Origin of the sequence: Pandoraea terrigena, assembly GCF_902459705.1 — a bacterium.
Lineage (GTDB): Bacteria > Pseudomonadota > Gammaproteobacteria > Burkholderiales > Burkholderiaceae > Pandoraea > Pandoraea terrigena.
On the sequence record NZ_CABPRU010000002.1, the window covers coordinates 689,041 to 731,863 of the forward strand.

Genomic DNA, 42,823 nt, shown 5'->3' on the forward strand with positions numbered 1-42,823 from the left:
CTGCAAGTCATCCAATACAAGACGGCCACGCTGTTCGAGGCGGCAACGCAACTCGCTGCCGTGCTGGCCAATGCCGATGCACACACCGAAGCGGCCGTGCGCGAATACGGCGGCCGTCTCGGCACCGCATTCCAGTTGATGGACGATTGGCTCGACTACGCCGGCGACACCGACGCGATGGGCAAGAACGCAGGTGACGATCTGCGCGAGGGCAAGCCGACGCTACCGCTCATTCATGTGCTGCAACATGGCACCGATGAAGAACGCGCACTCGTGCGTGAAGCCATCGAGAATGGCGGCACCGACAAGTTCGAACCGATCCTCGCGGCGATTACACGCACGGGCGCACTCGATTACACGCTGGCACGCGCCAAAGAAGAAGCCGACGCTGCCGCACAAACAATTTCTGCGCTGCCCTCTTCCCATTACAAAAATAGCCTGCTAGAATTGTGTTCTTACTCGATAGCGCGACGCACTTAACGGCGAAGTAGCAGTATCGAAGCGGGGTGTAGCTTAGCCTGGTAGAGCGCTACGTTCGGGACGTAGAGGCCGGAGGTTCGAATCCTCTCACCCCGACCAGAATGACCTTTGCTCGCGAGCAAAGAAAAAAAACCGCCGGACGCGTCCGGCGGTTTTTTTATGCCGGCTGCAAACGCGGTGAGCGCGCGTCACGATGCGCCAAAGCGTCTAAGGCGATGCGCGAATGGCTTGGCATCCAACGCATTCGGGCCGGGTCAGCTCACCCGGCAGCCGACGCCCGCATCCCCTCTGCTATAGTGGCGAATCATTGCCACCTGCCCGCGCCCTTCGCGCACCCAAACGCTTGGAAGCCTTGCCCTTGTGGGCGCAAATTTGCGCCGTCGCCCTCCTGATCGTCTGCTCGGGATTTTTCTCCATTTCCGAAACGAGCATGATGGCGCTCAACCGCCATCGCCTGAAACACCTGGTCCGGATGAACGTGCACGGTGCCAAGGCGACGCAAGGTCTGCTCTCGCGCACCGAAGACCTGCTCTCGACCATCCTCGTCGGCAACAACGTCATCAATACCGTCGTGCCCGTGCTCACCACGTCGATCGCGGTGCGCTATTTCGGTAATGATGCAATCACGCTGTCGATCGCGACGGCACTCATTGCGCTGCTCATCATCATTTTCGCCGAGATCGGCCCCAAGATCGTCGGCGCGACACACCCCGAGCGCATTGCGCTGCCGGCGAGCACGATGCTCAAGCCGATCGTGACGGTGGCTGCACCGCTCGTCTGGGTGCTCAACGGCGTCGTGCGCCGCATGCTGCGCGCGTTGCACATTGACACGCAGCGCACGGCAGGCGAAGCGCGTCTCACGACGGAAGAACTGCGCACCATCGTGCTCGAGGCCGGCAACTACATGCCGACCAAGCCGCGCAGCGTGCTGCTCAATCTGCTGGATCTCGAAAACATCGCGGTCGACGACGTGATGGTGCCGCGCGCGCGCATCGAGGCGCTCGACATCTCGGCGCCACTCGAAACGATCCTCTCGCAGCTCGCGACCTGCTATCACAACAAGCTGCCGGTCTACGACGGCGACATCGATCGTGTCATCGGTATCCTGCCGGTACGCCGTACGCTGGCCGCCCTGCAACACCCGGACGATCTCTCGGCCGATACCTTGCGCGCGTTGCTCGTCGAGCCGTACTTCATCCCGAGCGACACGCCTGCGTTACGCCAGTTGCAATATTTCCAGGAGAACCACCGGCGCGTGGGTCTGGTCGTCAACGAATACGGCGAAGTCGAAGGACTACTCACCACCGAGGACATCATCGAAGAACTCATCGGCGAGTTCACGACGAGCATGCCGGGCACGGGAGGAAGCCGATCAGGCTGGACGTCGGATGACGATTGCCTGGCCAGTGGGGGCGTGGGGCTGCGCGACCTGAACCGCCGGCTGAACCTGCACCTGCCGACGGACGGCCCGAAAACGCTCAACGGGCTGATCCTCGAAGTGCTGCGCGAGATTCCCGAGGCTGCCGTCAGCCTCGAGATCAGCGGCGTTCGCATGGAAATCGTACAAATCGACAATCAGGCGATCAAGATGGTCCGTCTGTTCAAGCCGGGCACACGAACGCCGTCGCAGGATTGAGCCACGTTCGTTCACTGCACGTGACACCCGCCCATTTTTCGGGCAATTCCGATTGAGCCGCCCCGGGGTTTTGACGAGACTGACGTTTTACGCAGCACTCGCCAGACCCTGTCATGTCATTTGATTTTTCCGAATCCGGCGCCACGGCGACCACAGCCGCACCGCGCGACGCCACCACGCCGTTGCAGTTGCTCGAACAGATGCTGGGCGAGGCGGTTCGGGCCGGCGCGTCAGATGTGCACTTCGAACCGATGGCCCAACGCTTTCGCATCCGTTTGCGCGTCGACGGCCAGTTGTACGAGTACAGCGATGTGCCCTTGTCGTGGCGCGACATGCTCGTCTCCCGACTCAAGGTGCTCGCCAATCTGGATATCGCCCAGAGGCGTCTGCCGCAGGACGGGCGCATGGTGTGGCGCGAAGCCGGCGAACCCGTGGAGTGCCGCGTCAGCGCATTACCCACGCTGCACGGCGAGAAGCTTGTCGTGCGCTTGCTCGACGGCGCAAAGGTTCCGCTTTCGCTGGAAGGCCTCGGCTACACGCCGAAGCAGTATCTCGCGCTCACGCGCGCGATTGCCCGGCCACACGGCATGATCCTGCTGACCGGTCCGACAGGCAGCGGCAAGACCGTCTCCCTCTATAGTTGCCTTCGAAGGCTCAACGACACGTCGCGCAATATCGTCACCATCGAAGACCCGGTGGAGATCCGCTTGCCGGGCATCACGCAGGTCAACCTCAACGAGCGCGCCGGGCTCGACTTCGCAACTGCCTTGCGTGCGTTTCTCCGGCAGGATCCGGACGTGCTCGTCGTCGGTGAGATTCGCGATGCCCAAACCGCCGAGATCGCCGTGCAGGCGGCACAGACCGGACACCTCGTGTTCGCGACCGTCCATGCGAACGACGCAACGAGCACCCTCGCACGCTTGTTCGATCTCGGTGTCGCACCGTTCAATCTTTCGTCAACGCTGCTGCTCATCAGCGCACAGCGCTTGCTCAGACGTCGATGTCCGGCGGGCTGCGAACCGGGGCGGGCGCCGGGGGCCATCGCCCAGGCCGGGCATCCCTGCATGCGTTGTCACGGCACCGGTTTCGCGGGGCGCATTGGCGCGTTCCAGGTGATGCCAATCAGCGCGACACAGGCGACCAACATTGCGCAGTCCCGCAGTCCGCACGAACTCGCGACACAAGCACAGCGTGAAGGCGTAATGACCTTGCGGGAAGCCGGACTCTGGCATTGCGCGGCAGGCACCGTCTGCGAGGAGGATGTCGATGCGACAACGCCAGCCTGACGTCCCCGGGCCGCACGCCTGGCACGACGCGTCGCTTGCATTGGCGCATGCAGCGCGCAAAGCCGCGGCGCGTTCACGCCGACCGTTGCGGTCCGTGACATCACGACGAGGTAGACCATGCCACGGATGACGCAACCCCGCCGCTGGCACTGGCAAGGTCGCGATGCCGATGGGCAGCACCGGCGCGGCGAGGTGATCGCCCACGGTGAAGCCGCCGCGCGTCTGCTGCTGCGCGGCCAGCGACTGACGATCCTGCGCTTGCGCCCGGGGCGCCGATACATCCCAGTGGGACGTGTCGGATCTGCCGATGCCACCGACCTGGTCCGGCGCCTGGCCACGTTGCTGGGTGCCGGTGTCCCGCTCACGCCGGCCCTCGACATCCTTGCCCGTGGCGCGCATACGCGAGGGCTTAAGCGGCTCGCATCCGACATCGGCCAGGACGTCAGGCGAGGGCATCCGTTGGCCCAGGCCATGGCGCGGGCCAGCCACCACTTCAGCGGCATCGACTGTCAGTTGATCGCCGCGGCTGAACTGAGCGGCCAGCTCGGCCCAACGCTGATGCGGCTAAGCGCACGCTACGATCACACCCGCAGCATGCGAGAAAAGCTCCAGCGCGCGCTCGCCTATCCATTGACGGTGTTGGGCGTCGCGTTGGCCGTTGTGATGGCGCTGCTGCAGTGGGTGATACCAGAGTTCGAGCGCCTGTTCGCCAGCGCCGCCGGGGGCGGCATGTCGCTGCCACCACTCACGCGCTGGCTCATCGACATTTCACGCGCCTCGCTGACGAGCGGGCCTTGGCTACTGGCTGGCCTGGGTGCCGCGGGGCTGGTTGTCGTGGCGGCGTTGCGCCGCAGCATGCGAATGCGGCGACTTCGGGATCGCCTGCGCTTACGACTGCCGGGCGCGGGCCGTATCCTGCGCATGTTGAGCGCCGCCCGGTGGGCCAGAACCCTTGGCACGTTGCTCGACGCGGGCGTCGCACTTCCCGACGCCATGGACGCGGCCGCGAGCGCATGCGGCAACCTCGTCATGCAGCGCGCGGCGCACGACGTTCACCGCGCGGTCGCGCGGGGAGGGCGTCTCGCGACCGCGCTCGAGGCCGATGCACACTGGCCCCTGGTCATCGCGCAACTGTGTGTGATCGGGGAGGAATCGGGTACACTCGGGCGCATGCTCAACCAGGCCGCTGGCCTGCTCGACGAAGACGCCTCGCACGCGCTGGTCAGTGCCTGTGCGACGCTGGAACCCATGATGATTACGTTTCTTGGCCTGCTGATCGGCGCCATGGTCCTCGCCATGTACCTGCCGATGTTCCAACTCGGATACGGTGTCGCATGAACGCCATGAACGCCATGAACGGTTACGCACAGCTGCTTCCGGTCGATTGGCTGGCACATTGGGAACCGCATTGGCGCTTCGCGCTGTTCGCCGTGATGGGCATTGTTGCCGGACTTGGCCTGGATGTCGTCGTCCGACGCGTGCCCGCCGCGATCGAACGGGCGTGGCTCGAAGAGATGCGGGCCGTCAATGCCCCGAACCCGTCGCCGCTGCGCGCGCCCTTGCATCAAGCCGCCCTGCCCAACGCGGCGTTGGCGCTGGCTGCGCCAAACGCTGCTTCACCGGCGGCTTCACCCGCCCCTTCACTTCCACCTTCGTCGCCCCCATTACCTGACACCGTACGGCCACGCCGCTGGCAGCTATCGCTGCTTAGCGGCGTACTGAGCGTCGCCGTTGCATGGCGCTTCGGTCCGACCTGGCAGAGCCTCGGCGCGCTCGGACTCGTCTGGACGCTCATTGCGCTCGCCTACATCGACTCCGACACGCAACTCCTGCCCGACGTCCTGACGCTGCCGCTGCTGTGGGCCGGCTTGCTGTGCAACCTCGGACACTGGTTCGCCGCGCTCCCGGCCGCGGTCATCGGGGCGGCGACGGGCTACCTGAGTCTATGGGCGCTGTATTGGGTGTACTGGTGGCTACGCCGGCGCGAAGGCATGGGCTTCGGCGACTTCAAGCTCTACGCGGCGCTGGGCGCCTGGTTCGGCTGGACCTCATTGCTCCAGATCCTGCTGCTGGCGTGTCTGCTCGCCATTGTCATCGCCGGCAGCGCATGGCTCATTGGACGACTGCGCAGCGACCAAATGTTTCCTTTCGGCGCGTTTCTCGCCGCGGCAGGCATCGCCACGCTGTTCGGCGGCAACGGCCTGATGATCTGGATTGGAGGAACGCCATGACTTACGCCATCGGCTTGACCGGCGGCATCGGCAGCGGCAAGACGACCGTCGCCAATCTGTTCGCCACACACGGCATCGCCATCATCGACACTGACGCCATTGCGCACGGCATCACCGCCCCCGGCGGCGCGGCCATGCCCGCGATCCGGCGCGAGTTCGGTGACGCGTTCGTCGCCCCGGACGGCTCGCTCGACCGCGCACGCATGCGCCATGCGGTCTTCACTGACGACGCCGCCAAGGCGCGTTTGGAGGCCATTACCCACCCGCTGATTCGCACGGAGTGCGAGCGTGCCGCCAGCGAAGCCAGAGGGCCGTATCTGATTTTCGTCGTGCCCCTGCTGGTGGAATCCGGTCAGTGGCGTGAACGCGTACAACGCGTGCTCGTCGTCGACTGCACCGAGCAGACACAAATCGCGCGCGTGATGTCACGTAACGGCTTCACGCGCGACCAGGTGCTGGCGATCATGGCGCGACAGGCGAGCCGGGCACAGCGGCTCGCCGCGGCCGACGACGTCATCGACAACGATGCCCAGCATGCGCCGCTCGCCCCGCAGGTCGACCGTTTGCACGCGGCGTATCTGAAGCTAGCGGCGCAGGCGGAAGGCCGTTGATCGACGTAGGCGGCTGCGTGAATGACGTTGCGCGTGACGTCGCGCGCACGCGCCACTGTCGATTGAGCGAGCACTCGCGTTGCGCCTCGACAGATTCCGGCATTAGAATGTCGCCATTACGCTGAAAAGCGCCAACTTCTGGGCCAACGCGCTTGATCCTGTACGAATATCCGCTCAACGAACGCATTCGCACGCTGCTTCGGCTGGAAGAGCTGTTCGGGCGCTTTGCCTTTTTCGTCGGGCAGGATCAGCCGCTCGATCATCACGCGGCGCTGATCACGATGTTCGAGATTGCCGACATCGCTGGACGTACCGACCTGAAGAACGAACTGGTCAAGGAACTCGACCGTCAGCGTCAGACGCTGACGACCTATCGCGGCAATCCCGACATTGCCTCGGACGCGCTCGAACAATTCATCGGCGAAGTCGAGCTGGCCATCGCGAACCTCAACCAGATTCCCGGCAAACCCGGCCAGCATCTGAACGACAACGAATGGCTCGCGAGCATCCGTAGTCGTTCGGTGATCCCGGGGGGCACATGCCGTTTTGACCTGCCGTCGTATTATGCCTGGCGTCACAACGATGCCGAGCAGCGCCGCCAGGACATCGACAAGTGGATCGGCCCGCTGTTTCCCATACGCGATGCCCTCAGCATCGTGCTGGGACTCGCCCGCGAGTCCGGTCACGCCAGCAAGGCGATGGCGCAGCAAGGCAGCTACCAGCAGATGCTGACCGGCCGTGTCTATCAGCTCATGCAGGTGCGTGTGGCGCCCGAACTCCGCGTCATCCCCGAAGCAAGCGCCAACAAGTACATGCTGTGGGTGCGCTTCACGACGCAGGACGGCGATCTCAAGCCGCGTCCGGTCGACAGCGACGTACCGTTCCTGCTCACACTCTGCAATCTCTAAAACCATGACGACCGTCGTCAACTGCCCGACCTGTGGCAAAAAGGTCGTTTGGGGACCACAGGCAAAGTTCCGCCCGTTCTGCTCGGAACGTTGCAAGCAGATCGACATAGGCGCCTGGGCGGCCGAGAAGTACACCATCCCTGCCGACGCGCCCGACGATCCCTCACAAGACGCCCCGCTCGATCCGACACAACGCTGACGCGCTGATACCGCACGGCGCGCGGGGGCGATAACCGTTCGCCCAATGCAAAAGGCACCCTCGTGGGTGCCTTTTGCCGTTCTGGGCGCACATCCAGGATGCGTGACGCCGCCGATCGATCGGCACGATCGACAGACAGCGTCGCGTACCGCCGCTACGACTTCGCGGCGATCTCCTCAGCGAGCCAGCTCAGGGGCGGCAGGGCCGCGGGCAACAGCGGCTCGACGCTCACCGGCGGACGCTGCCATGCCAGTGCCTGCCCTTCCTTGCCATGCGGCTCGCCCTGCCATGCGGTCACCTTGCAGAAATGCAGACGCACATAGGCATGGGGATAATCGTGTTCGAGGACGCGCCACGGCGCGCAGCGCTCCACCGTCACACCAAGTTCCTCGTGCAGCTCGCGCGCGAGCGCCGCAGCGACCGACTCGCCGGCTTCCAGCTTGCCGCCCGGAAACTCCCAATAGCCAGCGTACGGCTTACCCGCCGGACGCTGGCCGAGGAGCACCGAGCCATCCGCGCGCACCATCACGCCGACGGCCACTTCCGTGACAGGACGCCCATCGGGTGCATATCGTTTTGAATCTGTCATAGTCCTTCGCCATTCCTGCATCATCTGCGTCATCTGCGTCATCCGCGCTACCTGCTGAGTTTCCGGCCGGTCGGGACGTGGCCAATGGGCCAGGGTACCCCGCTCGCCGGCACGTTACGACGCGTGTGACGCGCTACGCTGCTTGCCCGCCCAATCGCGAGCAAACTGGAAGGCCACACGTCCCGAACGCGAACCGCGCTCCAGCGCCCAGATCAGCGCGTCATGACGCGCCGATTCCGTCTGATTGGCCGGCACGCCGAAATGTTGCAGCCAGTGACTGACGATCGTCAGGTAGTCGTCCTGTTTGAACGGATAGAAACTCACCCACAGCCCGAATCGCTCGGACAACGAGATCTTTTCCTCGATCACTTCGCCCGGATGAATCTCACCGTCTTCGGTGTGGCGATAGCTTTCGTTGTCCTTCATATACTCGGGCAACAGGTGACGGCGATTCGACGTCGCATAGATCAGCACATTGTCCGACTGCGCGGCCACCGAGCCGTCGAGCGCGACTTTCAGCGCCTTGTAGCCCGACTCGCCGTCCTCAAACGAGAGGTCGTCGCAGAACACCACGAAGCGCTCGGGACGCTGCGAAATCAGATCGACGATATCGCCCAGATCGACCAGATCATCCTTGTCCACTTCGATCAGGCGAAGACCCTCGGAGGCGTATTGATTCAGGCAGGCCTTGATCAACGACGACTTCCCCGTGCCACGCGCACCGGTCAGCAACACGTTGTTGGCCGGTTCGCCGCGTACGAACTGGCGCGTATTCTGTTCGATCAACCCTTTCTGGCGCTCGATATTCTGCAGATCGCCCAGCGTAATCGTCGACACATGCGCCACGGGTTGCAGGAACCCGCGCCCCTGCTTCTTACGCCAGCGAAACGCCATTGCGGCGCGCCAGTCGATCTCGGGAGCGGCCGGCGGCAACATCACCTCCAACCGGGCCAGCACGCCTTCCGCGCGCGTGAGGAACTGCTCCAGCTTGTCCATGCTTCGAAATCCCCGCGCCGCTCACGGGCGCTCGTGTCGATGCTTCGTCGTGTTGTGGTTTCCCGTCGCTGCGTGCCGTGGTGCTTTTGCCACCTGCCGGCGATAGGCCGATACTGCCGGCCGGCGCCACCGGCGCATGGTCGACGCCGGTCGGGCATCGACGCACTGCGCCGACGGCCTGCGCCCCCGGTGGGAGGCGGACGGCCGTCGCGTCAGGGCTCAGGAACGGTAATCTGCGTTGATGCTCACGTAGTCGTGCGAGAGGTCGCACGTCCATAGCGTTGTGGCGGCGTCGCCGCGGCCGAGCACCACACGTACCGTAATCTCGCTTTGCTTCATCACGCGCTGGCCGTCTTCCTCGCGGTAGTCGGCATTGCGGCCGCCCGCGCGGGCGACCAGCACGTCGTCAAGATAGAGGTCGATCTTGCTGACGTCGAGGTCGTCCACGCCCGCATAGCCGATCGCGGCCAGAATGCGGCCCAGATTCGGATCGGATGCGTAGAACGCCGTCTTCACCAGCGGCGAATGCCCGATGGCATAGGCAATCTGGCGACACTCGGCCACGTCACGGCCACCCTCGACCGTCACGGTGATGAATTTGGTCGCCCCTTCGCCGTCGCGCACGATGAGCTGCGCCAATTCCTGCGAGATCGACAGCAAAGCATCGCGGAAGGCGGCAAAGGCCGGCGTGTCCGTGCTGGCGATTTCCGGCAGATCGGTCTGGCCCGTGGCCGCCACGATGAACGAGTCATTGGTGGACGTATCGCCGTCGATGGTGATGGCGTTGAACGAGCGATCCGCCACGTACTTCACGAGCGCGTCGAGCACCGGCTGCGCCACGCGCGCGTTGGTCCCCACGAAGCCGAGCATGGTCGCCATGTTCGGCTTGATCATGCCCGCCCCCTTGCTGATCCCCGTGAGGACGAGGGTCTTGCCGTCGATCACGATCTCGCGCGACGCGGCTTTCGGCAGCGTGTCGGTCGTCATGATCGATTGCGCGGCCTCGTACCAGTGCGCGGGCGCCAGGTTCGCGATGGCTTGCGGCAGACCGGCAACCAGACGCTCGACCGGCAGCGGCTCCAGGATCACGCCCGTCGAGAACGGCAGGATCTGGTTCGGGTTGACCGACAGCAGCTTGGCGAGGGCGTCACACGTCGCACGCGTGGCGACCATGCCGGGTTCGCCGGTGCCCGCGTTGGCGTTCCCCGTATTGACAACCAGCGCGCGAATGCCCGCTCGGGCGGCCAGATGCGTCTTGCAGACCGTCACCGGCGCGGCGCAAAAGCGGTTCGTCGTAAAAACACCTGACACCGTGCTACCGGCGGCCAGTCGCATGACCAGCACGTCCTTACGGTTCGGCTTGCGGATATTGGCTTCGGCCCAGCCCAGCTCGACGCCGGGAACGGCGCGCAGTTGGGAGGCTTCGATCGAGGGGAAATTGACGGCCATGTGGGTTCGCCCGCGAGGAATAAGCGTGACAGCTCCCGCCCTGGCGATGTCGGCACGACACGCCGCCGGGGCGGCGGTTGATCGGTGCGGCCGGTCGAAAAACCGGCGCTACAAACGACGCGGCGCCGATCCTGAGTCGGCGCCGCGTCGATCGCTTCACATCTTAAGACAGTTTGCCGTGGCAGTGCTTGAATTTCTTGCCGCTGCCGCACGGGCACGGATCGTTGCGGCCCACCTTCGGCAGCAACTCGCCGCCGGCCACCGCCGCACTGGCCGCCCTGGCCAGTGCCGAGACCACCGGACGCCCTGCGTCTTCGTCGATCGCGCCGTCGCCGCCTACCGTCTCGAGTTCGTCGTGTTTGAACTCGACGTTGACCAGACCGCCCGCGCTGTCGTCGAGCGCTTCGGTCGCCTGCTCGAGTTCTTCCTGCGACTGGATACGCACGTTCATGATGACGCGCGTGACTTCGAGCTTGATGGTCTCGAGCAACTGCGCGAACAGTTCGAAGGCTTCGCGCTTGTATTCCTGCTTCGGATTCTTCTGTGCGTAACCGCGCAGATGGATGCCCTGACGCAGGTGGTCCAGCGCCGCCAGGTGCTCGCGCCAGTTGGAATCCACGCTTTGGAGCATGACCGAGCGCTCGAATCCGGAGAACGACTCACGCCCCACCAGCTCGACCTTACCTTGATAGGACGCTTCGGCCGCGTCCATCACTTCCTTGAGGATGTCCTCGTCGTCGATTTCTTCGGTGCCTTCGATACGCGACTGCAGCGGCAAATCGAGCTGCCACTCTTCGCGCAGCACTGTCTCCAGCCCCTTCAGGTCCCACTGCTCTTCGACGGTACCGGCCGGCACGTAGGTGCGCACCAGATCTTCGAACACGCTCTGGCGCATGCCCACGATGGTTTCCGAGACATCTTGCGCTTCGAGCAGTTCATTACGCTGCTGGTAGATCACCTTGCGCTGATCGTTGGACACGTCGTCATACTCGAGCAGTTGCTTACGCACGTCGAAGTTGCGCGCTTCGACCTTGCGCTGCGCTGACTCGATCGAGCGCGTGACGATGCCGGCTTCAATGGCTTCGCCTTCCGGCATCTTCAGGCGATCCATGATCGCGCGCACACGGTCGCCCGCGAAAATGCGCAACAGCGGATCTTCCAGCGACAGGTAGAAACGCGACGAGCCCGGATCCCCCTGACGCCCCGAACGGCCGCGCAACTGGTTGTCGATACGACGTGATTCGTGACGCTCGGTGCCGATGATGTGCAAACCGCCGGCTGTCTTCACCTGCTCGTGCAGGCCCTGCCATTCGTCCTGCAATTGCTGGATGCGGGCTTCCTTGTCCGCTTCGGACAGGCTCGCATCCATTTCGATGAAGCTCGACTGCTTCTCGACGTTACCGCCCAGCACGATGTCCGTACCGCGACCGGCCATGTTGGTGGCGATGGTAATGACGCCCGGGCGGCCCGCCTGCGCGACGATCTCGGCTTCGCGGGCGTGTTGCTTGGCGTTGAGTACCTGATGCGGCAGCTTCTGGCTCGTCAGCAGTTGCGAGAGATACTCCGACGTCTCGATCGATGTCGTGCCCACCAGCACCGGCTGGCCACGTTGCACGCAATCGCGGATGTCCTTGATGACCGCGTCGTACTTTTCCTTGGCCGTCTTGTAGATCTGATCCTGACGGTCGATCCGCTTGGGCGTACGGTTGGTCGGGACCACCACCGTCTCCAGACGGTAGATTTCGTTGAATTCGAATGCTTCGGTATCCGCCGTTCCCGTCATGCCCGAGAGCTTGGCGTACATGCGGAAGTAGTTCTGGAACGTGATCGACGCCAGCGTCTGGTTCTCATGCTGGATCGAGACCCGCTCCTTCGCTTCCACCGCCTGGTGCAGACCTTCGGACCAGCGACGGCCAGCCATCAGGCGGCCGGTGAACTCGTCGACGATGACGATCTCGTCGTTCTGCACCACATAGTGCTGATCCTTGTGGAACAGCGTGTGCGCGCGCAGGGCGGCATACACGTGGTGCATCAGCGTGATGTTCTGCGGCGCGTAGAGGCTGTCGCCTCCGACGATCATGCCCCACTCCGCGAGCAATTGCTCAGCCTTCTCGTGGCCGCTCTCGGTCAGGAAGACCTGACGCGCCTTTTCGTCGAGCGTGTAGTCGCCTGGCACCTCGACCCCCGTGCCGTCCGACTTCTCTTCACCGATCTGGCGCTCGAGCATCGCCGGCAAGCGATCCATCTTCACGTACAGCTCGGTGTGATCTTCGGCCTGGCCGGAGATGATGAGCGGCGTGCGCGCCTCGTCGATCAGGATCGAGTCCACTTCGTCGACGATGGCGTAGTTCAGTGTGCGCTGCACCCGCTGCTCGGTCTCATAGACCATGTTGTCGCGCAGGTAGTCGAAGCCGAACTCGTTGTTCGTGCCGTACGTGATGTCGGCCGCGTACGCCGTCTGCTTCTCATCGTGCGGCATCTGCGACAGGTTGATCCCCACCGACAGGCCCAGGAAGTTGTACAGACGCGCCATCCACTCGGCGTCGCGCTGTGCCAGGTAGTCGTTGACGGTCACGACGTGCACGCCCTTGCCCGAGAGCGCGTTCAGATAGGCGGGCAAGGTCGCGACGAGCGTCTTGCCTTCGCCCGTGCGCATTTCGGCAATCTTGCCGAAATGCAGCACCATGCCACCGATCAGTTGAACATCGAAGTGGCGCATCTTGAGGACGCGCTTGCCGGCTTCGCGGCACACGGCAAAGGCTTCGACGAGCAACGAATCCACGCTCGCCCCCTGGGCGATGCGTTGCTTGAATTCCTCGGTCTTGCCGCGCAGTTGCTCATCGCTCAGTTGGGCGATCTGCGGCTCGAGGGCGTTGATCGCCGTGACGGTTTTCTGGTACTGCTTGATAAGCCGCTGGTTACGGCTGCCAAATACTTTTTTAAGAAGACCGGGAATCATCGGATCACTGGTTAGGGCGGCAAATGTCGTTCGCAATCATGCAGTCGGTTGGCGAGCAGAACGGGGAGCGCTTCCGGGGTCGTGCCCCAAGCGTGCCGAACCGCCCGACGCGCCTGCGCGCTGCGGGTCACCGGTGTTTGGCACTTGGGCCTCGCTCCGGTTCGATACCTATACTAAAAAATGGATTCTAGCATGCTGTCGCGGCGCGTCCCGCCGGCCTCCAACGCCGGCCACCCGGTGTTTTCAGCGCCCGGGCCGAGGTGACGCCCGATGGCGGGGTAAAATACGCGGCAACCTCTGTCTCATCATATGAAACGACCCAAAGCCCCCCGCGTTGCCCGCCCGCTCACCGACTTGCTTGGCGCATCCGACGGCGCCGGCTCTTTGCTGGTCGCTGCCGAACAGCTCGGCCGACTTGAGCGGGACGTTCACGCGTTGCTGCCTGCGGCGCTCGCTGGCAGTGTCCGGCTGGCGCCACCGCGCGAGGGGGCGTTGGTCTTCCTCGTCGCCAACAATGCGCTAGCCGCGCGACTGCGCCAGCAAACGCCATCGCTGATCGAGGGTCTCGCAACGCGCGGCTGGCTGATCCGCACGATCCGGATCCGTGTGAGCATCACCGCGCCTGAGCCTCAGAAGCCCCCCAAGGAAGCCCGCCTGTCTCGGCAGGGTCTGGTCAGCCTGCGCGATCTGCGCGATGCGCTGGAGCCGTCTCCGCTTCGCGACGCGCTCGCCCGCCTGGTTGCCCGGCATTCCTACGGCGGCCCGCGCAAGCCCTGAATCCGGCCGGCGCCGCGCCACGATTCATTCAAACGCAACGCCAATTCGGCGCGCGCGTCAAATAAAAAAGCGCCGAATCGACGGCGCTTTCGTTTTGTTACTTTCACGCCCCAACCCGCGGCGCTTCATCGCTGCTGCGTGATCTACGCGAACTGCGTCTGAGGTTCGAACTGGAAGCCGCGTGGCGCGTCTTCTGCATGCTCGAACGTGACAACTTCGTAGGCTTCCTGTGCGAGAAGCTCGCGCAAGAGCTGGTTGTTCAGACCATGCCCCGACTTGTACGCCGTGTAGGACGCCAGCAGCGGATGACCAATCACATACAGGTCGCCGATAGCGTCGAGCATCTTGTGCTTCACGAACTCGTCGTCGTAGCGCAGACCGTCGTTGTTCAGGATGCGGTACTCATCAAGCACGATGGCGTTGTCCATGCTGCCGCCGCGCGCCAGGCCCAGTTCGCGCAGCATCTCGACTTCATGCGCAAAACCGAACGTGCGGGCACGCGCGATTTCCTTCGCGTAAGACGTATCGGCAAAGTCGATCTCGAGCGCCTGGCCGGTGCGATCGACCGCCGGGTGACGGAAGTCGATGGTGAACTTGAGCTTGAAGCCCTCGTACGGTTCGAGACGGGCAAACTTGTCACCTTCGCGAATCTCGATCGGTTTCGTCACGCGAATGAATTTCTTGGCGGCCGCCTGCTCTTCGATGCCGGCCGACTGAATCAGGAAGACGAACGTTGCGGCGCTGCCATCCATGATCGGAATTTCTTCGGCCGTCACGTCGACATACAGGTTGTCGATGCCCAGCCCCGCGCATGCCGACATCAGGTGCTCCACGGTGGACACCCGCGCTCCCTCCTTCTGCAACACCGACGCAAGACGCGTGTCGCCAATCGCCATCGCCGACGCCGGAATCTCCACAGGAGGATTCAGATCGGTACGGCAGAAGACGATGCCCGTGTTGGGCGGCGCCGGACGCAGCGACAACTCGACCTTGCGACCGGAGTGCAAGCCGATGCCGACTGTCTTGGCGATGGATTTGAGAGTGCGCTGCTTGAGCATGCTATTTATTAAAACTATCGAACACTTGTGACCATAGATGTAATTATACCAGATTGACGCCTTCCTCGCTGTGCCACAAACGCAACGCTTCGTTACTAAACATTTTGATTTCTGCCCCATCGATCGGTCGACACCCATATCACGAGACGAAATAGGCCGTTTCAAAGATCAACGTCAGGCCAGAGGCCGGGCATCGCCCATTTTCGGGGCACCCCGGCCGCCGCGACGGAGGCATGCCGCAGCGGTCGGGGGTCAGATCCGCGAGACCGGGTCAGGGATCCCGAACGCTTACCCGTAACGTTCGTGACCTGTGATGCGTGGATACCGCTTGCGACCCTGGTTGTCGCAGCCACACGGTATCTCGCGCCTTCACAACCTCGCCGTATCGTCATTCGGACTCGTACCGCGACGCGCCATCCCCACGCCACATGGCATGGTCACTGGAGCGACGACGAACCCTCACGACGACCTGCGTAGGCCTCGCGATTCCCAAGGTGCGGCGGCACCAGGCACTGGCACCTGGCCCGCGCGCGACCCTGTCAGTCGGCTTGCTTGCGCAGGAAAGCCGGAATGTCGTACGTGTCGACACCCTTCTCCTGCAACGCGGCAACGTGCGACGCCGCGGTCTCGCGCGTGCTGCGCCACACGGCCGGCGTATCGAGCGCGCCGTAGTCGGTACCGCCCGCCTGGCCGACATTCGGCACGTGGCCGCTGGCGATCGGCATGTTGTCGGTACCGGTCTTGAGCAGCGTCATCGGGGCAGCAGCCTTCTTCGCGACAGCACGGCCCAGGCCGGTTGCCACGACGGTCACACGCAGTGCATCGCCCATCTTGTCGTCATAGACGGTACCGAAAATCACGGTCGCGTCTTCGGCGGCGTAGCTCTTGATGGTGTTCATCACTTCACGCGTTTCCGACAGACGCAGCGAACGCGATGCCGTGATGTTGACCAGCACGCCGCGCGCGCCCGACAGGTCCACGCCTTCGAGCAACGGGCTCGCCACCGCTTGCTCCGCGGCCAGCCGCGCACGATCGACACCGGCCACGGTTGCCGTGCCCATCATGGCCTTGCCTTGCTCGCCCATCACCGTCTTCACGTCTTCAAAGTCGACGTTCACCAGACCGTCAACATTGATGATTTCGGCGATGCCGGCCACGGCGTTATGCAGCACATCGTCGGCGCACTGGAAGCACTTGTCCATCTCGGCGTCGTCGCCCATGACTTCGAACAGCTTGTCATTGAGCACAACGATCAACGAGTCGACGTTGTCTTCCAGTTCCTGCGCGCCGTTCTCGGCCACGCGCATGCGCTTGCCGCCTTCGAACTCGAACGGTTTCGAGACCACGCCCACGGTCAGAATGCCCATTTCCTTGGCAATCTGCGCCACGACCGGTGCCGCGCCCGTGCCGGTACCGCCACCCATGCCGGCGGTGATGAACACCATGTGTGCGCCACGCAGGGCATCGGCCACGCGCTCGCGGGCTTCCTCCGCCGCGGCATGGCCCATCTCCGGCTTGGCGCCTGCGCCCAGACCCGTCTTGCCGAGCTGGATGTTCACGCTGGCCTGCGAACGACCGAGCGCTTGGGCGTCCGTGTTCATGGCGATGAAGTCCACGCCTTGCACACCCCGGTTGATCATGTGCTGGACGGCATTGCCGCCAGCGCCACCAACACCCACCACCTTGATGATGGTGCCGTTGGTTTCCGTTTCCAACATTTCAAAGTTCATAGCGCCTCCAGTGATTAAAAAGCAGATCCGGTACTGCTGGCCACGTGCGGCTCGGGTAAGCCACGCGTGTTTTCAATTCCGAATCCACACCCCTCAAAAAACACCATTAAAAATTGCTGAAAAACCAGTCGCGCATGCGCGTCCAGACCTGGTTCGCCTGTCCCGACTGCACCGCGACCTTGCGCCCGCGCATGCGTTGGGAACGTCCTTCGAGCAGCAGGCCCATCGCGGTCGCGTAGCGCGGGCTGCGCACCACGTCCGCCAGACCGCCGGCATACTCCGGCACGCCAATGCGCACCGGCTTGAGGAAGATGTCCTCGCCCAGCTCGACCATGCCAGGCATCATTGCCGCACCGCCCGTGAGCACGATGCCCGAGGACAGCAGTTCTTCGTAACCCGATTCGCGCACCACCTGCTGCACCAGCGAGAACAGCTCTTCGACGCGTGGTTCGATCACCGCGGCCAGCGCCTGACGCGAGAGCGTGCGCGGACCACGCTCGCCCAGCCCCGGCACTTCGATCATCTCGTCCGGATCGGCCAGCGATTGCTTCGCGATGCCGTGCTGAATCTTGATATCTTCAGCATCCGGTGTCGGCGTGCGCACCGCCATCGCAATGTCGCTCGTGATCTGATCGCCCGCGATCGGAATCACGGCCGTATGACGTATCGCGCCTTCGCTGAAGATCGCGATATCGGTCGTGCCGCCACCGATGTCGATCAGCACCACGCCCAGTTCCTTCTCGTCTTCGGTGAGCACCGAAATGCTCGATGCGAGCGGTTGCAGAATCAGATCGTTGACCTCCAGGCCGCAACGGCGCACGCACTTCACGATGTTCTGCGCCGCCGAGACCGCGCCGGTCACGATATGCACCTTCACTTCGAGACGGATGCCGCTCATGCCGATCGGCTCGCGCACGTCTTCCTGACCGTCGATGATGAATTCCTGCGTGAGGATGTGCAGCACCTGCTGGTCGGTCGGGATGTTGATCGCCTTGGCCGTCTCGATGACGCGCGCCACGTCGGTTTGCGTCACCTCCTTGTCCTTGATCGCCACCATGCCGCTCGAGTTGAAACTGCGAATGTGGCTGCCGGCGATGCCCGTGAACACATTGGTGATCTTGCAGTCGGCCATCAGCTCGGCTTCTTCAAGCGCACGCTGGATGGACTGCACCGTGGCCTCGATGTTCACCACGACGCCCTTTTTCAGCCCCCGCGATTCGCTTTGGCCAAGGCCGATCACTTCGTAGCGGCCTTCAGGGCGCAGTTCGGCCACCACCGCCACGACTTTCGACGTGCCGATATCGAGGGCGACCAACAGATCCTTGTAATCTTTGCTCATAGCGTGTGTAAGTCCTGAAGTCTCACTGGCTTCGCTTCTGCCGCGCGGCAGGTTGCGCAACGGCCGGCTTTTGCGAATCCCGCTTTTGCACCGGTGTCGCGGCAAGCTTCTTGGCCTGTTCTTCGCTCAAGAAACGCATGCCCGCTGCACGCACTGCAAAACCGTTCGGGTAACGCAGATCGGCATACTCGATCTGATTTCCCCAGCGCGCCGCTACCTGCGGATACGCTTGTACGAAACGCCTGCTGCGTGTGGCGAGGGATTCGGGCGAACGCTCCCTTCCCAGTGCCAGTTGCACGCCCCCCGTGAGCCGCACGCCCCATGCGTAACGATTCGACAGCGTGACCGCTTCGGGTTTCATTTTCAGCGGCGCGAACCACCTCACGAAGTCGTAGTACCGCGCCGTCACATCCTTCTCGCTGCCCGCCGGGCCGGCGAACTCGGGCAGCTTGCCGTCGTCCTCGGCTTCGGCCAGGTTCGCCGCGAACAGTTCGCCGTCCACGCTCACCAGACGGCCATCGTTCCATGTGGCCAGCGGCTTGTACTCCTCGATCGTCACCGCGAGCTGGTTCGGCCAGACGCGCCGCACACTCGCATGACGCACCCAAGGCACGGCTTCGAAGGCCGCTCGCGTGGCGTCCAGGTCGATCGTGAAAAAATTGCCCTTGAGGCGCGACACGGCGTTCGCACGCAAGGTCGGACCATTGATGTGCGACACGTCCCCGTCGATGCGCACCGCCTTGAGCGTAAAGATCGGCCGCTGAATCAACCAATAGCCCCCCGCAGCGAGCGCCGCCAGCACGACGAGTGCGACGAGCGCACTCGCGATGGCGTTGAGCAGGCGTACGTTTTGCCACATGGCGATTTGCTTTCCGTATCGAGGCGTTCTTCAACGCGTTCAAGGTTTTACTCGGGTTTCCACTGCGCATTCGGATGCAGATCGAGCGTCGCAGTGGCCAGAATTTCGACGACCAGGTCTTCATACGACAGACCCGCCGCCCTTGCCGACATCGGCACCAGCGAGTGGCCTGTCATGCCCGGCGAGGTATTGATCTCCAGCAGGAACGGCTTGTTGTCACGCTTGCGCAGCATCACGTCGGCACGCGCCCAGCCGCGACAGCCCAGCACGAGATAGGCGCGCAGCACGAGGCGCTGCACCTCCTCCTGCAACGACACCGACAGCGGCGGCGGGCACTCGTAGCGCGTCTCGTCCGTGAAATACTTGTTCTGGTAGTCGTAGTTCGCGTCCGGCGCGACGATTCGGATCACCGGCAGCGCGCGCGCGGCGGCCGCGCCCTTCGTGCCCACGCCAAGCACAGGCACAGTCAGTTCGTCGCCGTCGACGAATTCTTCGGCGAGAACGTCCGGATCAAGCGCAGCGGCCTTCTCGTAGGCGGCCTTCAGTTGCGACGCCTCGGTGACCTTCGTCAGACCGATGGTCGAGCCTTCGCGCGACGGCTTGACGATGAGCGGCAGGCCCAGGTCGCGGGCGACGGCATCGAAGTCGCTGTCGGCGGTGAGCATCGCGAAGCGCGGCGTCGGCAGTCCTTCGTTGATCCACACGCGCTTGGTCATTTCCTTATCCATCGCCAGCGCGGAGGCCAACACGCCGCTGCCGGTGTACGGAACGCCCAGGTGTTCGAGGGCACCCTGCAGCGTGCCGTCTTCGCCGTAGCGGCCGTGCAGTGCGATGAACACACGGTCGAACTTCTGCGCGGCAAGCGCGGCAAGGTCGTGCATGCCGGTATCGAAAGCATGCGCATCCACGCCGCGCGAGCGCAGCGCTTCGAGCACACGCTGGCCCGAAATCAGCGAGATCTGACGCTCCGCCGAGCGCCCGCCCATCAGGACGCCAACCTTGCCGAAACGTTTCGGATCGAAAGCACTCACGTCAAACTCCTTGCTGAACTTGCAACTTGCCGGGCACCGCGCCGATGGAACCGGCACCCATGGTGATAACGACGTCACCCGCTCGGGCGACCTGCAGAATGGCGTCGGGCAGCTGCGCGACGTCTTCCACGAAAACCGGTTCTACCTTGCCCGCCACGCGCAGGGCGCGCGACAGTGCGCGCCCATCGGCGGCCACGATGGGCGCCTCGCCAGCCGAATAGACTTCGCCGAGCACCACCGCGTCGGCCTCGGACAGCACCTTCACGAAGTCTTCGAAGCAATCGCGCGTGCGCGTGTAGCGGTGCGGCTGGAAGGCCAGCACGATGCGGCGTCCCGGGAAGGCACCGCGTGCGGCAGCAAGCGTCGCAGCCATCTCGACCGGGTGATGCCCGTAGTCGTCGATCAACGTGAACGTGCCGCCGCCGCTCGACTTGGGCAGCGCGATGTCGCCGTAGCGCTGGAAGCGTCGGCCCACGCCGTGGAATTCGGCCAGCGCCTGCTGGATCGCGGCATCGGGCACTTCCAGTTCGGTCGCGATCGCAATCGCTGCCAGCGCGTTGCGCACGTTGTGCTCGCCCGGCAGGTTCAGCGTGATATCGAGCGGCGCGGCGCCGCCGCCGAACCGGCGCAGCACCGTGAATCGCATTTGCCCGGCGTCCGCACGCACGTCGATGGCGCGCACCTGCGCGTCCTCCGACAGTCCGTATCGCACGATCGGCTTGGAGACGAATGGCAGGATCTCTCGCACGTTCGGATCATCGGTGCACAGCACGGCAATGCCATAGAACGGCAGACGCTGCGTGAACGCCACGAACGATTGCTTGAGGCGGGCGAAGTCGTGTCCGTACGTGTCCATGTGATCGGCATCGATGTTGGTGATGACTTCGATGACCGGATTCAGATTCAGGAACGAGGCGTCCGATTCGTCGGCCTCGACCACGATGAAGTCGCCCGTGCCGAGCTTGGCGTTCGCCCCGGCGCTGTTCAGACGGCCGCCGATCACGAAGGTCGGATCGAGTCCGCCCTGCGCGAGCACGCTCGCCACGAGGCTCGTCGTGGTCGTCTTGCCGTGCGTGCCGGCAATTGCGATGCCCTGCTTCAGGCGCATGAGTTCCGCGAGCATCAGCGCGCGCGGCACGATGGGGATCTGGCGGGCACGGCCCGCGAGGACTTCCGGGTTGTCTGCCGTGATGGCAGTGGACACGACGATGGCGTCCGCGCCTTCGATATGTTCGGACGCATGGCCGCGTGCGACGCGCGCGCCAAGACTGACGAGGCGCCGCGTCACCGCGTTGTCGCCGAGATCGGAGCCGCTGACCTGGTATCCCAGGTTGAGCAGCACTTCGGCGATGCCGCTCATGCCCGAGCCGCCGATGCCGACGAAGTGAATGTGTTTGACGATATGTTTCATTTCAATCCTTGGCCAGGGCCGCGCACACGCGCGCCACTTGTTCGGTGGCGTCCGGCTTGGCGAGCGCCCTGGCTTTCTCTCCCATCGCGAGCAGCGATTCGCGCGTCTGACGGCGCAGCCACTCGGCCAGGGTCTCGACCGACAGCTCACGCTGGTCGATCAGCGTTGCCGCGCCCTTGTCGGCGAGGAAACGCGCATTCGTTGTCTGATGGTCGTCGACGGCATGCGGGAATGGCACGAACAGTGCCGCCACGCCCGCCGCCGCCACTTCGGCCACTGTCATCGCGCCCGCCCGGCAGATCACCAGATCCGCCGCTGCGTACGCCGCGACCATGTCGTCGATGAACGGCACCGCATCGACCGTCACGCCCGCCGCCGCGTAATTCGCCTGCAGCGTCTGAATATGTTTGACGCCCGCCTGATGCGTGACCTGCGGGCGCGCGTCTCGCGCCAGCGTTGCCAGCGCCTTGGGAACAATCTCGTTGAGCACCGTCGCGCCCAGGCTGCCGCCCACCACCAGGATGCGCAGCGGGCCGGTGCGCGCACGGTAGCGCTCGGCCGGCGGCGCCATCTCGTCGAAGTCGGCACGGATCGGATTGCCGACCCATTCGCCTCCGGGGATGGTGTCCGGGAACGCGAGCAACACCTTGTCGGCGACGCGCGCGAGCACCTTGTTCGCCATGCCCGCCACCGAATTCTGCTCGTGCAGTACGAGCGGACGCCCCAGCAGCGACGCCATCATGCCCGCCGGGAACGTGATGTACCCCCCCATGCCGAGCACCACGTTCGGCTTGACGCGACGGATCGCTCCGACGCTCTGCCAGAAGGCGCGCAGCAGATTGAGCGGCAGCAGCAGCTTGGTCATCAAACCCTTGCCGCGCAAGCCGCCGAACTTCACGAACGCCATCGGAATGTCGTACTTCGGCACGAGCGTCGCTTCCATGCCGGCCGCATTCCCGAGCCACACCACGCGCCACCCCTGCACACGCAGGAAGTTGGCGACCGCGAGCCCCGGGAAGACGTGACCGCCCGTACCGCCGGCCATGACCAGCAGCGTGCGCGTCTTCGTTTCCGGGGCCGGCATCGCGGTGGCGCGCTCGGTCATACTTTCCCTCCCCGCATCAGAACGCGGTTCTCGTAATCGACCCGCAGCAGAATGGCCACGGCCACACAGTTGAGCAAAATGCCCGAGCCGCCGTAGCTGACCAGCGGCAACGTGAGGCCCTTGGTCGGCAGCAGGCCCAGGTTCACGCCCATGTTGATGAAGGTCTGCGCGGCCAGCCACACGCCCACGCCCTTCGCGAGCAATCCGGCGAACGTGCGTTCGAGCGCCAGTGCCTGACGCCCGATCTCGAACGCGCGGCGCACCATCCAGTAAAAGAGCAGAATGACGACCAGCACGCCCACGAAGCCGAACTCTTCGCCGATCACCGCGAGGATGAAGTCGGTATGCGCTTCCGGCAGGTAGTGCAGTTTTTCGATGCTGCCCCCCAGCCCCACACCGGTCCATTCACCGCGTCCGAACGCGATGAGCGAGTGCGTGAGCTGGTAGGCCTTGCCGAGCGCGTAGTCCTCGCGCCACGGATCGAGGTACGCGAAAATCCGCTCGCGACGCCACGGCGACAACCAGATCAGCATGGCAAAAGTGGCCACGGCCGTGAGCGCCAGCCCGCCGAACAGGCGACCGTTCACGCCGCCGAGGAACAGCACCCCCATCGCAATGGCCGCGACCACCATGAAGGCGCCCATGTCCGGCTCGAGCAGCAGCAACATGCCGACGAACACGACGGCAATGCCCATCGGCAAGAAGCCCTTGCCGAAGCTCTGCATGAATTCCTGCTTGCGTACGGTGTAGTTCGCGGCGTATAGCGTGACCGCGAGCTTCATGATTTCCGACGGCTGAAGATTGAGCATCCCGAACGGAATCCAGCGCTTCGAGCCGTTCACGCCTTTGCCCACGTGCGGGATCAGCACGATCACGAGCAGCACCAGCGCCAGGAGGAACACCTTGGGCGCGAGCTTGTCGAGCGTCTTGACCGGAATGCGCAGCGTGATGAGGGCCGCGACCAGTCCGATCGTCAGCGAGATGATGTGGCGCACGAGGAAGTGATACGTCGAGTAACCGCTGTACTTCGGCGAGTCCGGCAGCGCGACGGATGCCGAATACACCATCACCAGCCCCAGCGACAGCAGCGAAATCACAACCCAGACGAGCGCGTGGTCGTATTCGAGCATGCGCGAGCGGGTCGGCTTGATGCTGCCGAGCGTACGACTCGCGGCATGGGTCGTGGCCCCTGGCGCGGCTGCCGTACCCGCCCCGGCGAAACCGGCCTGACGCTTCTTGCTGAAGAACGACTTGATACGGTTCATAGCATCACCCCCGCGTCGGCGGCCAGATCCACCACGGTGTCGCGAAACACTTGCGCGCGATGCTCGTAGTTGCGGAACATGTCGAAGCTCGCGCAGGCCGGCGAGAGCAGTACCGCGTCGCCCGGCTGGGCCAGCTTCGCCGCCTCGCGCGTGGCGGCTTCGAGCGTCGAGGCATCGATCAGGTCGACGCCCGTGTCGGTCAGCGCCTCGCGCAGCCGCGGCGCATCACGGCCGATCAGCAGCACGGCACGTGCGTGATGGGCCACGGGATTGGCCAACGGCGAGAAGTCCTGCCCCTTGCCGTCGCCCCCGACAATCAGGAGCAGCGTCTTTTGCAGGCCATTGATGGCCGCGACCGTCGCGCCAACGTTGGTGCCCTTGCTGTCGTCGTAATACTCGACGTCGTTGATGGCACCCACGAGCTGCACGCGATGCGGCTCGCCCGGATACTCGCGCAGGCCATGCAGGAGCTTGGCCATCGGCAGATCGATCGCGCGCGTGAGCGCGAGCGCCGCCAGCGCGTTGGCGGCATTGTGCTGACCGCGGATACGCAACGCGTCGGCCGGCATGAGGCGTTTGCCGACGACCTCGATGGCCGCCTCCACGGCGCCAGCCTTGCGACGCTTCGGCGCTGGCGGGGCGTCGTCGCGCGAGAACCCCTCGACCAGCCAGGACATGCCGCCTTCCATCTCCAGACCGAAGTCGCCCACGGCATCGGGCTTGCCCGTGCCGAAGGTGACGACGTGGCTCCCGGGCGTGGCGAACGCCATCACGCGCGCATCGTCGCGATTGAGCACGCGAACCGTCTGCGGGCCGAAAATGCGCGCCTTCGCGTTGGCGTAGGCGTCCATGTCGCCGTGCCAGTCCAGATGGTCTTGCGTGATATTAAGAATCGTGGCGGCGTCGGGCGCGAGGGAATGCGTCGTCTCGAGCTGGAAGCTGGAGAGTTCAAGCACCCAGACGTCGGGCAACGTAGCGTCGGCAATGCATTCGCCCAGACGGTCAAGCGCCGTCGGGCTGATATTGCCCGCCACCGCCGTGCGCTTGCCGGCGCGACGGCACAGCAGCCCGGTCAGGCTCGTGGTCGTCGTCTTGCCGTTCGTGCCGGTGATCGCCAGCACCTTCGGCGCGTAGCCGCTCGTCGCCTGCATGTGACGCAGCGCCTGTGCGAAAAATTCGATCTCGCCCCACACGGGAATGCCGCGCTCGGCCGCCTCGTGCAGCAGCGCTGCCACATCGGCGGCAAGCGGCGAGAGGCCCGGGCTGATGCCGATCAGTTCGATGTCGGCGAGCAGCGCGTCGATCTGTGCGGCGAAGGCGCCGCCGATGAACTCGGCCTGCGGGGCGTCGGCACGCAGGGCAAGCAGGTTCGGCGGTGTCTCCGACGACGCAAAGCGCGTATCGGCCGCACGCACACGGCAGCCGTAACGCGCGCACCAACGCGCCATCGCCAGGCCGGACTCTCCCAGACCCAGGATCAGGACACGCGGCTGCCAGGATTCACCAAACTTCTCGCCAAACACGTCGCTCTTTCCTTTTCATCGATTCAAACACGCTACGAATGCATCGCATCATCGACACCGATATTCCGCTATCGGCGCGAGCGGCCCTACCTTTAGTCCGGCCTTGCGAAAAGGCAACGTCGCCATTCCGCTGGCCTCGGCCTCGTCAGCGCAGCTTCAGCGTCGACAGACCGATCAGCACCAGCATCAGCGTGATGATCCAGAAGCGAACCACCACCTGCGTTTCCTTCCAGCCCGACAATTCGAAGTGATGGTGCAGCGGCGCCATCTTGAAGATGCGCCGCCCTTCCCCGAAGCGTCGCTTGGTGTACTTGAACCACGTCACCTGCAACATCACCGACAGCGTCTCCGCCACGAACACGCCGCCCATCACAAAGAGCACGACTTCCTGGCGCACGATCACGGCCACCGTGCCGAGCGCGCCGCCGAGCGCCAACGCACCGACGTCGCCCATGAATACCTGGGCCGGGTGCGTGTTGAACCATAAGAACGCGAGCCCCGCCCCCGACATCGCCGAACAGAACACGAGCAGTTCGCCCGCGCCCGGAATGTGCGGGAACAGCAGGTACTTCGAATACACGACGTTGCCCATCACATAAGCGAACACGCCGAGGGCCGCACCGACCAGCACGACCGGCATGATGACGAGACCATCGAGACCGTCGGTGAGGTTCACCGCGTTGGACGAGCCGACAATGACGAAGTACGTGAGCGCGATGAAACCGAACACGCCCAGCGGGTAGCTCATCGTCTTGAAGAACGGCACGATGAAGTCGGCCTTCGGCGGCAGATTGAGCGGGAAACCGTTACGCACCCAACTGATGAACAGCTCGAAGACCTTCAGATTGCTCGTCTCCGACACCGAGAAAGCCAGATAGGTCGCGGCGAACAGGCCGATGATCGATTGCCAGAAGTACTTCTCGCGCGACGACATGCCGCGCGGGTCTTTGTAGACGACCTTCCGGTAATCGTCGATCCAGCCGATGATGCCGAAACCCAGCGTGACGGTCAGCACGATCCAGATGAAGCGGTTACTCAGGTCCGCCCACAGCAACGTGGCGACCGTGATGCCGATGAGAATCAGCACGCCGCCCATCGTGGGCGTGCCTGACTTCACGAGGTGAGTCTGCGGGCCATCGGTACGCACCGCCTGGCCCACCTTCATTTCGGCGAGCTTGCGGATGACCATCGGCCCGAACGCGAGCCCGATCACCAGCGCCGTGAGGCTTGCCATCACGGCCCGAAACGTCAGGTAGTTGAACACGCGCAAATAGCTCGCATCCGCTTGCAGCCATTGCGCCAACGTCAGCAACATTCCATCAATCCTTTATCACTTGACAGGGGCGTCGCCGCCCCCGCTTTCACTCGTCGCGCGCAACTGCTCGAGCACGCGCTCCATCCGCATGAAGCGGCTTCCCTTGACCAATATCGTGGCCGGTGCGCTCAGCGTGGCGTTGAGCTCGGCCACGAGCGGCGCAACGTCCGTCATGTCCGAAAAATGCTCGCCGCCGCTGCCGAAGGCCGCGACGCTGGCTTGCGTCTGATCTCCCATCGCGAGCAAACGATCGACACCGCGCTGCGCGGCGTACTCGCCCACCTCGCGGTGGAACGCCGGCCCGTTGTCGCCGACTTCGCCCATGTCGCCAAGCACCAGCACCCGCGGAGCCGGCGTCTGCGCCAGCACGTCGATCGCGGCGCGAACCGAATCGGGGTTCGCGTTATAGGTATCGTCGATCAACGTGACGCCTGCGAGCGGCCCCCTGGAGATCGTTGACACCTGGAGACGGCCTTTGACGGCGGAAAACGCTTCGAGTGCCCTCACGATCGAGCCAATATCGACATGCGCGCCCAGCGCACAGGCAATCGCCGCCAACGCATTACGGGCGTTGTGCTCGCCGAGCAGCGGCAACCTGAGCGAAAACTCGCCGGCCGGCGACGCCACACGCATGACGCGCGTCGCGCCGTCGTAGCGTCCCGAGACGGCGGCGCGACCATCGAGCGCGAAGTCGAGCACCCGGCGCTTGCCGGCGACCTCGCGCCACATCGGCGCGAATTCGCTCTCCGCCGGGAACACGGCCACGCCGTCGACAGACAACGCCGCCAGCACGGCCGAGTGCTCTTCGGCGACCGCGGCCACGCTCACCATGAACTCTTGATGTTCGCGCTGCGCATTGTTGATAACGGCGACCGTCGGTTGTGCAATCGCGGCGAGATACGCCGTTTCGCCGGGGTGATTCATGCCCAGCTCGAGCACCGCCAGCTTGTCGCTGTCTTTCAGACGGAACAGCGTGAGCGGCAGGCCGATGTCGTTGTTCAGATTGCCCGTCGTCGCCAGACGCTTCTCGGCCCCCACCGCCTCGGCAAAGATCGCCGAGATCATTTCCTTGACGGTCGTCTTGCCGTTACTGCCGGTGACGGCGACCACGGGAATCGCAAAGCGTCGGCGCCACGCGGCTGCCAGCTCGCCCAGCGCAATGCGCGTGTCGGGCACGATCAGCGCCGGCGTCTCGAACCCTTCCGGCACACGCGACGCGACCACGGCGGCCGCGCCTGCACGCGCCACGTCGGCCAGGAAGTCGTGCGCGTCGAAGCGCTCGCCCCGGATCGCCACGAAGAGATCGCCCGGCTGCACCGAGCGGCTGTCGGTCACGATGCGCGCAAAGGCGGTCGAGGGTGCGCCCGTCACGTGCGAATCACTGACGGCGGCTTGGGTATCGGCCAGTTGCCACATCATCGTCATTCGCCCCCTCCACGCACGGTGGTCGCACGCGCGGCGAGTGCCAGACGCGCATGCTCCTGATCGGAGAACGGTCGTTTCTTACCCATAATTTCCTGCGTACTTTCGTGTCCCTTGCCCGCGACGAGCACGACATCGGCTGCCTGCGCGCCGCGCACGGCCTGCAGAATCGCACTCGCCCGGTCTTCGATGCAGCGTGCTGCGCCCGGTTGTGCCAGACCGGCGGCGATCTGCGCCATGATGTCGGCCGGCACTTCGGTGCGCGGGTTGTCGCTCGTCAGCACGACGGCGTCGGCCAGGCGCTCGGCCACCGCCCCCATTTGCGGACGCTTGCCCTTATCGCGGTCGCCACCGCAGCCGAACACGCAGACGAGCTTGCCGCCACGCGCCGAGGCCACCGGCCGCAACGCGTCCAGCGTCTTTTCGAGTGCGTCGGGCGTGTGTGCATAGTCGATGACCACCAGCGGCTGCCCCGGCTGTCCGATCTGCTCCATGCGTCCCGACACCGGGGTGAGCGCGGCGAGCCCGGCAATGGCGACGTCTTGCGGCACCCCGGCGGCCAGCGCCGCGCCGAGCACGGCAAGCGCATTGCTCACGTTGAATTCGCCAATGAGCGGCACCGTGATCTGCTGGCTGTGATCGTTCAGATGCAGTGTGAAGCGCGTGCCCACCGTCGTTGCGCGGATATCCTCGGCGCGCAGCACGACGTTGCCGTGCGCCGACACCGCGTCGCCGTGAAGGCCGTATTCATAGACCGGCGTCTTCCCGGCTAGGCGCGCGAGCAGGCGTTGTCCCATCGCGTCGTCGCGATTGATGACCGCAGCCTTCAGGCCCGGCCAGTCGAACAGACGTGACTTCGCCGCCTCGTACTCGGCCATCGTGCCGTGATAATCGAGATGGTCCTGCGTCAGATTGGTAAAGACGGCGATGTCGAAAGCCACGCCGTTTACGCGCCCCTGATAGAGGCCGTGCGACGACACTTCCATCGCCACCGCCACCGCGCCCTGCGCCCGCAGGTCGCCAAGGCTGCGTTGCAACTGGACCGCATCGGGCGTGGTGAATCCTGTGACCGTCAGATGTCCGGGGAAGCCGCTGCCCAGCGTGCCGATCACCGCGCTGCGCGTGCCGGCCTTCGACAACAGTTGCGCAAGCCACTGACTGCACGATGTCTTGCCGTTCGTGCCGGTCACGCCCAGCATCGTCATGCCGACGCTCGGCTCGCCGCACCAGAGCGCCGCCAGCGGACCCGCCAACCCGTCGAGTTGCGGCACACCGAATTCGGGCACGTTCGCAACGCTGGCCAGCGACGCTGGCCAGGTAAAGCCGTCACTCTGCCAAAGCACGGCAGCGGCGCCGCGCTCCACGGCATCGGCGATGAAACCGCGACTGTCGGCACCTTTGACGGCATACGCGACGAAGACGTCGCCTGGCATCACGCGGCGGCTGTCGGCTTGCAGTGTCGCACCGGCCGGCGCCGTGCGGCGCAGCCAGTCCCACGCCTGCGCCAGCGTGGCGCGCTCGGCGGCGTCCGCGATCATGGCGAGCGTGGCGGGGGTTTGCGGCGTCGGGGTCACGGTGCCCATGGCTCGCTCTCCTCCACCTTGTCGCTCACGACGAGCTTCGTTACCGGCGAATCCGGCACCACATTCAACGCGCGCAGCGTGCCGCCTACGATCGCGGCGAACGCCGGGCCCGCCGCCACACCGCCATAGTGCGAGCCACGCCCCGGTTCGTCGAGCGTGACGGCCACGATGATGCGCGGCTCGGACATCGGCGCCATGCCGACGAACGACGCACGATATTTGCTCTTGTCGTATCCCTTGCCCGACTGCTTGTACGCCGTGCCGGTCTTGCCACCGACGCGATAGCCGACGACCTGCGCTCGCGTGGCGGTACCACCGGGCGATGTCACCATTTCCAGCATCTTGCGCACTTCACGCGCCGTCGTGGGCGATATCACCGGCGCGCCCTTCACGACGCTGCCATCCGTCTTGTAGATGGAGATCGGCAGCAGCTCGCCGTCGTGCGCGAACACGGTATAGGCACGGGCCAGCTGAATCAACGAGGCCGACAGGCCATAGCCGTAGCCCATCGTCGCCTGCTCGATCGGACGCCAGCTCTTGGCCGGACGCAAGCGCCCCGCCACCGCGCCGGGGAAACCGATCTTCGGCGCCTGGCCGAGGCCGACGCTCGTGAACATGTCCCACATTTCCTGCGGCTTCATCTGCAGCGCGATCTTGGCCGTGCCGATGTTGCTGGACTTCTGGATGACGCCCGCCACGGTGAGCAGGCCGTAGTCGTGCGTGTCCGTGATGTTCGCGCCAAAGAAGTTGGCGCGGCCAGTCGTCATTACGGTCGACGCCGGCGTTACATGGCCATTTTCGAGGGCGGCGGCAATGGTGATCGGCTTCATGATCGAGCCGGGCTCGAACGTGTCGGTAATCACCCGGTTGCGCAACTGCGCGCCGGTCAGGTTCCTGCGGTTGTTGGGGTTGTACGTCGGGAGATTCGCGAGCGCCAGCACCTCGCCCGTGCGCACGTCGAGCACCACGGCACTGCCGGCCTTCGCGCCAGTGCGCTCGATGGCGTCTTTCAGTTCGCTGTATGCGAGGAACTGGATCTTGCTGTCGATCGATAGCGTGATGTCGTGGCCGTCGCGCGGCTGCGCCAGGATGTCGACACCCTCGACCACACGACCGAGACGGTCCTTGATGACGCGACGGCTTCCGGGCGTGGCGGCCAGATCTTTCTGCATCGACAGCTCGACGCCTTCCTGCCCGACATCTTCCACGTTCGTAAAGCCGACAACGTGCGCCGCGATCTCGCCTTCCGGATAGAAGCGCTTGTACTCCTTGCGCTGGTACACGCCGGGGATGTCCAGATCCGCGACCTGCTTGGCCACGTCCGGCAGCACCTGACGCTTCACGTAGACGAAGCTCTTCTCCTGATTCAGCTTGCGGCGCAGATCCGGCTCGCCCATCTCGAGCAGACGCGCGAGCTGACGCACCTGCTGCGTCGAGATGTCGTCGGGCACGTCTTCGGGAATGGCCCAGATGGCCTTGACGGGCAGACTGGTGGCCAGCACCTGCCCGTTACGGTCGAACACTTTGCCGCGCGTGGCGGACATCTCCAGTGTACGTTCGTAACGGCTCTCGCCCTGACGTTGATAGAAGGCATTGCCCGGGCCCTGAATCCAGAAGGCGCGCGCGACCAGTGATCCGAACGCGCCGAAGATCACGAACACGAGCATCTTCGAGCGCCACATCGGCAGACGCACGGACAGGACCGGGCTGGCAGTGAACTGCACATCCTTGGTCTTGGCCTTGGCGTCCTTGCGGCGAATCATCGCTTGCCTCCGCTCGCGGGGGCGGACACGGGGCTTGCGCTTGGCACCGGCACATCCACCATCGCGCCGGTGCTACCGGCGGGTGCGGACAGATACTGTGTGCGACCCGGCGAGACGGCCTGCATCTTCAGGTCGTTGCGCGCGACGCTTTCGATGCGGGCGCTCTTGCTTTGCGCGCTCTGCTCGTACTGGAGGCGATCCCAGTCCTGCAACAGTTGATGCTCGAGCGCCTGCTCGCGGTTGAGTTCGACGAACGTACCACGCGCCCGATACTGGGCATTGATCAGCGACAGCGCGCAGGCGATGAGCATGACGAGCAGAAGCGCATTGAGCCGGCTCATGTCGACACCCGTTCCATGACCCGCATGATTGCGGAACGCGCACGCGGGTTCGCCTCCACCTCGGCGGCGGACGGCTTGATCTTGCGGCTGGACTTGAAGGGCGGCTCGGGGATTTCGTGGGCGCGCAAAGGCACGCGGCGATCCACCACCGGCGCGCTCGAGCGCGCCTGCATGAAGCGCTTCACGATGCGGTCTTCCAGCGAATGAAAGCTGATCACCACGAGTCTGCCTCCCGTTTCGAGGACATCGGCGGCCACATCGAGGGCTATCTGCAGGTCCGCAAGCTCTTGATTGACGTGAATCCGTAGAGCCTGAAAGGTGCGTGTTGCCGGGTCCTTGCCCTTCTCACGGGTCTTGACGGCGCCCGCCACGATCTCGGCAAGCTCGCGTGTGCTGACGAGTGGACCGAGGCGATCGGCGTTTGCCCGGCGAGCAACAAGCGCCTTTGCAATCTGAAAAGCAAACCGTTCTTCCCCATAGTCCTTGATGACCTCCGTGATGTCTTCCAGCGTTGCCCGGGCCAGCCAATCGGCGGCCGACTCACCGCGCGTGGGATCCATGCGCATGTCGAGCGGGCCGTCGAAACGAAAACTGAATCCGCGCGCGGGGTCGTCGACCTGCGGCGACGACACCCCCAGGTCCAGCAACACCCCCGACACCTTGTCGATACCGCGCCGGGCCAGCGCATCGCGCAACGTCGCGAAGCTGTCGTGCTCAATCGAAAATCGCGGATCGGCAATTTTTGCCGCCTCCGCGATCGCTTGGGGATCCTTGTCGAACGCGATCAGCCTCCCCTTGGCGCCCAGCCGCTCGAGAAGCCTGCGACTGTGCCCGCCGCGGCCGAAAGTGCCGTCGACGTAGACGCCGTCGTCGCGCCACAGCAAGGCATCCACGGCCTCCTCAAGCAGGACCGTGCGGTGCTGCATAACCGTTTCCACCGCGTGCGTCATGCTCGTCGGACCACCTGATCTGTCAAAAAGTGAAGTTTTTCAGTGCATCCGGCATGCCTTGCGCCATCGCTGCCTGTTCCTTGGCGGCATACGTCACGGCATCCCAGAGTTCAAAGTGACTGCCCATGCCCAGCAGCATGACTTCCTTGTCCATGCCCGCAGCGGCACGCAACTCGGGCGCCACCAGGACACGGCCCGCCGAATCCATCTCGACGTCGGCGGCGTTGCCCAGGAAGATGCGCCGCCACCAGTGCGCGTCCATCGGCAGTGCGGCGATCTTGCCGCGGAAGATTTCCCATTCAGGACGCGGGAACAGCAGCAGACATCCGTCCGGGTGCTTGGTGATCGTCACCTTGCCTTGCGCGTCGCCCTGCAGCACGTCACGATGCCGGGCCGGAATCGACATCCGTCCCTTTGCATCGAGTGAAAGTGCCGAGGCTCCCTGAAACACGTGCGCTCCCGTGAGGTTTCGTCCGCCTGCCCGTCATGCCGAAAGAGAAAGATTTCGTGCCTTACACCACACAAAAATACACTTTCTCACACTATTTCCCACTTTAGAGGAGAGTGTTTGGGCGGTCAAGCGTTTCACCCGTTTTTCGGAGGGAATTTGTCAGACAGAACAATGACTTAGCTCACTTTCCTAAAGCTGCAAAACGGAATTTTGTCAGGAAAATTAAAGACATAACTGCGATAGTGAAAGTGGAACCTCAAACTTTAGGCATCCCCTGCGGGAGGCCCGTCAGCGCTATCGATACCGCGTAGTGCGCGCTCACGCCGTGCCAAGGCGCGGCAACTGCCGGCTGGCACGCGTCACACAAGGGGAGATCGACACGGAAGGCGGGGGGGGCAATCGCGGAAACGCTTCAAGTGCTCTATATATAGTACGCGGTCGTCGTCATGACTTTGGCGGCGGCGCGCATCACGCGCTGCACGGGGGCCGGCAGTTCGATCCCGCCGGCGTCGCGCGCCGCCTGGCCGTGCGCAATCTCGTCGCGTCGCATCTGGTCGACGATGGCACGCGAGCGCAGGTCGTTCGGCGGCAAGTCGTTGAGATGGGTCTCCAGATGGTGCTCGACCTGCCGCTCCGTCTCCGAGACGAACCCCAGGCTGACCTTGTCGCCGCACTTGCCTGCGACGAAGCCGATGGCGAACGCGCCGGCATACCAAAGCGGATTGAGCAGGCTCGGGCGCGAGCCGAGTTCCGAGAGACGGTGCGCCGTCCAGGCGAGGTGATCTTCCTCCTCCTTGCCCGCCTGCTCGAAGGCGAACCGCAGTTCCGGACGTACCGTCGCCAACTTTTGCGCCTGATATAGCGCCTGCGCGCAAACCTCGCCCACGTGATTCACGCGCATGAGGCCTGCCACGTGCCGCCGCTCTTGCGAGGTCAATGCGTCGTCGCCAATCGGCGCGTCACTATATACGGAGGGAATCGGAGCATCGACCGTAGGTGTCGGGCGAGTGGCTTGCGTGACGCCAGCGATCGCTCGCAGGCCACGGTCAAGTTCGGAGATCAGGTTGTCGGAAAACATCGTACTTTCAACTCACTTCGATTTTTCATCATGTGGGACATAAGACGATTCCGTCGCCCCCGCAACGGATGATACGCGCCTTTGTCCGGCGCGCCTTGCGCGGGTGCAAAGGCATGAAAGCCCCACTGGACGCCGGTTTCCGGGCTGTTGCGTAAACGAAACAAAGGACGCCGCAAACCCGCGCAAAACCGGCCTTTTCCTTTGCCGGCCACAGTGAATTTGTTACATTACGTCCAACTTCTCGCGAAGTTGATTAGCAAGGACGTTATCACTAGTGACCTTGTTAAACAAATCTCACAATCCTTTGGAGATCACTCAATGAAAAAGTCGCTTCTCGCTCTGGGTGTGCTCGGCGCATTCGCTGGCGCTGCTCACGCTCAAAGCAGCGTGACCCTGTACGGTATCATCGACGGTGGCTTCACCTACGTCAACAAGACGGGCGGCAACGTTTCCGGCACCGGCAACGCTGCCAAGAACATCTCGCTGAACAGCGGCAACCTGCAAGGTTCGCGTTGGGGCCTGAAGGGCGCTGAAGATCTGGGCGGCGGCCTGAAGGCGATCTTCGTGCTGGAAAGCGGCTTCAACATCAACAACGGCGTCTCGGCCCAGGGCGGTCGCCTGTTCGGTCGTCAAGCTTACGTTGGCCTGAGCAGCGCAACGGCCGGCACGGTGTCGATCGGTCGTCAGTATGACTCCGTGGTTGACTTCGTTGGCCCGTTCGCTTCGGGTAGCCAATGGGCAACGTATTCGGGCGCTCACCCGTTCGATAACGACAACCTGAACAACTCGTTCCGCGTCAACAACTCGATCAAGTACACGACCGCCAACTACAACGGCTTCCACGCTGGCGCTCTGTACGGTTTCTCGAACTCGGCCAGCACGGGTGGTACCGGCACGGGCTTCGCGAACAACCGCGCATGGTCGGTTGGCATGGGCTACGCCAACGGTCCGTTGACCTTGGGCGCTGGTTACCTGTACCTCGGCGCACCGGGCAGCAACAGCTCGGGCGTGCTGCTGAGCGGCGACCAGAACACGGCGATGACCGCAGGTGGCCTGGCCTCCAGCGACAAGGCATACATTGCTTCGGCAGGCGGTTCGTACGCCTTCGGTCCGGCCACGGTTGGCCTGGTCTACAGCCACAGCAAGTATGACTACATCGGCGGCGGCAGCTGGAAGTTCGACAACGTCGAACTGAACGGCAAGTACATGCTGACCCCGGCTCTGCAACTGGGCCTGGCTTACACGTACACCTGGACGAAGCTGGCATCGGGCACGACCGACCTGTCGCCGAAGTACCACCAAGTCAACCTGGGCGTCGACTACTTCCTGTCGAAGCGCACGGACACGTACCTGGTTGGTCTGTGGCAACACGCCAACAACGATGCTCCTGGCGGCGCATCGATGAACGGCCAAGGCTTCGCGAACAGCACGAACCAGTTCGCCGTTACGGCTGGTATCCGTCACAAGTTCTAAGCTGACAGTTTCTGTCACTTAGGCTTTGACGAAAGGGCACCTTCGGGTGCCCTTTTTTTGTTGCGCTCCCGGAACCGAATGCTGCCGGCCATCCGCCCCATGCGCTCCTGCCAACATAGCGAGCGCCAGCACTTCGTAACGCCCCCAACTTGACCGATGGTTTATTTCAAACCTAAAATTTCCATACTGTAGATTTTACGTTGCCCACCATGAGCCTCGCCGACGCTGACTCTCTCGATCTCGAAACGCGAGCCCACGATCGCGAGCACGACGCCCTGCGGCTATGGCTGCGCCTGCTCACCTGCGCCAACATGATCGAGACGGATATCCGCTCCCGCTTGCGCCAGGATTTCGATTGCACGCTGCCGCGCTTCGATCTGCTTGCGCAACTCGACCGGCACCCCGAGGGGCTGAAGATGGGGGAGCTTAGCAAGCGGATGATGGTCACCGGCGGAAACGTCACGGGCATTACCGATCAGTTGGAGAAGGAAGGGTGGGTAACGCGCCAGACGGTCGCCAATGACCGGCGCGCCTTTCTGATCAGGCTCACGCCACGCGGCAAAAAGGCATTCTCCGATATGGCTCATGCCCACGAGCAGTGGATCGAGCAGCGCGTTGGGAAACTGTCGGAGGACAGGCAGCAGCAGCTTTATGCCCTGCTGGGCGACTTGAAATCGGTGATTGGCTGACAGACGAGAAGCGCCACTTTCGCTTTGAAACGGGGCGCTCTCGCTAACGTTCGATCCGGGATCATCGATGTTCAACCCCCGACGCTCGCTGGACCTCCGCCCCTGCAATCCTAGAACCGTCGGCGCTTCGATTTTCGACCCTTCCCCGCTCACCGCTCACTGTTCGACCTTCCACCTTCGATCTTCGGATCCAGGTCCAACGGTGAGCCTCACCGGTTCTAGCGTCGCGCCTGCATCGGCGCATCGAGCAAGTCGCGAGCGGCGACCGCCTCCGGGGTGCCATCCAACGCTGTGAGCGTGGCAATGCGCTCAGCCTCTGGCCGCTTCGATAACGTTTTGACGGCGGCATAGAATGCCGGCAAGTCGTCGTGCTCCTCTGCCAGTAACGCCATGAACGCCGGCACCCACTGGTTATAGGTCGCAAACGATCCGATCTTCGCGTTATTCAAGTGGGAGGCGAACCAAAGGTCGAACCCTTTGTACCCGCCCCACGACGTCTTCAACCGCTCATAGTCGGCGCGCATGCTGGCGAACAGAGCGTCCTTGCTCACCATCTTCTGCGCGTCCGTTTGCGAGCTGTCGTACAGCGTTTCCAAACGCTTGCGATAGCCATCCACCAGTTGGCGAAACCGGCGTCGGTGCGCGTCGTATCGCTCGTACTCCATTGCAGCGTCGGGGTGCGCCGTCAACCAGCGCCGTACCCCCACGGTTTCCACTGTCACGGCGAAAGACTCGTTGAATGCCGTATCGCCTCGAACAAACAAAATCTGATGGGCGAGTTCGTGGAAGATCATCCGCGCAACTTCCGCCCGCGGAAGATAGATGAATGTGTTGAGCAGCGGATCGTCAAAATAGCCCAGCGTCGAATAGGCCGGAATTCCCGCGACGAACGTCTCCCAGCCCTCTCGATGCAACTCGTCCGCATAGGCCTCGGCAGATTCGCGAGAGTAATAGCCCCGATACTCGACGCATCCGACGACTAATAGACAGGACTCTCGAAGCTTCAATGACAGCGTCGGTGCGGCAAAGACGTTGTAGACGACGAACGGCCGCTTGAGGTCCGCGTAGCTGCGGTAGCTCCCGTTATCCGGCTCACTGAGCGCGGACACGGCATAGCTGCGAATTTGCTCGGCCTCGATTAGCCGTGTGCGCAACTGCGGTGCAATCGATGAATCGGCAAGCAGATCGGAGACCGGCTGCGCCTCATGCAACACGGTGAAGTGCCCGTTAATCGACTGTGCGTAGTACCCGACCTGGCCACATCCTGCAAGACCGAACAACATGCCCCATCCCGCCATCGCAGCCGCAACGGTACGAAAGATCGATCGCCGGCACGCTGAGAACACCGGAAACCTCGCAGACGGGATAGGCATCGCGGGCTCCTCGGTCTCAACTCGACATCGACGGGCGTTATGACAGCGCCGGCGCGACTTCGACCAGGCAATCGTAAAACGTCGGTGCCCGCCCAAGATCAGTCAGCTGCTGGCTCGTGACTTCGTTGGCATTCTTGCCGTCCGCTGCAAGCTTTTTCCACCAGATCGACAGACCGACCACGACGCCTTCACGCGCCTTCTCCGTCACTCGAGCCCTGGCATTCAAGGTACCTCGATCGTTGAAGATGCGCACATCGCCCCCATCCACAATGCCTCGCGTTGCGGCATCGGAGGGATGAATATCCAGCGTCGGCTCGCCCACCGAGGTGCGCAGGCTATCGACATTCACGAAGCTCGAATTCAGGAAGTGACGGGCGGGCGGCGAGATCATTGCCAGCGGATAGCGGGCCGCCAGATCCGGATTGCTCGCAACCGATTCATACGGCGGCACCCAGTCGGGCAATGGGTCGGAACCTTCCTGCAACATGCGCTCGGAATAAAACTCGCACTTGCCGGACGGCGTCGGGAACTGCCCGTTCGCAAACGGCGCATCCGGAAGGTCGTAGCGGATCCACCCATCGCGCTTGAGGGTTTCCCAGTTGCTGCCTGCCATGCGGGCATCATTCCAACGAATCGATTGCGCTGCCAGTTGATCGTCGGTGTCGGAGAAGCAGGCCTCCTGCCATCCCATGCGCCGGGCCAGCAGACGAAAGATCTCCGAGTTGGGCTTGGCGTCTCCGAGCGGAGCAATCGCCGGATTGTTCGCCAGCAGATAGGTGTGACCGTAAGCCTTGTGGATATCCAGATGCTCGAGCTGCGTCGTTGCCGGCAGCACGAAATCAGCATAATCGGCGGTGTCCGTCTGGAAATGCTCCAGGACCACCGTGAAAAGGTCTTCGCGGCCAAAACCGGCGGCGACCTTGCCCGACTCCGGCGCCACCGCAACCGGGTTGCTGTTGTAGACCACCAGCGCCTCGATCCTCGGCCCGAACACCTCGTCGCCCGGATGGCAGAGGGCGTCGCCGATCGCACTCATGTTCACCACACGAGCCGGCTTTTCCCGGTGCGGCCGCAGATCGGGCCGTGCCTGTGCCACTGAATCGACGGGTGCGTAACCGGATGTCGACATCAGCAGCCCGCCCGCCGGATCGCGCCAAGCACCGATCAATGCCGGCAAGCACGCGACCGCGCGCGTCGCCTGCCCGCCGCCTTTGGCGCGCTGCATGCCGTAGTTCAGCCGGATCGCGGCAGGCTTCGCGCTCGCATACTCGCGCGCCAAAGTCGTGATCGTGTCGGCATCGATACCGCAAATTTCCGCGACGCGAGCCGGTGTGTAATGCCGCACGCGATCCTTGAGCTGCGCGTAGCCCACGGTGTGTCGCGCAACATATTCGTGATCGACCCGGTCCTCCGCGATCAGGACGTGCATCATGCCCAATGCCAACGCGGCATCCGTACCCGGCAGCAAGGCAATATGCTGATGGCATTTCTCTGCCGTGAGCGACCGATAGGGATCGATGGCGATCAGCTTCGCTCCGCGGCGCTTGGCTTCCTGCGCGATAGCCCAGAAATGCACGCTCGATGTAATCGGATTGCTGCCCCAGATAAGAATCAGCTTGCTGTCGACAAAGTGCTCGACGTGCATACCGACGCCAGCGCCATACGTGTATCGAAGCCCCGCAGCGCCCGCACTCGCACAGATCGTGCGATCGAGGTCAGACGCGCCGAGCTTGTTGAAGAACCTTGCAGCCATCGATTCGCCCTGGACGAATCCCATCGTGCCTGCATAGCTGTAGGGCAAAATCGCTTCGGGGTCGCGCGCCGCGATCGCTCCCAGCCGGGCGGCGATCTCGTCAAGCGCCTCATCCCAACTAACCGGCGCGAACTGTCCGCTACCTTTCGGTCCGACGCGCTTGAGCGGATGCAACAGGCGGTCCGGATGGTAGGTCCGCTCGGTGTATCGTGAGACTTTCGTACACAAGACGCCCTTGGTCGTCGGATGGTCTGGATCGCCCTGGACCTTGATCGCGACGCCATTTTCCACCGTGACGTGCATCGCGCACGTGTCGGGACAGTCATGCGGGCATGCGGCCCGAACGACGCGGGTGTTGGTCGTCATGAAACGACTCCTCTCTTTACAAAATTGCTGCGTTCGCCAACGGTGCGACGCTGGCAATATTGTAGTACGTTCCCCTTGGCTCCACCCCGCAGCACGGCCGCTTGCGACATTTTCCAGACGCGTCCGGCGCTGCGCTCGGGCGCTTCCTAGCAAGGTGCCAGTCCAGGGCATTAGGGGTAAGATGAGCCATTGCGCCTTGCAGGAAACCCCGTCATGAAGCTAATTCCAGAAATCGACGCCGCACGCGGCGAAATCCAGACCATCCGACGTGACATTCACGCGCACCCCGAACTGTGCTTCGAAGAGAAGCGCACTTCCGATGTGGTTGCGGACACGCTGACCCAATGGGGTATCCCCATTCATCGCGGACTCGGTAAAACAGGCGTCGTCGGCATCATCAAGCAAGGCAGTAGCGACCGAGCGATCGGTTTGCGCGCCGACATGGATGCGCTGCCGATTCGCGAAGCCAACACGTTCGAGCACGCGTCAAAGCACGAAGGCAAGATGCACGCCTGCGGTCACGACGGCCATACGGCCATGTTGCTTGCCGCCGCACAGTATCTCCAGAAGCATCGCCATTTCGACGGCACCGTCTACTTGATTTTCCAGCCAGCCGAGGAAGGCGGCGGTGGCGCGCGGGAAATGATCAAGGATGGCCTGTTCGAACGCTTTCCCATGCAGGCAGTGTTCGGCATGCACAACTGGCCGGGCGTGCCGACCGGTACGTTCGCTGTGACGCCCGGCCCCATGATGGCCTCGAGCAACGAATTCAAGATCACACTTCGCGGCAAGGGGACCCATGCGGGCATTCCGAATGCCGGCATCGATCCGGTGATTGCCGCAGTTCAGGTGGCCCAGGCGTTGCAAAGCATCATCACGCGCAATAAGCGTCCAATCGACGCCGCCGTGCTCTCCATCACACAGATCCATGCGGGTGACGCCACGAACGTGGTTCCCGATCTGGCATGGTTGGGCGGCACGGTCCGGACGTTCTCGATCGAAGTCCTGGATCTTATCGAGACGCGTTTGCGCGAGATCGCCGAATTCGTGGCCAAGGGATTGGGCTGCTCGGCCGAAATTGAATTCCTTCGCAACTACCCGCCGACCATCAATGACCCGGGTATGGCAGCGCTTTGTGCCGACGTGATGCGCGAGGTGGTGGGCAACGAGAACGTCAACGACAAGGTCGAACCCACGATGGGCGCGGAGGACTTCTCGTTCATGCTCCTGGCGAAGCCGGGGGCGTACGTCTTCATCGGAAATGGCGAAGGCAACCACCGGGACACGGGCCACGGCCTCGGTCCGTGCAACCTGCATAACGCCAGCTATGACTTCAACGACGATCTGCTGCCACTGGGCGGCACCTACTGGGTCAAGCTTGTCGAAACCTATTTTGAACGCCATCGGTAAGCGGTCTGGGTAGTCCCTCGAAAACGCCCCATTTCCCGGGGCTCGCAGAAGTCGAAATTACGCAGCCACGACCCGCCGCCGGGCGTTACCGTCCTGATCCGTTGGCCCGGACGACAAAGAGAAAAGCCGACAAGTATGACTTGTCGGCTTTTTCGCTTTTTCGTTACGAATGCGATCGCACTAGTTCGCAGCGGTTGTCGTAGGTATGCCATCCGTTTCAAGACGAATGTCACCGTACCACGCCGTGAATTTCGATCGTGTATTGTCGCCGTCGCTCATAATGGCGATGCCGATCAGACGGCCCGGAGGTTCGCCAAACGCCCTTTCGTAATCCTTGACGATGTCACGAGAATACGTCTGCCATTTCCCGAGGTGCTCGCCACCGCGCTCGACAACGAGTGAGCGAATGCGGCCGGTATAGGGATTGGCAACGATTTCGTCCGCATCGAATTGATCGTCGCCCCATGTGTACATCAAGGTCGCAAACGGTAACTCGCGACCGCTCACCATGCGCGCCAATTCTCGGTGTAGTTGATCCTGAACGGTGAGTTTCGCAGGATCGCCATCGAACGCGAGGGCAATGCGAACGGGCGCATCGTCGAATCGTTTCGTGCGGATGTTTGCTTGCGCGGGTATGGCATCGGCGCGCCAGCGCCACGTTAGCCTGGCCCCCGGGTATATCGGGATGTCGAGCGTCTGTGCGATTCCGGACGCAGATCCGTCGACCGCTGCACGAATGACCGCGATGTCATGGCTATCAGTCGTCTGTTCGTAATGGGTGAGCCGTTTGTTGCGTGTGACGAGATAGGTTTCCCAGTGCGGGGGCAAGCCATCCGGATTCACCGCGGTAGAAAGGAGCGCAATTCCATCGCTCCGTACCGGCGACACCGAGGCCGCAACGTCTTTTGACGAAGCTCCCGGCGAGGAGCATCCCCCCATTCCCCAGGCAACGACTGCGGCACCAACCCATGCCGCCACACGCCATCTTGCATGGCGCCCGCTTCGATCTTGATTCACCACGCGTTTCGCTCTCCGAACTTCCACCCACTCAGTGGTCGAATGCTAAGCGAGAAATGGAAATCGATCCAGCCGGAATTTCCCAGAAAAGCAAAAACCCCTTGCTACGCGTTGTAGCAAGGGGTTTTTAGGGGGAGCCTGACGATTACCTACTTTCACACGGGAATCCGCACTATCATCGGCGTGGAGTTGTTTCACGGTCCTGTTCGGGATGGGAAGGGGTGGTTCCAACTCGCTATGGTCATCAGGCATAACTTGTATGTTCTGCTGAGCGGGGCTCAACAAAACCAATTCGGAAGAAGCGTAGTACTACATTGTGCTGGGTTGCGAGTTGTATCGGCACTGAGTGCGATACTCACCAGGAAAACACACTGGTTATAGGATCAAGCCTCACGGG

General features: G+C 63.4%; 36 protein-coding genes, 1 tRNA gene and 1 rRNA gene (1 of these 38 cut by a window edge). 13 read left to right on the top strand and 25 right to left on the bottom strand.

The features are described 5' to 3' along the window. The 9 genes from PTE31013_RS07410 to yacG all read left to right on the top strand — a co-directional run. Positions 1-480, top strand: the 3' portion of a protein-coding gene (locus tag PTE31013_RS07410; RefSeq protein WP_246174021.1) for a polyprenyl synthetase family protein. It extends 450 nt beyond the left edge of the window; the window shows 480 of its 930 coding nt (coding positions 451-930); its start codon lies off the left edge, out of view; it ends in the stop codon at positions 478-480. 22 nt (positions 481-502) lie between these two features. Next, positions 503-579, top strand: a tRNA-Pro gene (locus tag PTE31013_RS07415). A 244-nt stretch (positions 580-823) separates the two neighbouring features. Further along, the gene (locus PTE31013_RS07420; protein ID WP_174978462.1) at positions 824-2,116 is read left to right on the top strand and encodes an HlyC/CorC family transporter; all 1,293 of its coding nucleotides are present in this window, start codon (positions 824-826) and stop codon (positions 2,114-2,116) included. A 113-nt stretch (positions 2,117-2,229) separates the two neighbouring features. Then, positions 2,230-3,402, top strand: coding sequence for a GspE/PulE family protein (locus PTE31013_RS07425; RefSeq protein ID WP_150612137.1), 1,173 nt, complete (start codon positions 2,230-2,232; stop codon positions 3,400-3,402). A gap of 117 nt (positions 3,403-3,519) precedes the next feature. Next, a complete protein-coding gene (locus PTE31013_RS07430) occupies positions 3,520-4,740 on the top strand; it encodes a type II secretion system F family protein (RefSeq protein ID WP_150612138.1) in 1,221 nt (406 codons plus the stop codon). Next, positions 4,737-5,633: a prepilin peptidase gene (locus PTE31013_RS07435; RefSeq protein WP_150612139.1), complete on the top strand. Its 897-nt coding sequence runs from the start codon at positions 4,737-4,739 to the stop codon at positions 5,631-5,633. Before PTE31013_RS07430 ends, PTE31013_RS07435 begins: the two co-directional genes overlap by 4 nt. Further along, positions 5,630-6,244, top strand: coding sequence for a dephospho-CoA kinase (gene coaE, locus PTE31013_RS07440; protein ID WP_150612140.1), 615 nt, complete (start codon positions 5,630-5,632; stop codon positions 6,242-6,244). Before PTE31013_RS07435 ends, coaE begins: the two co-directional genes overlap by 4 nt. A 152-nt stretch (positions 6,245-6,396) precedes the next feature. Next, positions 6,397-7,152, top strand: a complete 756-nt coding sequence (gene zapD, locus PTE31013_RS07445; RefSeq protein ID WP_150612141.1) for a cell division protein ZapD — start codon at positions 6,397-6,399, stop codon at positions 7,150-7,152. A 4-nt stretch (positions 7,153-7,156) separates the two neighbouring features. Continuing rightward, positions 7,157-7,351, top strand: a complete 195-nt coding sequence (gene yacG / locus PTE31013_RS07450) for a DNA gyrase inhibitor YacG (RefSeq protein ID WP_150612142.1) — start codon at positions 7,157-7,159, stop codon at positions 7,349-7,351. A gap of 154 nt (positions 7,352-7,505) precedes the next feature. Here yacG and PTE31013_RS07455 read toward each other — a convergent pair whose 3' ends face one another. From PTE31013_RS07455 to secA, 4 genes are all read right to left on the bottom strand, one after another. Then, positions 7,506-7,940 carry an NUDIX domain-containing protein gene (locus PTE31013_RS07455; protein ID WP_150612143.1) on the bottom strand — a complete coding sequence of 145 codons (435 nt, stop codon included), beginning with the start codon at positions 7,938-7,940 and terminating at the stop codon, positions 7,506-7,508. Between the two features lie 114 nt (positions 7,941-8,054). After that, the gene (locus tag PTE31013_RS07460; protein WP_150612144.1) at positions 8,055-8,936 is read right to left on the bottom strand and encodes an ATP-binding protein; all 882 of its coding nucleotides are present in this window, start codon (positions 8,934-8,936) and stop codon (positions 8,055-8,057) included. Positions 8,937-9,155: 219 nt separating this feature from the next. After that, the gene (gene argJ, locus PTE31013_RS07465; RefSeq protein WP_150612145.1) at positions 9,156-10,385 is read right to left on the bottom strand and encodes a bifunctional glutamate N-acetyltransferase/amino-acid acetyltransferase ArgJ; all 1,230 of its coding nucleotides are present in this window, start codon (positions 10,383-10,385) and stop codon (positions 9,156-9,158) included. A gap of 163 nt (positions 10,386-10,548) precedes the next feature. Further along, positions 10,549-13,344 (bottom strand): preprotein translocase subunit SecA, encoded by a 2,796-nt coding sequence (gene secA, locus PTE31013_RS07470; protein WP_150612146.1) that lies wholly within the window; start codon positions 13,342-13,344, stop codon positions 10,549-10,551. Between the two features lie 309 nt (positions 13,345-13,653). Between secA and PTE31013_RS07475 the strand changes: the two genes are divergently transcribed. Then, positions 13,654-14,121: a DciA family protein gene (locus PTE31013_RS07475; RefSeq protein ID WP_150612147.1), complete on the top strand. Its 468-nt coding sequence runs from the start codon at positions 13,654-13,656 to the stop codon at positions 14,119-14,121. Positions 14,122-14,264: 143 nt separating this feature from the next. On the opposite strand, the gene lpxC is transcribed toward PTE31013_RS07475, so the two are convergent. The 17 genes from lpxC to coq7 form a co-directional block, all read right to left on the bottom strand. Beyond that, the gene (gene lpxC / locus PTE31013_RS07480; RefSeq protein ID WP_150612148.1) at positions 14,265-15,179 is read right to left on the bottom strand and encodes a UDP-3-O-acyl-N-acetylglucosamine deacetylase; all 915 of its coding nucleotides are present in this window, start codon (positions 15,177-15,179) and stop codon (positions 14,265-14,267) included. Positions 15,180-15,718: 539 nt separating this feature from the next. Further along, entirely contained in the window at positions 15,719-16,909 is a 1,191-nt protein-coding gene (gene ftsZ / locus PTE31013_RS07485; RefSeq protein WP_150612149.1) for a cell division protein FtsZ, read from the bottom strand. Positions 16,910-17,015: 106 nt separating this feature from the next. Continuing rightward, a complete protein-coding gene (gene ftsA, locus PTE31013_RS07490) occupies positions 17,016-18,248 on the bottom strand; it encodes a cell division protein FtsA (RefSeq protein ID WP_150612150.1) in 1,233 nt (410 codons plus the stop codon). Positions 18,249-18,270: 22 nt separating this feature from the next. Beyond that, complete coding sequence (locus PTE31013_RS07495) at positions 18,271-19,107, bottom strand: cell division protein FtsQ/DivIB (protein ID WP_150612151.1); 837 nt, start codon at positions 19,105-19,107, stop codon at positions 18,271-18,273. A gap of 47 nt (positions 19,108-19,154) precedes the next feature. Further along, positions 19,155-20,138: a D-alanine--D-alanine ligase gene (locus PTE31013_RS07500; protein WP_150612152.1), complete on the bottom strand. Its 984-nt coding sequence runs from the start codon at positions 20,136-20,138 to the stop codon at positions 19,155-19,157. A gap of 1 nt (position 20,139) precedes the next feature. Then, positions 20,140-21,549, bottom strand: coding sequence for a UDP-N-acetylmuramate--L-alanine ligase (gene murC, locus PTE31013_RS07505; protein ID WP_150612153.1), 1,410 nt, complete (start codon positions 21,547-21,549; stop codon positions 20,140-20,142). Between the two features lies 1 nt (position 21,550). Beyond that, on the bottom strand, positions 21,551-22,654 hold the full coding sequence (gene murG / locus PTE31013_RS07510) for an undecaprenyldiphospho-muramoylpentapeptide beta-N-acetylglucosaminyltransferase (RefSeq protein ID WP_150612154.1): 1,104 nt from the start codon (positions 22,652-22,654) through the stop codon (positions 21,551-21,553). Beyond that, entirely contained in the window at positions 22,651-23,919 is a 1,269-nt protein-coding gene (ftsW, locus tag PTE31013_RS07515; RefSeq protein WP_150612155.1) for a putative lipid II flippase FtsW, read from the bottom strand. The genes murG and ftsW overlap by 4 nt, the downstream gene beginning before the upstream one ends. Beyond that, on the bottom strand, positions 23,916-25,442 hold the full coding sequence (murD, locus tag PTE31013_RS07520) for a UDP-N-acetylmuramoyl-L-alanine--D-glutamate ligase (RefSeq protein WP_150612156.1): 1,527 nt from the start codon (positions 25,440-25,442) through the stop codon (positions 23,916-23,918). The genes ftsW and murD overlap by 4 nt, the downstream gene beginning before the upstream one ends. Positions 25,443-25,587: 145 nt before the next feature. Further along, positions 25,588-26,757 carry a phospho-N-acetylmuramoyl-pentapeptide-transferase gene (mraY, locus tag PTE31013_RS07525; protein ID WP_150612157.1) on the bottom strand — a complete coding sequence of 390 codons (1,170 nt, stop codon included), beginning with the start codon at positions 26,755-26,757 and terminating at the stop codon, positions 25,588-25,590. A gap of 15 nt (positions 26,758-26,772) precedes the next feature. Next, entirely contained in the window at positions 26,773-28,182 is a 1,410-nt protein-coding gene (locus PTE31013_RS07530; RefSeq protein ID WP_150612158.1) for a UDP-N-acetylmuramoyl-tripeptide--D-alanyl-D-alanine ligase, read from the bottom strand. After that, positions 28,179-29,717, bottom strand: a complete 1,539-nt coding sequence (locus PTE31013_RS07535; protein WP_150612230.1) for a UDP-N-acetylmuramoyl-L-alanyl-D-glutamate--2,6-diaminopimelate ligase — start codon at positions 29,715-29,717, stop codon at positions 28,179-28,181. The genes PTE31013_RS07530 and PTE31013_RS07535 overlap by 4 nt, the downstream gene beginning before the upstream one ends. Positions 29,718-29,749: 32 nt before the next feature. Further along, the gene (locus tag PTE31013_RS07540; protein ID WP_150612159.1) at positions 29,750-31,525 is read right to left on the bottom strand and encodes a peptidoglycan D,D-transpeptidase FtsI family protein; all 1,776 of its coding nucleotides are present in this window, start codon (positions 31,523-31,525) and stop codon (positions 29,750-29,752) included. Then, positions 31,522-31,866 carry a cell division protein FtsL gene (ftsL, locus tag PTE31013_RS07545; protein WP_150612160.1) on the bottom strand — a complete coding sequence of 115 codons (345 nt, stop codon included), beginning with the start codon at positions 31,864-31,866 and terminating at the stop codon, positions 31,522-31,524. The genes PTE31013_RS07540 and ftsL overlap by 4 nt, the downstream gene beginning before the upstream one ends. Further along, positions 31,863-32,792 (bottom strand): 16S rRNA (cytosine(1402)-N(4))-methyltransferase RsmH, encoded by a 930-nt coding sequence (gene rsmH / locus PTE31013_RS07550; protein ID WP_425495543.1) that lies wholly within the window; start codon positions 32,790-32,792, stop codon positions 31,863-31,865. The genes ftsL and rsmH overlap by 4 nt, the downstream gene beginning before the upstream one ends. A 46-nt stretch (positions 32,793-32,838) precedes the next feature. Further along, the gene (mraZ, locus tag PTE31013_RS07555; RefSeq protein ID WP_150612161.1) at positions 32,839-33,267 is read right to left on the bottom strand and encodes a division/cell wall cluster transcriptional repressor MraZ; all 429 of its coding nucleotides are present in this window, start codon (positions 33,265-33,267) and stop codon (positions 32,839-32,841) included. 421 nt (positions 33,268-33,688) lie between these two features. After that, positions 33,689-34,345: a 2-polyprenyl-3-methyl-6-methoxy-1,4-benzoquinone monooxygenase gene (gene coq7 / locus PTE31013_RS07560; protein WP_150612162.1), complete on the bottom strand. Its 657-nt coding sequence runs from the start codon at positions 34,343-34,345 to the stop codon at positions 33,689-33,691. Between the two features lie 318 nt (positions 34,346-34,663). On the opposite strand from coq7, the gene PTE31013_RS07565 reads away from it, so the two are divergent. Together PTE31013_RS07565 and PTE31013_RS07570 are read left to right on the top strand one after the other, a co-directional pair. Continuing rightward, positions 34,664-35,818: a porin gene (locus tag PTE31013_RS07565; protein ID WP_150612163.1), complete on the top strand. Its 1,155-nt coding sequence runs from the start codon at positions 34,664-34,666 to the stop codon at positions 35,816-35,818. 209 nt (positions 35,819-36,027) lie between these two features. Beyond that, on the top strand, positions 36,028-36,507 hold the full coding sequence (locus tag PTE31013_RS07570) for a MarR family winged helix-turn-helix transcriptional regulator (RefSeq protein WP_150612164.1): 480 nt from the start codon (positions 36,028-36,030) through the stop codon (positions 36,505-36,507). Positions 36,508-36,725: 218 nt separating this feature from the next. Here the strand turns inward: PTE31013_RS07570 and PTE31013_RS07575 are convergent, their stop codons facing one another. Both PTE31013_RS07575 and PTE31013_RS07580 read right to left on the bottom strand, forming a co-directional pair. Beyond that, positions 36,726-37,790, bottom strand: coding sequence for an aminopeptidase (locus PTE31013_RS07575; RefSeq protein WP_246173934.1), 1,065 nt, complete (start codon positions 37,788-37,790; stop codon positions 36,726-36,728). Positions 37,791-37,917: 127 nt separating this feature from the next. Next, positions 37,918-39,999: a molybdopterin-containing oxidoreductase family protein gene (locus tag PTE31013_RS07580; RefSeq protein ID WP_150612165.1), complete on the bottom strand. Its 2,082-nt coding sequence runs from the start codon at positions 39,997-39,999 to the stop codon at positions 37,918-37,920. Positions 40,000-40,212: 213 nt separating this feature from the next. Here PTE31013_RS07580 and PTE31013_RS07585 point away from each other — a divergent pair, with 213 nt between their 5' ends. Next, positions 40,213-41,409: a M20 aminoacylase family protein gene (locus PTE31013_RS07585; RefSeq protein WP_150612166.1), complete on the top strand. Its 1,197-nt coding sequence runs from the start codon at positions 40,213-40,215 to the stop codon at positions 41,407-41,409. A gap of 180 nt (positions 41,410-41,589) precedes the next feature. Here PTE31013_RS07585 and PTE31013_RS07590 read toward each other — a convergent pair whose 3' ends face one another. Beyond that, positions 41,590-42,387: a DUF3047 domain-containing protein gene (locus PTE31013_RS07590; protein ID WP_150612167.1), complete on the bottom strand. Its 798-nt coding sequence runs from the start codon at positions 42,385-42,387 to the stop codon at positions 41,590-41,592. A gap of 175 nt (positions 42,388-42,562) precedes the next feature. Next, positions 42,563-42,675, bottom strand: a 5S ribosomal RNA gene (rrf, locus tag PTE31013_RS07595). Positions 42,676-42,823: the final 148 nt, after the last annotated feature.

Coding starts and splice junctions, on each gene's coding strand:
- coaE (WP_150612140.1), top strand. CDS start 5,630: ATGACTTACGCCATCGGCTTGACCGGCGGCATCGGCAGCGGCAAGACG.
- mraY (WP_150612157.1), bottom strand. CDS start 26,757: ATGTTGCTGACGTTGGCGCAATGGCTGCAAGCGGATGCGAGCTATTTG.
- murC (WP_150612153.1), bottom strand. CDS start 21,549: ATGAAACATATCGTCAAACACATTCACTTCGTCGGCATCGGCGGCTCG.
- lpxC (WP_150612148.1), bottom strand. CDS start 15,179: ATGCTCAAGCAGCGCACTCTCAAATCCATCGCCAAGACAGTCGGCATC.
- PTE31013_RS07425 (WP_150612137.1), top strand. CDS start 2,230: ATGTCATTTGATTTTTCCGAATCCGGCGCCACGGCGACCACAGCCGCA.
- PTE31013_RS07570 (WP_150612164.1), top strand. CDS start 36,028: ATGAGCCTCGCCGACGCTGACTCTCTCGATCTCGAAACGCGAGCCCAC.
- PTE31013_RS07565 (WP_150612163.1), top strand. CDS start 34,664: ATGAAAAAGTCGCTTCTCGCTCTGGGTGTGCTCGGCGCATTCGCTGGC.
- PTE31013_RS07585 (WP_150612166.1), top strand. CDS start 40,213: ATGAAGCTAATTCCAGAAATCGACGCCGCACGCGGCGAAATCCAGACC.
- murG (WP_150612154.1), bottom strand. CDS start 22,654: ATGACCGAGCGCGCCACCGCGATGCCGGCCCCGGAAACGAAGACGCGC.
- PTE31013_RS07575 (WP_246173934.1), bottom strand. CDS start 37,790: ATGTTGTTCGGTCTTGCAGGATGTGGCCAGGTCGGGTACTACGCACAG.
- argJ (WP_150612145.1), bottom strand. CDS start 10,385: ATGGCCGTCAATTTCCCCTCGATCGAAGCCTCCCAACTGCGCGCCGTT.
- yacG (WP_150612142.1), top strand. CDS start 7,157: ATGACGACCGTCGTCAACTGCCCGACCTGTGGCAAAAAGGTCGTTTGG.
- PTE31013_RS07460 (WP_150612144.1), bottom strand. CDS start 8,936: ATGGACAAGCTGGAGCAGTTCCTCACGCGCGCGGAAGGCGTGCTGGCC.
- PTE31013_RS07540 (WP_150612159.1), bottom strand. CDS start 31,525: ATGATTCGCCGCAAGGACGCCAAGGCCAAGACCAAGGATGTGCAGTTC.
- coq7 (WP_150612162.1), bottom strand. CDS start 34,345: ATGTTTTCCGACAACCTGATCTCCGAACTTGACCGTGGCCTGCGAGCG.
- ftsA (WP_150612150.1), bottom strand. CDS start 18,248: ATGAGCAAAGATTACAAGGATCTGTTGGTCGCCCTCGATATCGGCACG.
- ftsW (WP_150612155.1), bottom strand. CDS start 23,919: ATGAACCGTATCAAGTCGTTCTTCAGCAAGAAGCGTCAGGCCGGTTTC.
- PTE31013_RS07475 (WP_150612147.1), top strand. CDS start 13,654: ATGAAACGACCCAAAGCCCCCCGCGTTGCCCGCCCGCTCACCGACTTG.
- rsmH (WP_425495543.1), bottom strand. CDS start 32,792: ATGCAGCACCGCACGGTCCTGCTTGAGGAGGCCGTGGATGCCTTGCTG.
- PTE31013_RS07580 (WP_150612165.1), bottom strand. CDS start 39,999: ATGACGACCAACACCCGCGTCGTTCGGGCCGCATGCCCGCATGACTGT.
- PTE31013_RS07495 (WP_150612151.1), bottom strand. CDS start 19,107: ATGTGGCAAAACGTACGCCTGCTCAACGCCATCGCGAGTGCGCTCGTC.
- ftsL (WP_150612160.1), bottom strand. CDS start 31,866: ATGAGCCGGCTCAATGCGCTTCTGCTCGTCATGCTCATCGCCTGCGCG.
- PTE31013_RS07530 (WP_150612158.1), bottom strand. CDS start 28,182: ATGACGATGATGTGGCAACTGGCCGATACCCAAGCCGCCGTCAGTGAT.
- PTE31013_RS07430 (WP_150612138.1), top strand. CDS start 3,520: ATGCCACGGATGACGCAACCCCGCCGCTGGCACTGGCAAGGTCGCGAT.
- secA (WP_150612146.1), bottom strand. CDS start 13,344: ATGATTCCCGGTCTTCTTAAAAAAGTATTTGGCAGCCGTAACCAGCGG.
- ftsZ (WP_150612149.1), bottom strand. CDS start 16,909: ATGAACTTTGAAATGTTGGAAACGGAAACCAACGGCACCATCATCAAG.
- PTE31013_RS07435 (WP_150612139.1), top strand. CDS start 4,737: ATGAACGCCATGAACGCCATGAACGGTTACGCACAGCTGCTTCCGGTC.
- PTE31013_RS07455 (WP_150612143.1), bottom strand. CDS start 7,940: ATGACAGATTCAAAACGATATGCACCCGATGGGCGTCCTGTCACGGAA.
- PTE31013_RS07535 (WP_150612230.1), bottom strand. CDS start 29,717: ATGATCGCGGACGCCGCCGAGCGCGCCACGCTGGCGCAGGCGTGGGAC.